This is a genomic window from Sphingomonas paucimobilis NBRC 13935 (assembly GCF_000739895.2).
GTDB lineage: Bacteria > Pseudomonadota > Alphaproteobacteria > Sphingomonadales > Sphingomonadaceae > Sphingomonas > Sphingomonas paucimobilis.
Genome location: NZ_BBJS01000052.1, coordinates 1 through 47,463, shown reverse-complemented (window position 1 = coordinate 47,463; position 47,463 = coordinate 1). Strand labels below are relative to the sequence as shown.

At 66.0% G+C, this 47,463-nt stretch carries 45 protein-coding genes and 3 tRNA genes; 39 read left to right on the top strand and 9 right to left on the bottom strand.

Going from position 1 to position 47,463, the window contains the following annotated elements; all coding sequences use genetic code 11:
- The first annotated feature begins 116 nt into the window (after positions 1-116).
- Positions 117-1,049 (top strand): glycosyltransferase family 2 protein, encoded by a 933-nt coding sequence (locus SP6_RS16555; protein ID WP_007405168.1) that lies wholly within the window; start codon positions 117-119, stop codon positions 1,047-1,049.
- Here SP6_RS16555 and SP6_RS16550 read toward each other — a convergent pair.
- Positions 1,044-2,438, bottom strand: a complete 1,395-nt coding sequence (locus tag SP6_RS16550; protein WP_037568618.1) for a hypothetical protein — start codon at positions 2,436-2,438, stop codon at positions 1,044-1,046. The genes SP6_RS16555 and SP6_RS16550 overlap by 6 nt on opposite strands.
- Positions 2,439-2,609: 171 nt before the next feature.
- Here SP6_RS16550 and clpP point away from each other — a divergent pair, with 171 nt between their 5' ends.
- From clpP to SP6_RS16525, 5 genes are all read left to right on the top strand, one after another.
- Positions 2,610-3,299, top strand: a complete 690-nt coding sequence (gene clpP, locus SP6_RS16545; protein ID WP_007405074.1) for an ATP-dependent Clp endopeptidase proteolytic subunit ClpP — start codon at positions 2,610-2,612, stop codon at positions 3,297-3,299.
- A 112-nt stretch (positions 3,300-3,411) separates the two neighbouring features.
- Complete coding sequence (gene clpX / locus SP6_RS16540; protein ID WP_037568616.1) at positions 3,412-4,683, top strand: ATP-dependent Clp protease ATP-binding subunit ClpX; 1,272 nt, start codon at positions 3,412-3,414, stop codon at positions 4,681-4,683.
- Between the two features lie 75 nt (positions 4,684-4,758).
- Positions 4,759-5,349, top strand: a complete 591-nt coding sequence (locus SP6_RS16535) for a GNAT family N-acetyltransferase (RefSeq protein ID WP_007405125.1) — start codon at positions 4,759-4,761, stop codon at positions 5,347-5,349.
- 70 nt (positions 5,350-5,419) lie between these two features.
- Entirely contained in the window at positions 5,420-6,118 is a 699-nt protein-coding gene (locus SP6_RS16530; RefSeq protein WP_037568612.1) for a dihydrofolate reductase family protein, read from the top strand.
- A 125-nt stretch (positions 6,119-6,243) separates the two neighbouring features.
- Positions 6,244-7,371, top strand: a complete 1,128-nt coding sequence (locus tag SP6_RS16525; protein WP_042469369.1) for a calcium:cation antiporter — start codon at positions 6,244-6,246, stop codon at positions 7,369-7,371.
- A 134-nt stretch (positions 7,372-7,505) separates the two neighbouring features.
- Here the strand turns inward: SP6_RS16525 and SP6_RS16520 are convergent, their stop codons facing one another.
- Positions 7,506-9,257: a M1 family metallopeptidase gene (locus tag SP6_RS16520; RefSeq protein ID WP_007405031.1), complete on the bottom strand. Its 1,752-nt coding sequence runs from the start codon at positions 9,255-9,257 to the stop codon at positions 7,506-7,508.
- A 132-nt stretch (positions 9,258-9,389) separates the two neighbouring features.
- Between SP6_RS16520 and lon the strand changes: the two genes are divergently transcribed.
- The 5 genes from lon to SP6_RS16495 all read left to right on the top strand — a co-directional run bounded on the left by lon (position 9,390) and on the right by SP6_RS16495 (position 17,682).
- On the top strand, positions 9,390-11,816 hold the full coding sequence (gene lon, locus SP6_RS16515; RefSeq protein ID WP_042469368.1) for an endopeptidase La: 2,427 nt from the start codon (positions 9,390-9,392) through the stop codon (positions 11,814-11,816).
- Between the two features lie 181 nt (positions 11,817-11,997).
- Positions 11,998-12,297 (top strand): HU family DNA-binding protein, encoded by a 300-nt coding sequence (locus tag SP6_RS16510; RefSeq protein ID WP_158005314.1) that lies wholly within the window; start codon positions 11,998-12,000, stop codon positions 12,295-12,297.
- Between the two features lie 61 nt (positions 12,298-12,358).
- Positions 12,359-12,433, top strand: a tRNA-Val gene (locus SP6_RS16505).
- A gap of 657 nt (positions 12,434-13,090) precedes the next feature.
- Positions 13,091-14,728 (top strand): beta-helix domain-containing protein, encoded by a 1,638-nt coding sequence (locus SP6_RS16500; RefSeq protein WP_007405114.1) that lies wholly within the window; start codon positions 13,091-13,093, stop codon positions 14,726-14,728.
- A 113-nt stretch (positions 14,729-14,841) separates the two neighbouring features.
- The gene (locus tag SP6_RS16495; protein WP_007405145.1) at positions 14,842-17,682 is read left to right on the top strand and encodes a TonB-dependent receptor domain-containing protein; all 2,841 of its coding nucleotides are present in this window, start codon (positions 14,842-14,844) and stop codon (positions 17,680-17,682) included.
- A gap of 235 nt (positions 17,683-17,917) precedes the next feature.
- Here the strand turns inward: SP6_RS16495 and SP6_RS16490 are convergent, their stop codons facing one another.
- Positions 17,918-18,589 carry a prolyl hydroxylase family protein gene (locus SP6_RS16490; protein WP_007405131.1) on the bottom strand — a complete coding sequence of 224 codons (672 nt, stop codon included), beginning with the start codon at positions 18,587-18,589 and terminating at the stop codon, positions 17,918-17,920.
- Positions 18,590-18,693: 104 nt separating this feature from the next.
- On the opposite strand from SP6_RS16490, the gene SP6_RS16485 reads away from it, so the two are divergent.
- The 22 genes from SP6_RS16485 to SP6_RS16380 all read left to right on the top strand — a co-directional run bounded on the left by SP6_RS16485 (position 18,694) and on the right by SP6_RS16380 (position 38,114).
- On the top strand, positions 18,694-19,533 hold the full coding sequence (locus SP6_RS16485; RefSeq protein ID WP_007405050.1) for a type II secretion system protein N: 840 nt from the start codon (positions 18,694-18,696) through the stop codon (positions 19,531-19,533).
- Positions 19,530-21,749, top strand: coding sequence for a type II secretion system secretin GspD (gene gspD, locus SP6_RS16480; RefSeq protein WP_007405116.1), 2,220 nt, complete (start codon positions 19,530-19,532; stop codon positions 21,747-21,749). Before SP6_RS16485 ends, gspD begins: the two co-directional genes overlap by 4 nt.
- Before the next feature lie 85 nt (positions 21,750-21,834).
- Positions 21,835-23,340 carry a type II secretion system ATPase GspE gene (gene gspE, locus SP6_RS16475; protein ID WP_082052542.1) on the top strand — a complete coding sequence of 502 codons (1,506 nt, stop codon included), beginning with the start codon at positions 21,835-21,837 and terminating at the stop codon, positions 23,338-23,340.
- 408 nt (positions 23,341-23,748) lie between these two features.
- Entirely contained in the window at positions 23,749-24,972 is a 1,224-nt protein-coding gene (gene gspF / locus SP6_RS16470; protein ID WP_007405097.1) for a type II secretion system inner membrane protein GspF, read from the top strand.
- 17 nt (positions 24,973-24,989) lie between these two features.
- A complete protein-coding gene (gspG, locus tag SP6_RS16465; protein WP_007405160.1) occupies positions 24,990-25,445 on the top strand; it encodes a type II secretion system major pseudopilin GspG in 456 nt (151 codons plus the stop codon).
- 134 nt (positions 25,446-25,579) lie between these two features.
- Positions 25,580-26,047: a GspH/FimT family pseudopilin gene (locus SP6_RS16460; RefSeq protein WP_227876588.1), complete on the top strand. Its 468-nt coding sequence runs from the start codon at positions 25,580-25,582 to the stop codon at positions 26,045-26,047.
- Positions 26,048-26,207: 160 nt separating this feature from the next.
- Positions 26,208-26,561, top strand: coding sequence for a type II secretion system minor pseudopilin GspI (gene gspI / locus SP6_RS16455; protein ID WP_007404570.1), 354 nt, complete (start codon positions 26,208-26,210; stop codon positions 26,559-26,561).
- A gap of 98 nt (positions 26,562-26,659) precedes the next feature.
- Entirely contained in the window at positions 26,660-27,331 is a 672-nt protein-coding gene (gene gspJ / locus SP6_RS16450; protein WP_267884196.1) for a type II secretion system minor pseudopilin GspJ, read from the top strand.
- A gap of 4 nt (positions 27,332-27,335) precedes the next feature.
- The gene (gene gspK, locus SP6_RS16445) at positions 27,336-28,313 is read left to right on the top strand and encodes a type II secretion system minor pseudopilin GspK (RefSeq protein ID WP_007404676.1); all 978 of its coding nucleotides are present in this window, start codon (positions 27,336-27,338) and stop codon (positions 28,311-28,313) included.
- The gene (gspL, locus tag SP6_RS16440) at positions 28,313-29,395 is read left to right on the top strand and encodes a type II secretion system protein GspL (RefSeq protein ID WP_007404617.1); all 1,083 of its coding nucleotides are present in this window, start codon (positions 28,313-28,315) and stop codon (positions 29,393-29,395) included. Before gspK ends, gspL begins: the two co-directional genes overlap by 1 nt.
- Positions 29,392-29,865 carry a type II secretion system protein GspM gene (gene gspM, locus SP6_RS16435; protein WP_007404596.1) on the top strand — a complete coding sequence of 158 codons (474 nt, stop codon included), beginning with the start codon at positions 29,392-29,394 and terminating at the stop codon, positions 29,863-29,865. The genes gspL and gspM overlap by 4 nt, the downstream gene beginning before the upstream one ends.
- On the top strand, positions 29,865-30,587 hold the full coding sequence (locus SP6_RS16430; RefSeq protein WP_007404498.1) for a type II secretion system protein N: 723 nt from the start codon (positions 29,865-29,867) through the stop codon (positions 30,585-30,587). Before gspM ends, SP6_RS16430 begins: the two co-directional genes overlap by 1 nt.
- A gap of 63 nt (positions 30,588-30,650) precedes the next feature.
- Positions 30,651-30,727, top strand: a tRNA-His gene (locus tag SP6_RS16425).
- Between the two features lie 133 nt (positions 30,728-30,860).
- Complete coding sequence (locus tag SP6_RS16420) at positions 30,861-31,907, top strand: Glu/Leu/Phe/Val dehydrogenase family protein (protein ID WP_007404685.1); 1,047 nt, start codon at positions 30,861-30,863, stop codon at positions 31,905-31,907.
- Positions 31,908-32,111: 204 nt separating this feature from the next.
- The gene (locus SP6_RS16415) at positions 32,112-32,567 is read left to right on the top strand and encodes an SUF system Fe-S cluster assembly regulator (RefSeq protein WP_007404670.1); all 456 of its coding nucleotides are present in this window, start codon (positions 32,112-32,114) and stop codon (positions 32,565-32,567) included.
- The gene (sufB, locus tag SP6_RS16410) at positions 32,567-34,030 is read left to right on the top strand and encodes a Fe-S cluster assembly protein SufB (RefSeq protein ID WP_007404490.1); all 1,464 of its coding nucleotides are present in this window, start codon (positions 32,567-32,569) and stop codon (positions 34,028-34,030) included. The genes SP6_RS16415 and sufB overlap by 1 nt, the downstream gene beginning before the upstream one ends.
- Positions 34,030-34,257 carry a hypothetical protein gene (locus SP6_RS21060; protein ID WP_126053329.1) on the top strand — a complete coding sequence of 76 codons (228 nt, stop codon included), beginning with the start codon at positions 34,030-34,032 and terminating at the stop codon, positions 34,255-34,257. Before sufB ends, SP6_RS21060 begins: the two co-directional genes overlap by 1 nt.
- Positions 34,258-35,010, top strand: a complete 753-nt coding sequence (gene sufC, locus SP6_RS16400; protein WP_007404520.1) for a Fe-S cluster assembly ATPase SufC — start codon at positions 34,258-34,260, stop codon at positions 35,008-35,010. It abuts the gene before it with no gap.
- Entirely contained in the window at positions 35,007-36,086 is a 1,080-nt protein-coding gene (locus tag SP6_RS16395; protein ID WP_007404618.1) for a SufB/SufD family protein, read from the top strand. The genes sufC and SP6_RS16395 overlap by 4 nt, the downstream gene beginning before the upstream one ends.
- Positions 36,083-37,288 carry an aminotransferase class V-fold PLP-dependent enzyme gene (locus SP6_RS16390; protein WP_007404610.1) on the top strand — a complete coding sequence of 402 codons (1,206 nt, stop codon included), beginning with the start codon at positions 36,083-36,085 and terminating at the stop codon, positions 37,286-37,288. Before SP6_RS16395 ends, SP6_RS16390 begins: the two co-directional genes overlap by 4 nt.
- Positions 37,285-37,758 (top strand): SUF system Fe-S cluster assembly protein, encoded by a 474-nt coding sequence (locus SP6_RS16385; protein ID WP_007404555.1) that lies wholly within the window; start codon positions 37,285-37,287, stop codon positions 37,756-37,758. The genes SP6_RS16390 and SP6_RS16385 overlap by 4 nt, the downstream gene beginning before the upstream one ends.
- A gap of 2 nt (positions 37,759-37,760) precedes the next feature.
- Positions 37,761-38,114, top strand: coding sequence for a HesB/IscA family protein (locus SP6_RS16380; RefSeq protein WP_007404566.1), 354 nt, complete (start codon positions 37,761-37,763; stop codon positions 38,112-38,114).
- Positions 38,115-38,238: 124 nt separating this feature from the next.
- Here SP6_RS16380 and SP6_RS16375 read toward each other — a convergent pair whose 3' ends face one another.
- The 3 genes from SP6_RS16375 to thpR form a co-directional block, all read right to left on the bottom strand.
- Complete coding sequence (locus SP6_RS16375) at positions 38,239-38,901, bottom strand: HAD-IA family hydrolase (protein ID WP_007404559.1); 663 nt, start codon at positions 38,899-38,901, stop codon at positions 38,239-38,241.
- A 79-nt stretch (positions 38,902-38,980) separates the two neighbouring features.
- Positions 38,981-39,517, bottom strand: a complete 537-nt coding sequence (locus SP6_RS16370) for a superoxide dismutase family protein (RefSeq protein ID WP_037568279.1) — start codon at positions 39,515-39,517, stop codon at positions 38,981-38,983.
- A gap of 31 nt (positions 39,518-39,548) precedes the next feature.
- Positions 39,549-40,127, bottom strand: a complete 579-nt coding sequence (gene thpR / locus SP6_RS16365) for an RNA 2',3'-cyclic phosphodiesterase (RefSeq protein WP_007404651.1) — start codon at positions 40,125-40,127, stop codon at positions 39,549-39,551.
- Positions 40,128-40,249: 122 nt separating this feature from the next.
- On the opposite strand from thpR, the gene SP6_RS16360 reads away from it, so the two are divergent.
- The 4 genes from SP6_RS16360 (at position 40,250) to SP6_RS16345 (ending at position 42,941) form a co-directional block, all read left to right on the top strand.
- Positions 40,250-40,996 (top strand): Bax inhibitor-1/YccA family protein, encoded by a 747-nt coding sequence (locus SP6_RS16360; RefSeq protein ID WP_037568278.1) that lies wholly within the window; start codon positions 40,250-40,252, stop codon positions 40,994-40,996.
- A gap of 76 nt (positions 40,997-41,072) precedes the next feature.
- The gene (locus SP6_RS16355; RefSeq protein ID WP_007404504.1) at positions 41,073-41,852 is read left to right on the top strand and encodes a transglutaminase-like domain-containing protein; all 780 of its coding nucleotides are present in this window, start codon (positions 41,073-41,075) and stop codon (positions 41,850-41,852) included.
- Between the two features lie 61 nt (positions 41,853-41,913).
- On the top strand, positions 41,914-42,201 hold the full coding sequence (locus SP6_RS16350) for a hypothetical protein (RefSeq protein WP_007404700.1): 288 nt from the start codon (positions 41,914-41,916) through the stop codon (positions 42,199-42,201).
- Between the two features lie 215 nt (positions 42,202-42,416).
- Entirely contained in the window at positions 42,417-42,941 is a 525-nt protein-coding gene (locus tag SP6_RS16345) for a hypothetical protein (RefSeq protein ID WP_007404577.1), read from the top strand.
- A gap of 43 nt (positions 42,942-42,984) precedes the next feature.
- Here the strand turns inward: SP6_RS16345 and SP6_RS16340 are convergent, their stop codons facing one another.
- The 3 genes from SP6_RS16340 to SP6_RS16330 form a co-directional block, all read right to left on the bottom strand.
- Complete coding sequence (locus SP6_RS16340; protein ID WP_007404614.1) at positions 42,985-43,716, bottom strand: extensin-like domain-containing protein; 732 nt, start codon at positions 43,714-43,716, stop codon at positions 42,985-42,987.
- Positions 43,716-44,489, bottom strand: coding sequence for an NUDIX hydrolase (locus SP6_RS16335; RefSeq protein ID WP_007404668.1), 774 nt, complete (start codon positions 44,487-44,489; stop codon positions 43,716-43,718). Before SP6_RS16335 ends, SP6_RS16340 begins: the two co-directional genes overlap by 1 nt.
- Before the next feature lie 231 nt (positions 44,490-44,720).
- A tRNA-Ala gene (locus tag SP6_RS16330) sits at positions 44,721-44,796 on the bottom strand.
- A 245-nt stretch (positions 44,797-45,041) separates the two neighbouring features.
- Between SP6_RS16330 and SP6_RS16325 the strand changes: the two genes are divergently transcribed.
- The gene (locus SP6_RS16325) at positions 45,042-46,298 is read left to right on the top strand and encodes a DUF2171 domain-containing protein (protein WP_007404606.1); all 1,257 of its coding nucleotides are present in this window, start codon (positions 45,042-45,044) and stop codon (positions 46,296-46,298) included.
- Between the two features lie 102 nt (positions 46,299-46,400).
- Positions 46,401-47,384 (top strand): NADP-dependent oxidoreductase, encoded by a 984-nt coding sequence (locus tag SP6_RS16320; RefSeq protein ID WP_007404609.1) that lies wholly within the window; start codon positions 46,401-46,403, stop codon positions 47,382-47,384.
- Positions 47,385-47,463: the final 79 nt, after the last annotated feature.

Here is a 47,463-nt window from a genome sequence, read left to right as displayed (position 1 = left end):
CCACCTCCCCTTGCAGGGGAGGAATAGTGTACGGACTACCCCGGCCGGCCATGTTGGCGCATGGGGGCATGGTTGTGACGGGGGGCAGATCGCCCGCCTTTTGACGAGGACAGGTTGTGAACGAACCCCGGATCGCGGTGCTGTTGCCCTGCTATAACGAGGAAGCGGCCATCGCACAGACGATCGCGGGGTTCCGCGATGCGCTCCCGTCAGCCACCATCTATGTTTATGACAATAACAGCCGCGACCGCACGGTGGAGGTCGCGCGGGCGGCCGGTGCGGTCGTTCGGTCAGAGCGTATCCAGGGCAAAGGCGCGGTTGTCCGCCGCATGTTCGCCGATATCGATGCCGACATTTATGTCATGGCCGATGGCGACGCGACTTATGACGCCGCGTCCGCGCCCGAACTTGTACGGCGCATGGTCGAGGAGCAGCTCGACATGGTCGTCGGCCAGCGGGTGAGCGAAGCCGAACTCGCCTATCGTCGCGGGCATCGTTTCGGCAATGCGATGCTGACCGGCATGCTTGCCAAGCTGTTCGGGCGCAGCTTCACCGACATCCTGTCCGGCTACCGGGTGTTTTCGCGGCGTTTCGTCAAGAGCTTCCCCGTCCTGTCGGTGGGATTCGAGATCGAGACCGAGATCAGCGTTCATGCACTGGAGCTGAAAATGCCCTGCGCGGAGATCGCCACGCCCTATTATGCGCGGCCCGAGGGGTCGGCCTCGAAGCTCAGCACCTATTCGGACGGCTGGCGTATCCTGCGCACCATCCTCAAGCTCTATCGGATCGAGCGGCCGATGTGGTTCTTCGGGGCGATTGCGGGACTGTTCGCAGGCCTCGCCCTGCTGCTCGCCGCGCCGTTGATCTTCACCTATCTGGAAACGCATCAGGTGCCGCGCTTCCCGACCGCGATCCTGTCGACGGGGCTGATGCTGCTCGCCGCGCTCAACCTGTTCACGGGACTGATCCTCGACACGGTGGTACGTGGGCGGCAGGAGGTGCGGCGGCTCGCCTATCTGTCGCACCCCGCACCCGGCGGCGCGCTATAGGCGCTGGGCCCCGTCGCGCTCGCGGCAGGCCAGCGCGAACAGCGCAAAGCCGGTGGCGATCGTCCAGACGAGCGTCCGCTCCATGAACCAGGCGTGGATCATGGTGTGCTGCCAGAAACCGACCAGCATCAGCAGGATCGCGGCGTTGGAGGCGAGGAGGGCGATGGTGCGCTCGCGCATGACGGGCGCGGCCGAACGCAGCATGTGGCGGGCGCCCCATAGACCGGCGAGGAGGGCAATCACGACGATCGCCCCCGCCATCACATGCATGCCCGGCGCCAGGCCGTTGATCCCCTTGGCCAGTTTCTTGGCCATCAGTGCGAGGCCTAGATCGTGCGTCTCGCCCCGTGTCGCGTCGAGCCCCATCCGCATGCGCAACTGAAGCGCATCCTCGCGCATCGAGTCCCAGCCGAAGACGCGCAGCACCAGCGCGATCTTTAGGAGCATGACCGTCGCGATCGATGCGCAAAAGCCGATCAGCGACTCGAAGGGGACGATCGGCCCGCTCTTCTCGGCCCGTGCGTTCCAGGCGAAGGGGAGGCCGCCGATCACCGCCGCCAGCCCCAACGGGATACCGCCGGTGAGAAACTCGAAGGTGATGGTCAGCGCCCCGAACAGCGCGGCGGAGATCAGCGCCGTCCGCCGTCCTATCCCTCCGATCGTGCCCGCGATCGCGAGAAACAGCAGATAGCCGATGAGCACGATATCCGCCGGCCCATGGCCCAGCGACTGGCCATAGGTCTCCAGCCCGAACCAGCGCGAAAAGGCCAGGAAGACGATCAGCCAGAACAGCCCCTGCACCGGCCGCCGCCCCCGACCGAGCGCCACCAGCCCAGTGACGATCCCCGCCACAACCAGCAGCGTCAGGGTCGTGTGATAGAGGTTCCGAATCGCCGCGACCGACAGGATGGGCAGCAGATAGCGGGCCAGCATCGCATGGCCGTGGATATAGCGGTGGTAGAACACGGTACCGACCGGCGGCTCCCCAGTGATGAAGCCATGCACCGTCTGGCACTCGCCACGCGGCGGCACGGGCACTTGCACCAGCGGACTGACGGTCAACTGATCGCGGCTCGCCCGCTGATCCAACGCCAGGCGCAGGATCAGGCAGTCGTTATATTGGTGTCGGCCGATATCCGTATTGCCATCCAGATAATCCTGGTCCTGCAGCACGCCGCTGGCAAAGGCCTGTGCCACATGCGCACGGGCGGTGGGCAAGTCGCGGCCCAGGCTCGCGTGATTGGCGAGGCAGAAGAGCGCGAAGAACGGGGCGCCAATCGCCACGCCCATCAGCACGGCGCGGATCGCCCGAGGTAGAAGCGAACGCCAAAATGCCAAGGTCGTCAGACGTTTGGGGCCGGCTCCGGCGTGCGTTTCGGATGCCGTCATGACTGCTCTTCCACCGCCCCCTGTGATGTCTGGCTGATCCTGACCCTAGAACCGGTCCTATGGAAAGAGGGTAAACACGGCCGCTCATGGGTCATGGGACATCCGGCGGGGCTTGAACTTGGCCTCAGCCCACGCGACATAGGGGCTCTTCTGGGCATAAGAGAGAATTCCATGCACAATCCGTTCGAGACCGGCGATTTCGCGAGCCCGCTGGCGCAGGCTGGCGTCGGGCTTCGGCAGACGCAGGCCGGTCTGGTTCCGATCGTCATCGAGCAGTCGAACCGCGGCGAACGGTCGTTCGATATCTTCAGCCGCCTGCTTCGCGAGCGCATCATCTTCGTCACCGGCGGTGTCGAGGACGGCATGGCCTCGCTGATCTGCGCGCAGCTGCTGTTCCTTGAGTCGGAGAATCCGAAGAAGGACATCTACATGTACATCAACTCGCCGGGCGGTGTCGTCACGGCGGGCATGGCGATTCATGACACGATGCAGTATATCCGTCCGCGCGTCGGCACACTGTGCATCGGCCAGGCCGCCTCGATGGGCAGCTTCCTGCTTGCCGCGGGTGAGCCGGGGATGCGCGTGGCGACGACGAACAGCCGCATCATGATCCACCAGCCCTCGGGCGGGGCACAGGGCATGGCGGCCGATATCGAGATCCAGGCGCGCGAGATCCTGCGCATGCGGCATTTCCTTAACTCGCTCTATGCGAAGTATACGGGTAAGCCGCTCGAGGAGATCGAGCGCGCGATGGACCGCGATAAGTTCATGAGCTCCGAGGAAGCCAAGGAGTTCGGCCTGATCGACCAGGTGTTCGACAAGCGTCCGGTCCCGGCCGACGACGCATCGGCCGCTGCATAAGACGGGTCGTTCAGCGTGAACGCTTTATTTCGATTGTGACTTTACAGGGGTGCGGTACGATGCGCACCCCGGCAACGGTAGCGCACCGCTTCACAGGTGCGAGAGGTGATTGATGGACAAGGTGAGCGGTGGCAACTCGAAAAGCACCCTCTATTGCTCGTTCTGCGGCAAGTCGCAGCACGAGGTGCGCAAGCTGATCGCGGGGCCGACCGTCTTCATTTGCGACGAGTGCGTGGAGCTGTGCAACGACATCATCCGTGAGGAGACCAAGTCCGCGCTTGTCTCCAAGAAGGATGGTGGCGTGCCGACGCCGCAGGAAATCTGCAACGTGCTCGACGATTATGTCATCGGGCAGAAGCAGGCCAAGCGTGTCCTGTCGGTCGCGGTGCATAACCACTATAAGCGTCTGAACCACGGCGCGAAGGGTGCCGATGTCGAACTCGCCAAGTCGAACATCCTGCTCGTCGGCCCGACCGGCTGCGGCAAGACGCTGCTGGCGCAGACGCTGGCGCGTATCCTCGACGTGCCGTTCACCATGGCGGACGCGACGACGCTGACCGAAGCCGGTTATGTCGGCGAGGATGTCGAGAACATCATCCTGAAGCTGCTCCAGGCGTCGGATTACAATGTCGAGCGGGCGCAGCGTGGCATCGTCTATATCGACGAGATCGATAAGATCAGCCGTAAGGCCGAGAATCCCTCGATCACCCGCGACGTGTCGGGCGAGGGCGTTCAGCAGGCACTGCTCAAGCTGATGGAAGGCACGACCGCCAGCGTTCCGCCCCAGGGTGGCCGCAAGCATCCGCAGCAGGAATTCCTGCAGGTCGACACGACGAACATCCTGTTCATCTGCGGCGGCGCGTTCGCGGGTCTGGAAAAGATCATCGGCGACCGTCTGCAGGGCAAGTCGATCGGCTTCGGCGCCTATGTCGCGGCGCCCGAGGAGAAGCGGACCGGCGAATATCTGCGCCAGACCGAACCCGAGGATCTGCTGAAGTTCGGCCTGATCCCCGAATTCGTCGGCCGTCTGCCGGTCATCGCGACGCTCGAGGACCTCGACATCGCGGCTTTGGTCAAGATCCTTTCCGAGCCGAAGAACGCTTTGGTGAAGCAGTATCAGAAGCTGTTCGAGATGGAGAATGTCGAACTCGACTTCACCGACGATGCGCTGACCACGGTTGCCAAGAAGGCGATTGAGCGTAAGACCGGCGCACGCGGGCTTCGCTCGATCCTGGAGGGCATCCTGCTCGACACGATGTTCGACCTGCCCGGCATGGACGGTGTCGACGAGGTGATGGTCGACAAGGATGTGGTCGAGGGTCGCAAGGAACCGATCCGCGTCTATGCCGAAAAGGCGAAGAAGAAGGACGGCGCGGCGGCCTGAGGCTTACCGCGAAGACCATGAATGGATGACGGGCGCTTCCGAAAGGGGGCGCCCGTTTTTCGTGGAAGGATGAGCATGGTGACGATCCGCGATGCGGGGTCAGGCGACCGGGCGGCGGTGGCGGCTATGCTGGGCCGCGCCTTCGCCGACGATCCGGCCATGTCCTATATCTTCCCCGATGCCGAGGAGCGGGCGAAGCGCCTGCCGCGCCTGTTTGCGTTGTTGTTCGACAGCGATGCGGTGGGCATGCGGCTCGTCAGCGAGGGGGCGGAGGTCGGGACCTTCTGGCGCCCGCCGGGACAGGCGCCTGTGTCGATCACGGCCTATGTCCGGCGGCTGATCCCGGTACTGCACGCGCTGGGGGCTTCGCTACCGCGCGCGATGCGGCTGGGCGATGCGATCGAGGCGCATTTTCCATCCCACCCCTTCTGGTATCTGCACATCGCCGGCGTCGATCCGGCGCGACAGGGGCGGGGACTGGGTGGTGCATCGATCCGAGCTGGGCTGGCGCGGTGCGATGCGGACGGCGTGCCCGCCTATTTGGAAACGGCGACCGAGAGCAATGTCGGGCTTTATGCCCGGCTCGGGTTCGAGCTGACAGGCGAATGGTCAGTGCCCAAAGGCGGCCCGCGCTTCTGGTCGATGATCCGGCCGGTAGGCGGCTGATCCTCCCCGTGCCGGGGAGGATATTGGTTCGGCATCACGCGTTGGCCCGTCTCGAACAGGAGACGCGCCGATGAAGCCCCATATGATCTGCCACATGATTTGCAGCCTGGACGGGCGCATCCTGCAAAGCCGCTGGCGGCCCGAAAGCTACAAGCCCGGTGATCTGTTCGAGGATTTGCACGACCGGATCGGCGGCGATGCCTGGATCGTCGGGCGCGTGACGGGGCAGGAATTCGCCAAGGGCGATCGCTATCCCGATACCGACGAGACCTTTCCCCGCGAACACTGGTTCGCCACGCGTGACGCCGATGCCTTTGGCGTGGTGCTGGACGAACAGGCCAAGATCGTCTGGGCGCGGGGCGATATCGGCGATGATCCCATTGTCGTGGTCCTGACCAAGGACGTGGCGGACTCGCATCTGGCGGGGCTGCGCGCCGATGGTGTGTCCTATATCTTCGCCGGGGCAGAAACCATCGATCTGCGTGCGGTGCCCGAGATTCTCAACCGCGAACTGGGGGTGAAGACCTTGCTGGTCGAGGGCGGCGGCACGGCCAATGGCGAGTTCCTGCGTGCCGGCCTGATCGACGAGATCAGCATGGCGCTCTGCCCGGCGGTCGATGGCGGGGCGGGGGCACCTAGCCTGTTTCATTCGGGCGACGCTGAGGCCAACACGCCCGCCCCGGTCACCAGCCTGACCCTGACGCATCATGAGGTGCTGGAGGATGGTGTGATCTGGCTGCGTTACCGCGTCGAGAACGCCATAACCTGAAGCGTTGCAGCACCCTGATTGCGCTATCGCAACGAATCTCTTGTCTGCGCGGGAGCCAATGCGGCCGGTGGTGCATTGGCATGATGATGGGCCGTGCATAGGCCATGAGGGAGGCCAGACGAGGAATGAGTGAGACCGACGCCATCGTGACCGCCGGACAGAAGCGGGCGCTGCTCCAGCGTTTGCTGATGCCATGGTGGACCCTGGTGTTTCCGCTGCTGGGGCTGCTCGCCATTGCCATTTCGCTCTACAAGATGGGCGCGGCGGGAACGATCGCGGCGGCATTCATCCTGATCGGTTGCGTGCTGGCGGCGGTGCATCAGGCGGAGGTCGTCGCCCACCGCGTCGGGGAGCCGTTCGGCACGCTCGTTCTGGCGGTCGCGGTGACGGTGATCGAGGTCTCGCTGATCGTCAGCCTGATGTTGTCCGACGCCGGCGATGCCTCCAGCCTGGCCCGGGACACGGTGTTCGCGGCGATCATGATCATCCTTAACGGCATTGTCGGCGTCTGCCTGCTGGCCGGAGGCGCGCGGCACGGCGAACAGCGCTTCTCGCTCCGCGGGGCGAGTTCGTCGCTCAACGTGCTGACGGCGATGGTCGTTTTGTCGCTGGTGCTGCCCAACTATGTCTCGTCGGCGCCGGGGCCGACCTATGCGCCGTCGCAACTGATCTTCGTCGCGATCGTCAGCGTCATTCTCTACGGCACCTTCGTGATGGTCCAGACGGTGCGCCACCGTGACTATTTCCTGCCCGCCGACGAGGACATGCCGGGCGACGCCCATGCCGAGCCGCCGACCAATGCGGCGGCACTGGCCGCGTTGGGAATGTTGCTGGTCGCGCTGATCGGGGTGGTGCTGCTCGCCAAGGGGCTGTCGGGGATCGTCGAGGCGGCGATCCTGGGGGCGGGGCTGCCGCTCGCCATCGTCGGTGTGGTGATCGCCGCGCTGGTGCTGGCGCCGGAGAGTCTGGCGGCCTATCGCGCGGCGCGGCGGAACCGGTTGCAGACCAGCCTCAATCTGGCGCTGGGGTCGGCGCTCGCGACGATCGGGCTGACCATTCCGGCGGTGGCGATCGTGTCGCTGGCGCTGGGCCTCCCGCTGGCGCTGGGAATCGGTGCCAAGCAGATGATCCTGCTGGTGCTGTCCTTGTTCACGATCACGCTGACGCTGGGCAATGGGCGGACGACCGTACTCGGCGGCGCGGTGCATCTGGTGATCTTCGCGGCCTATCTGTTCGTGACGGTGGTGCCGTAATTCCCCCGTTCCAGCCTGGGCGAAGTCGAAGGCCAAGCCAATCCGGTCGAACCGGGTAGGCTTGGAACTTCGTTCAGCCCGTAGCCTTCGACTACGCTCAGGCTGAACGGAGGGCGAGCTGAACGGAGGGGGGCTTACTTCTTCGCCTTCGCCGCCTGCTCCGCCTTCCACGCCTGGAACTGCTCGAACGCGATCGAGCGCTTGAGGATTTTCGACCAGGGATCGACCACCACATGCGCATCGGCAGGCACGCTCAGCGTAGTCGTGCCGTTCGTCATCGGCAGTGTTTCGACCTTGTCACCTACCTGCACTTCGACAGGCAACGGGAAGGGCCCGCCGCCCGGCACCTTCCAGGTCAGCGTCAGCTGGTTCCCGACCCGCGTCTCCATAATCTCGGGCAGCGCCGCCTGGCGGAGATAGACGTTGAAGAACCAGCCATAGTCCTTGCCCGTCACCTGTTTGACGAAACCTTCATATTCCTTGGTCGAACCATAGCGGGGCGAGAAATTGCCGGGCTTGGGATCGGTGCGGCCATAGACGGCCAGGCGCGTCACGTCCCAGAAGGCCTTGTCCCCGATCAGATTGCGCAGGGTGTGGAGCATCCACGACCCCTTCATATAGATGTCGAGGCCGGGGCCGCCCTTGGCCTCCTCATAGACATCCTGTTCGGTCATGCTGCGGTCGTGGACGATGGGCGACTTGTTGGCGATCTGCCCCCGCTGCGCGTCCATCATCACCGCATAGCGCGCCTCGCCTTCGCGCCAGCGGCCATAGCTGGGCTGCATATAGCTGCCATACCCCTCGTGCAGCCAGAAATCGTCCCAGTCGACATTGGTCAGCTGGTTGCCGAACCATTCATGGCTGAACTCATGTTGGAACAGCCAGTCGAACCCTTCCGGCGCCTTGGCATATTCATTGCCGTACGCGTTGATTGTCTGGTGCTCCATGCCCTTGTGCGGCGTCTCGACCACGCCCAGCTTCTCGTCGCCGAAGGGGAAGGGGCCGACCGTCGATTCGAAGAAATCCAGCGTCGGCGCAAATTCGGCAAACAAGCCTTCCGCCTTCGCCTTCTCGCCGGGCAGATACCAGTAGAACATCGGAATCGTGTTCCCGAAGCGGCTTTTATACTGGCCCTCGACCACCTCATAGGGGCCTACGTTCAGCGCAATCGCATAGGTGTTGGGGTGCTTGGTCCGCCAGTTCCACCGGGTGCGCCCGTCCGGCAGCGTATCGACGCCCAGCAGCACGCCGTTGGACGGCGCCTTCAGCCCCTTGGGCACGGTGATGTGCAGTGTCACGACGCCCGGCTCGCCCATCGGATAGTCGAGGCAGGGCCAGAACAGGTCGCAGCCATAGCCCTGCGACGTGGTTGCGAACCAGGGGCGGCCGTCCGGCGTCTTGGCCCAGACCACGCCCGTGTCCCAGGGGGCGCGGACGGCGACATGCGGCGTGCCGCCATAGGTGATCTTCGCACGCACCTTCTGTCCAGCGCGAAGCGGGCGGGGCAGGGTGACGACCAGCTGCCCTTCCGGGTTCGACCACCCGCCGGGCTTGAGTGGTTTGCCGTCGATCGTGATCGCCTTGACCGGCAAATTCCTGTCGAGATCGATCACCAGCCGGGCGAGCGGCGCCTTGGCGGTAAAGTCCAGCACCGCAATGCCGTTCAACTCTTCGGTATCGGGCAGGATCTCGAACGACAGGTCGGCGCTGTCGAAGCGCATGGCCAGTTGCTCGGGGGGGCGGACCCCGCCCGACACCATGGTCTGCGCGGTCAACGGCGGCTCGCCCTTGGCGGGAAGCGGCTTGGCTGTCTGGGCCGCGAGGGGCGCGGCACAGAGAAGCGAGGAGGTGAACAGCGCGGCGACGACAATTCGTATACGATCCATGGTGCATGGTGTTGCGCAAGCGGGCCTGCTTGGCAAGCGGTCCGCCGATCGTCGCACCGGGAATTGATGGATCGGCAACCCTCCCCATATATACTGACGAAGAGGCCCCGGTCGGGGCCGACCGGAGTTTGCATGAACCAGTCCTATCCCGTCCTCCCGCTGCGTGACATCGTCGTCTTCCCGCACATGATCGTGCCCCTGTTCGTCGGCCGCGACAAATCGGTCGCGGCGCTGGAAGCGGCGATGGCGGCGGACAAGGAGATTTTCCTGGTCGCCCAGCTCGATCCCGCCGAGGACGACCCCACGCGTGAGGATCTGTACGAGATCGGCGTTACCGCCACCGTGCTGCAATTGCTGAAGCTTCCCGATGGCACGGTCCGCGTGCTGGTCGAGGGCAAGACGCGTGGCCGCCTGTCCGAGCTCGACGAATCGGGCGCCTATCTGACCGCCACGATCGACGTGACGCCCGCCGAGTCGGACAAGGCCGTGCTCGAGGAACAGGATCACGACCTGAAGGCGCAGATCGCCGCGCTGATGCGCTCGGTCGTCGACCAGTTCGAGAATTACGCCAAGCTCAACCGCAAGCTGCCCGCCGAAACCGCGGTCCAGCTGGCGGAGATCGAGGACGCCGCGCAGCTGGCCGATGCGGTCGCCGCCAATATCTCGGTCAAGGTCGCCGACAAGCAGGCGCTGCTGGTGGAAACCGATCCGGCCAAGCGGCTGGAGATGGCCTATGCCCTGATGGAGGGCGAACTCGGCGTCCTGCAGGTCGAGAAGAAGATCAAGAGCCGCGTCAAGCGCCAGATGGAGAAGACGCAGCGCGAATATTATCTCAACGAACAGCTCAAGGCGATCCAACGCGAGCTGGGCAATGAGGGCGAGGACGGCGACGGCGACGAGATCGCCGAGCTGACCCAGAAGATCGCGACGCTCAAGCTGTCGAAGGAAGCGCGGACCAAGGCGACCGCCGAGCTGAAGAAGCTGAAGACCATGGCGCCGATGAGCGCCGAGGCGACCGTCGTGCGCAATTACCTCGACGTGCTGCTGGGCCTGCCCTGGGGCAAGAAGTCCAAGGTCAAGAAGGACATTGCTGCTGCGCAGGCGATCCTCGACCAGGATCATTATGCGCTGGAGAAGGTGAAGGACCGGATCGTCGAATATCTCGGCGTCCAGGCACGCACCAACAAGCTGAAGGGGCCGATCCTGTGCCTCGTCGGCCCGCCCGGCGTCGGCAAGACCTCACTGGGCCAGTCGATCGCCAAGGCGTGCGGGCGCGAGTTCATCCGCCAGAGCTTGGGCGGCGTGCGTGACGAGGCCGAGATTCGCGGCCACCGCCGCACCTATATCGGCTCGCTGCCGGGCAAGATCGTGACCAACCTGAAAAAGGCCGGCACGTCGAACCCGCTGTTCCTGCTCGACGAGATCGACAAGCTGGGTCAGGATTTCCGCGGTGACCCCGCCTCGGCGCTGTTGGAAGTGCTCGACCCGGAACAGAACGCCAAGTTCAACGATCACTATCTGGAGATCGACATCGATCTGTCGGACGTGATGTTCGTTTGCACCGCGAACACGCTGAACCTGCCGCAGCCTTTGCTCGACCGCATGGAGATCATTCGTCTCGAGGGCTATACCGAGGACGAGAAGGTCGAGATCGCCGAGCGCCATTTGGTCGCCAAGCAGGTCGAGACCCACGACCTGAAGGACGGTGAGTTCACGCTGACCCAGGAGGGTCTCCGCGCGCTGATCCAGCGTTATACCCGCGAGGCGGGCGTGCGTACGCTGGAGCGTGAGATCGCGCGTCTGGCGCGCAAGGCGCTGCGCCAGATTCTGGAGGGCAAGGCGACGTCGGTGACGATCACGCCGGAGAACCTGCATGAGTTTGCGGGCGTGCAGAAGTTCCGCCATGGCCTGTCCGAGCAGGAGGATCAGATCGGTGCGGTCACGGGTCTGGCCTGGACCGAGGTGGGCGGCGAGTTGCTGACCATCGAATCGGTGACGGTGCCGGGCAAGGGCCAGGTGAAGACCACTGGCAAGCTGGGCGATGTGATGAAGGAATCGGTGCAGGCCGCCTTCAGCTTCGTCCAAGCGCGCAGCCCCAGCTTCGGGATCAAGCCGTCGCTGTTCCACCGCAAGGACATCCATATCCACCTGCCCGAGGGCGCGGTGCCCAAGGATGGTCCGTCGGCGGGTATCGGTCTGGTCACCTCGATCGTCTCGACGCTGACCGGCATCGCGGTGCGCAAGGATGTGGCGATGACCGGTGAGGTCACGTTGCGTGGCCGGGTGCTGCCGATCGGTGGCCTCAAGGAGAAGCTGCTGGCCGCCCTTCGTGGTGGCATCACCACGGTCCTCATCCCGCAGGAGAATGAGAAGGATCTGGCGGATATCCCCGCCAACATCCTGAACGGGCTGAAGATCGTGCCGGTCGCGCATGTCGACGAGGTGCTGCGTCTGGCGCTCGCCGGGCCGCTGGAGGCGATCGACTGGACCGATGCTGACGAGCTGGCGGCCCTGCCGCCTGCGCCGATCCCGGCGGTCGGGGGTGAGCGTCACCACTGATCGTCGTATTTCGGGTGCCGTCGATCACGAATCGGCGGCCCCGTCCTGCAATGTCATGCGAATGACTTGCGCTTCTGTTTACGGAATCGTTCGCTTTGCATAACGACGGGGTTTGACAGCACGCGCTGCCGCGTCATTATCGGTCCTTTAATGTTTGAGCGGCACCGAGTCCGTTCATTTTATGGTCGAGATCATAGGGGGTTATGGAATGAACAAGCAGGAGCTGATCGCCACCGTTGCCGACTCCTCGGGCCTCGTGCGCGGTGATGCGGTCAAGGCGGTCGACGCGGTTTTTGAAGCGATCACCGCCGCGCTGAAGAAGGGTGATGAAGTCCGTCTGGTCGGGTTCGGCACCTTCTCGGTGTCCAAGCGCAAGGCATCGACCGGCCGCAACCCTCGGACCGGCGAACCGATGACCATCAAGGCGTCTTCGCAGCCCAAGTTCAAGCCGGGCAAGCTCCTGAAGGACTCGGTCAACTAATTCCGTTTTTGGGGCTGGACAGGCGGTGGATCGCCGCCTAAAGGCCCGTCTCCCGGTTACCGGGCGCGTAGCTCAGCGGTAGAGCACACCCTTCACACGGGTGGGGTCACAGGTTCAATCCCTGTCGCGCCCACCATGCAAATGGCAATGGCCGCCCGGTCGCTTTCCAATGGGAGTGGATCGGGCGGCCATTTTGCGTTTTGGTCGGGGGCGCTGCGATGACGGCGGCTGGAGGCGGGCAGGCCAAGCCGCAAGGGCGGGGCGTGCACTTCGACTTCGCTCAGTGTGAACGGGTGGTGGGGCGCTTTGGCGGGCGGACGAAGGTTATGTCTTGAACCGCTCTCCAATGTGTTCTGACCTCCGTTAGGCGTTCCCCCCCCCCCAAGCTGTCTGTCCGCGCGCATCCGCCCGCGGCTCCGCGCTTCCCCCCTCCGTTCAGCCTGAGCGAAGTCGAAGGCCAAGGGCCAAAGCCGCGCCAAACTGCCCCGACACGGTCCTCCACTCCACGTTCGACGGAAGGCGTCGGAAACAAGTCCCTGACCGAAAACCCCAATTCTCCGCCTCGTTCAGCCTGAGCCAAACCAACCGCCACGCCCCGCGCGCCACTCCACCAATCCCGCACTGTCACGAAATCGACTCGCAACCGTCATAAAAGTTTCTTCAAAGATGCATCTTGGCGTCATCTGCGACGCCTAACGCCCGACCCGGGATCGGCCAGGGGGAACAGGCTCGAGTCGATCACCGGGCGGTCCTTCGCCCGCACAGCAACGATAATATCGGGAGTTTTTCGGCGATGGCGAGCATCAAGCGCTTCGGCCTCATTCTCATGACCAGCTCGGCCTGCGCGGCACTCGCCGCTTGCGGCGGGGCGGACAGCGTGGCCTCGCCCGGTGCGGGCAATGTGGTGATCGTGCAGCCGGCCCCGACGCCGACCCCGTCGCCCACGCCGGCCCCGACGGCCAACATCACCGCCGCGCAGTTCGCCGCCGCGACCACCGTCAACGGCGTGACGATCACCGTCGATGAGCAGCTCGCGATCGTCAACGCCGGCAGCAACAACAATGTCAACGGCACCGGCGGCACGCTGAACGGCATCTATCCGACCAGCAGCACCTCGCTGACCACCGCGTCCGATCCGTCGACGCTGAACAGCTTCTTCACCTCGACCAACTATGTCGGCGCGCTGAATGGTCCGTCGGACACCGCGTTCCAAGGTTGGACCTGCAACTCGACCTCGGCCGAATTCGGTGGCTCGGGTGCGCGCTGCACCGCGGTGCCCTCGATCGGTACCTATTCGGCTTCGACGTCGGTCTGCCCGACCGGCACGATCGATGACGGCACCAACAGCTCGTCCTCGCCCAGCTTCCGCTTCTGCCGCATCGACAACACCATCACGACCACTCAGAATGTGACGCTGCCCAAGATCGCCGGCGTCGTCTATCGCCTGCGTGGCCAGACCGAAGTCGGTACCGATCTGGGTTCGACCGGTGGCACCGGTGTCACCCTGACCATCGCGCCGGGCGTGGTGATCGCGGCGGACTCGTCGGAAGCGACCAACGACCTGCTGCTCGTCAATCGCGGCTCGAAGATCTCGGCTGTGGGCACTCGCGACGCGCCGATCGTCTTCACCTCGCAGCAGAATCTGGTCAGCAACGGCGTGTCCGACGCGACCCAGGGTCAGTGGGGCGGCATCATCCTGCTCGGCCGTGCGCCGACCGCCGTCTGCGCCACCGGCACCGGCCCGAACAACGCCGCCGGCACCTCGACCACCTGCCAGCTGGCGATCGAGGGCGTGACCGGCCGCTTCTATGGCGGCGCGAACCAGGCCGACTCGTCGGGCCAGATGTCCTATGTCCAGATCCGCTATTCGGGCATCGCCATCTCGGACGGTAACGAGCTGCAGGGCCTGACGCTGGGCGGCACCGGGTCGGGCACCGTTCTGGATCATATCCAGAGCCACAACTCGGCCGATGACGGCATCGAGATCTTCGGCGGCACGTCGAACCTGAAGTACATCGCGATCACCGGCGCGGACGATGACGGCTTCGACATCGACAATGGCTATCGCGGTTTCATGCAGTTCCTGATCGCGGCGCAGCGTACGCTGGGCGCGACGGCGGACAGCTTCTCGACCGAGATCGACTCGAACAATGCCGAGGACCTGCTGCCGCGCACCTTCGGCCGCTATGCCAACTTCACCTTCGTCCAGACCGCGAACGCACCGGCTGCCATCCGCCTGCGTGGTGGTGCGGACATGACGTTTATCAACGGTATCGTGAAGTCGACCCAGTCGGGCGTCGCTTGCGTAAACCTGATCGCGGGTGCCGGCTCGGGCGCCGATCGTACCACGATCCGCGCCGCCAATGCCGACCTGCAGGACCAGGGCCCGCCGGTCTTCACCTCGGTCTATTTCAGCTGCAACGGCCGCTAAGGCCCGGCTGAACCATGCGCTTGGGTCTTCTCCGGGCGCTCTCGGCAAGCCGGGGTGGCGGATCATCGCCGCCCCGGCTTTCCCCCATGAAAATCTGATTGGATGACCCGGCCATGCAGCGACGCCTCGCTTATGCCTCCCTCCTGCTCCTGACCTCGCAACTCGTCGCGCCGGCGCTGCTTGCGCAGACGGCGGGTGGCGCCACCCCTGCGCCCGCGCAGACCAGCACCACCGCCACCAGCCCCGACGGGCCGGCGACCCCGCAGAGCCAGACCCCGACCGGCCAGGATGGCCAAGCGGCGGAAGAGCCGGTCGAAATCTCGGCCCCCGGCGTCGACAGCGCGGCCAGCGGCGAGATCGTCGTGGTCGGCCGCAACATCCCCAACACGATCCGCGCCACACCGCAGATCGTCTCGGTTCTGTCGGCCGCCGATATCGCGCGCACGGGCGAGGGCGATATCGCCGGCGCGCTGACCCGCGTCACTGGCCTGTCGGTCGTCGGCGGCGGCTTCGTCTATGTCCGCGGTCTGGGCGACCGCTATTCGTCGTCGCTGCTCAACGGCTCGCCGCTGCCCAGCCCCGAGCCGCTGCGCCGTTCGGTGCCGCTCGACATCTTCCCGACCACCATCGTCGGCTCGGCGCTGGTCCAGAAGACCTATTCGGTCAATTATCCGGGCGAGTTCGGCGGCGGCGTCATCAACCTGACGACCAAGGCGATCCCGGCCAAGAACTTCATCTCGGGCGGCGTCACGCTGGCGGCCGACGATGCGACGACCAGCGAACTGGGCTATACCTATGCCGGCGGCGATGCCGACTGGCTGGGCTATGACGACGGGACGCGTGGCGTGCCGCAGTTCGTGCGCGATATCCAGGCCGGCCGTGGCTCGGGCCTGATCCCCGCGGCGCAGGTGGCGCAACTCTCCAACGCTTCGACCACGCTGCTCCAGCGCAACAACCAGCTTCCCGCCAACTGGTCGGGCGAGCTGTCGGGCGGATCGGTGTTCGACATCGGTAGTGACCGTCTGGGCGTGATCTCGTCGCTCAGCCTGTCCAACACCTTCCGCACCCGCTCGGCGATCCAGCAGGACTCGGTGTCGCCCGATGGTACGCTGCGCAACGATTTCCGCACGCTGCTGACCGACAACCGCATCGTCGCCAACGCGCTGGTCGGCTTGGGCTATGAGTTCGGCAAAAACACGATCCGCTGGACCAACGTCTATATCCACGACACGCTGAAGCAGGGTCGTGGCTCGGCGGCCGAACTCTACAACAATCCCAGCGGCCTGCGCTTCCAGCAGAACACCAACTGGTTCGAGCGCCAACTGATCGAAAGCCAGCTGGTCGGCGAGTTCCGCCTTACCGACGCGCTGAAGTTCGATGCGCGCGGCGCCTTCGCCAATTCCAAGCGCAACGCGCCCTATGAGCGGCAGTTCGACTATCTCTGCTCGAACCGCACGACCACGGGCCTGCCGGTCAGCTATGATGGCGCCAACGGCGCGGGCGGCTTCCAGTGCAACGGCGCCTATCAGGTGACGCAGCGCTTCACGCCCTTCGCTTCGATCATCTTCTCGGAGCTGAACGAGAATCTGTGGACCGGTCAGGCCGACCTTTCCTACAAGCTCGACAGCGATCGTCCGATCACGCTGAGCACCGGCTATTTCTATCAGGGCACGGACCGCTATTCGAGCCGTATCCAGCTCAACTACCAGACCAGCGACGGTGCGGGCACGGCGCCGGGCTTCCCGTACAACCTCTATCGCCCCGATTATCTGCTGAGCCCGGGCGTCATCAACAATGCCTGTCCGCAGCGCGGGCAGGGGGCGTGCACGCTCCAACTGCAATTCTCGACCCAGGCCGGCGCCTATGCCTATGACGCCAAGCTCGACGTCCATGCCGGCTATGCCCAGGCCGAGGCGGAGGTCACCGATGGCCTGCGTGCGGTGGCGGGCGTCCGCTATGAAAACGCGATCGAGACGGTCACGCCGGTGCTCGGCAGCACGACCCGCCTGAAGAACGCCTATTTCCTGCCGGCGGGCACGCTGACTTGGAACTTTGCGGCCGACATGCAACTGCGCGCGAGCGGCGCCAAGACGATCTCGCGGCCGCAGTTCCGCGAACTCGCGCCACAGCAGTTCCGCGATCCCGATTCGGACCGCCTGTTCTTCGGTAATCCGAACCTGCGCGACAGCGAGCTGTGGAACCTGGAGGCGCGCTACGAATGGTTCTATGCGCGCGATCAGCGCTTCACGCTGGCCGGCTTCTACAAGCGCATCAAGAACCCGATCGAGCAGGTCGGCTTCTACACCGGCGCGGACGACCGGTTGCAGACGGGCTTCACCTATCTGCCCTCGGCGATCCTCTATGGTGCGGAGGTCGAGTTGCAGAAGTACGTGCCGCTGTCGGGCCTGGGCGGCGACTTCTTCGCGACGCGTCGCCTGGTCGCGATCGCCAACTACACCTACACCAAGTCGAAGATTAACGCCGACTCGACCTGCGTGCCCAACCCGGCGGTCGCGGCTGGGTCGCCCGGCCTCAACGGCTGCGCCTCGGGCTTTGGTCAGGCGCGGCTGCTGTTCCGCGACGGCGCGCCGTTGACCGGCCAGTCGGACCATCTGGTCAACCTGCAACTGGGCGTCGAGGACACCGCCGCACTGTCGCAGGTGACGCTGCTGTTCAACTATGCCAGCAACCGCGTGACCAATCGCGGTCCGTCCTATCTGTCGGGTGACGGCTTCCAGCCGGACATCATCGAGGTGCCGGGCATCCGCCTCGACCTCGTCGCGCGTCAGGGCTTCGAGCTGGCCGGCGGCAAGTTCGAACTGAAGGCCGAAGCGCGCAACCTGACACGGACGCGCTACAACGAGCGGCAGGACTTCGGAAATGGCCGGTTCGTCTATCTGAACCGGTATAATCTGGGCCGCATCTTCTCGCTGGGGATCAGCACGACCTTCTGATCCCGGAGGGTTTGTGGACAAGGGGCCGTCGTCCGGAGCGATCCGGGCGGCGGCCTTTTGCTTTTCGGGCCGCTGGCGAAGCGTGGACTTCGACTCGGCCTCCGTTCAGCCTGAGCGAAGTCGAAGGCCATGGGACTTCCTTCGCCAAGCCGCCCGTGCCGGGGCGTGCACTTCGACTTCGCCCGGTGCAAACGGAGGTGGGGAGTGGATGCGGGCGTATCGGGAAGGCGCGTTTTCACCCCCGCCAAGGCAGTTCACGATACCATTTCGTGATCACATATTTCACGCCCGCCCGCACCTTCATCGCCTGGTGCAGCGTCGCCGGATTGAGCGACCCGTCGGCACGCCGATTGCTCCAGGCGACAAGCTTGCCGGGCTCGGGCTGAATCATCTTGTCCGCCGCCTTGAACCGGGTGGCGCCACCCGCCTCGGGCGTGTTGAGGTAGAGCATCACGGTCCAGGTGCGGTTGCCCGACAGCCCGCAATAACGGTGATAGTCCGCGCCGTTCAGGTCGAAATAGTCGGTATGCGGTTTGAACTCCTGACCCACCGCATAGCGCTGCCCCTGGATTGGCTCGCCATAAACCGCCGACAGGCCGGTCAGCATCGCAATGCGGCGTTCGGTTTCGATCACCGCCGGATCGTCGGGGGGCAGATCGCCGGTCTCGCTGGTGCGAAAGGCGCTGTCGCCATTGGGGTCGGCGATGGTCGAGGGGCGGCGCACCGCATCGATTCGCGTCATCAGTTCGGCACATAATTCGGGCGGCAGGACGTCGCGCTTCACGAACAAAGTCAATTTGGGGCTGGGCAAACGCTGGACGCCCGCAGTTCCAGCCAGCCGGGCGACAATCGGTTTGGAATCAAGGCCGTTACCCAGTTCGGGCCATTGGTCGGACATGACGTTCATCCTGTTGTGCATGTGAAACCAATATGACGAACATGTTTCGGGGCTTTGACGCAGACATGTAACATGCCATGCCTAGGGCGAAAAAAGCGGATGGGGTCTGGTTCATGCGGTTGAGGCTCGACGCGCGCGGGCGCCGATGGTTGCGGCGCCTGCCGGTCGTGAATGTCTATTCGGTAGCCGAGCTGGCGCTGATGGCGTTGCTCGCGGTCCAGGGCGCGCGCCTGCTATGGGTGCTGGCGACGCCCGTGTCGCCGCTGGGCGAGTGGCGCCCGGCGACGCCTGCCATTGCCGGCTCGGCCGCCGCGATCCTCGAAGGTTTCGATCCCTTTTTCCGCCTGCAGGGACAGCAGGCCGCACCGGCCGCCGTCACCAATTTGCAGCTCACCCTGTTCGGCACGCGCATCGATGAGGCGATGGGGCGCGGTTCGGCCATTCTGGCGGGGCCGGACGGGGTGCAGCGCTCGGTCTCTGTCGGAGAGGAAATCCAGCCGGGCGTCACGCTGAAGGCCGTTGCCTTCGACCATATCACCATCGATCGCGGCGGCGCGACCGAGGACCTGTATCTCGACCAGTCCGATGCGCCCCCCGCAGCCGACGGCACGGTGCCGGGCACGACCGCCGCGCCAACCGCCGCCCCGCCCGCCTCGGGGCAGGGCGTCGCGATTTCCCAGTTGCGCCAGGATATCGGCTTCATCCCGCGCCTGGAAGGCGGGCGGCTCTCCGGCCTGGTCGTCCGGCCGATCGGTTCGGGCGCGGCATTCCGCGCGGCCGGCCTGCGCGAGGGGGACATCATCACCGCGCTCGGCGGGCGTCCGGTGACGGGCCCCGGCGACATCGACCGTCTGGCGACCGACTTCGCACAGGGCGGTTCCCTTTCCATCACGGTCGAGCGGGGCGATCAGACGCTGCCGCTGTCCCTTCAGATTGCAGCATCCAAGCCATGAAAAAGCTCGTTCTCGGTTCGGTTCTGGCCTTGGCACTCGCGGCGGGCGTGCATGCGCAGACGACGCTCAACGTCCGTGACGCCGATATCCGCGCCTTCATCGCCGATGCGGCCAAGGTGACGGGGCGGACCTTCATCATCGACAGCCGGGTCAATGGCAAGGTGACGGTGGTGACCGACCGGCCGCTGTCGCGGTCCGAATATTTCGAGATTTTCCTGTCGACCCTGCGCTCCAACGGCCTGGTTGCGGTGCCGACTTCGGGCGGGGCGTTCCGGGTGCAGCCGATTGACAATGCGGCGTCGCAGCCGAGCCGGATCGGGGCGTCAGGCGCGAACCGCAACGCGTTCGTGACCGAGATCATCCGCCTGCGCGCGATCGACGCGACGAGCGCGCTGGAGACGGTGCGGCCGCTGGTCAGCGCGCAAGGATCGGTGACCGCCAACCGGGCGGGCAACAGCCTGGTCGTGGTCGATTTCGCCGACAATATCCGCCGCATCCGCGAGGTGGTCCGCCGCATCGACGCCGACAATGCCTCGACCCGCGTCATCGCATTGCGCAATGCGGGCGCGCGCGAGATCGCGACCGCACTCCAGACGCTGGCCGGTGGTGGTGGTGGCCAGGGCGGCGGCGGACCACAGGGCTCGACCGGCGTGTCGGTGGTCGCGATCGACAGCTCCAACTCCATCGCGCTGCGCGGTGATCCGTCGAGCGTCGCGCGCTTCGCCCAGATCGCACTCGATCTGGACAACAAGGCCAAGAGCGGCACCGAAATTCGCGTCGTCTTCCTGCAAAATGCCGATGCCGAGCAGCTTCTGCCCGTGCTTCAGCAACTGGTCGGCCAGACGCCCGATCCGGTCCAGGAAACGACGCTGTCGCGCGGCAGCTTCACCCAGACCAACAATCAGGCGGGCTCGGCCGCGGGCACTTCCATCGCCCAGCGCGTCCAGCCGGTCGCACAGCCCCAGGCGCAGAACGCCCCCGGTGCCGGCGGGCAGAATGGCCAGCAGCCCGCGATCAGCACGCAAGGGGGGCGGACGGCGGCGGTCGTCACCCGCTTCGTCGGCGCGAACGCCATCGTGATCGCCGGCCCTGCCGACATCCAGCGCCAGATCGGCGAGGTGATCCGCCAGCTCGACGTGCGCCGCGAACAGGTGCTGATCGAGGCGATCGTCGCCGAAGTGTCCGACCAGACCGCGCGGCGGCTGGGAGCGCAGTTCCTGCTGGGCAGCCTGTCGGGCGGGGCGTTCGCCGCCTCGACCTATGGCAACACCGCGCCCAACATCCTCCAGATCGCCGGGGCGGTGGGTGCGCAGACGCTGGGCGGCACCCGCACCATCGTTACTGCGCCTGACGGCACCCGCACCGAAACCAACGTGCCCAATCCCGCCTTCAGCCAGCTGACCCAATCGGCGGTGCAGTCGATCCTGGGCACCACCGGTGGTTTTGCCGGCTGGGGCGGGCAGGTCGGCGACACGGTATTTGGCGCGATCATCAACGCGGTAAAGAGCGACACCACGTCCAACCTGCTCCAGGTCCCGCACATCATCACGCTGGACAACCAGCAGGCGCACAGCTTGGTCGGCCAGGAAATCCCGGTGACGACGGGGCAGGCGCTGTCGAACAATTTCGACAATGCCTTCCGCACCGTGCAGCGCCAGAATGTCGGCATTCAGCTCGACGTGAAGCCACAGGTCAATGCGGGCGGGTCGCTCAAACTCTATGTCCGCCTCGAAGTCAGCTCGATCGCCGGTCCGGTGTCGAGCAACAATAGCGAGCTGATCCTCAACAAGCGCGCGTTCGAGAATGTCTTCACCCCCGATGACGGCCAGATTACGGTCATCGGCGGTCTGCTCGACGACAATGAGCGGCGGACGATCGAGAAGATCCCGCTGCTCGGCGATATCCCGGGGCTCGGCGCGCTGTTCCGGTCGAAGGCGCGCAGCCGGTCGAAGACGAATCTGATGGTCTTCATCCGCCCGACGATCCTGCGCACGCCAGAGGACAGCCGCCGGGTAACCGAGCAGCGTTACGGCTATCTGCGCCAGCTTCAGGGCTATGCGCAGCCGGGCGTCGAACCCTCGATCGACGAACTGGTCCGCGATTACATGAACGCTGCGCCGCCGATCCCGCATGCGCCGATGCCCGGCAATATCGAGGACCCGCGCATCGCCGTCCCCGTCGCCAAGCCGGTCCAACCGATCAAGCGCCGTGACTGACGAGCCGCAGCCCATCTCCACCGGGGACATGGTCCCCCTGCCGCTGGGCGCCGCCGAGCCGGTCGGCGGCGGCGATGGCCTGCCCATGTCCGCCGTGGAGGAGACGGTCGAGACGCTGGAACTGGTCGCGCCGCTGACTATCCCTTACGCCTTCGCGCGCAAGTTCGGCACGGTGGTCCACACCGCCGACCCGTTGACCATCGCTTTGCGTGAGGGGGCCGATCCGCGCGCGCTGATCGAGCTGCGCCGCCATATCGGCCGCCCCTTCGCCATCGCCCGCGTCGAGGGGCCGGCCTTCGATCGGCTGCTGTCCGACGCTTATGCGATGGACGGGCAGGCGACGGCGATCGCGGCGGTGGGCATGGGTGATGAGCTCGACATGCTGGCGGACGGCATTCCAACCGCCGAGGATCTGCTCGACACCGCCGACGACGCGCCCGCCATCCGTCTGATCAACGGCATCATCGCCGACGCCGCGCGCAACGGCGTGTCGGACATCCATATCGAGCCCTATGAGACCGGCCTGGTCGTGCGGATGCGGATCGACGGCGTGCTGCGTGAGACGCTGCGCATGCCGCCGCATGTCGCACCCGTGGTGGTCAGCCGTATCAAGGTCATGGCCCGGCTCGACATCGCCGAGCGGCGGGTGCCGCAGGACGGGCGCATGGCGCTGACGCTAGGCGGCAAGCTGCTCGACGTGCGCGTCTCGACCCTGCCCAGCCGCGCCGGCGAACGCGTGGTGCTGCGCATTCTTGATAAGGAGAATGCCGGGATCGACCTCGACGCGCTGGGGATGAACCCGGCCATGTATGCGCTGCTGCGCGAGGCGTTGAGCGAGCCCAACGGCATCATCCTCGTCACCGGGCCGACCGGCTCGGGCAAGACGACCAGCCTCTATGCGGCGCTGCGCCTGCTCAACGACGGCAGCCGCAATATCCTGACCGTCGAGGACCCGGTCGAATATGCGGTCGAGGGGGTAGGGCAGACCCAGGTCAATGCGAAGGTCGGCCTGACCTTCGCGGCGGGGTTGCGCGCGATCCTGCGGCAGGACCCGGACGTGGTGATGGTCGGCGAAATCCGCGACCGCGAGACCGCAGAGATCGCGGTGCAGGCGTCGCTGACCGGTCACTTGGTGCTGTCGACCGTCCACACCAACGACGCGGTTGGCGCGATCACCCGGATGCGCGACATGAAGGTGGAGCCGTTCCTGCTCGCCTCGACGCTGCGCGCCGTCATCGCGCAGCGACTGGTGCGACGGCTGTGTTCCGCGTGTAAGCGGCCGGTCAAGGCCAAGCAGACCGTCGCGCCGCTGCTCGGGATCGAGAACAAGGCGATCGTCTATGAGGCGGTCGGCTGTCCCCAGTGCAACGGCACCGGCTATAAGGGGCGGACGGGCGTCTATGAGGCGGTTCGGGTCGATGACACGATCCGGCGGCTGATCAACGAAGGTGGCGACGAACAGGCGATCGCAGCGCATGCCTTTGTCAAGCAGCCGACGCTGGCGACGGCGGCGCGCGGGCTGGTCCTGGACGGCGTGACGACGGCGGAGGAAGCCATCCGCGTGTCCCGCCGCGATTCCGACGCAGGGTGAGGGAGGTGTGCGCTCTCCAAATGTCCCGTTCCCCCGCGAATGCGGGGGCCCAGTGCTCTTGCCGTATCGGGTCGGGCGCTGCCGAAAGGCATGGAGCCATGCGTTCACGCGGAGACGCGGAGACGCGGGGAAAGAATGCGTTCGCGCAGAGGCGTAGAGGACGCGGAGGCGTCTTGCCCGTGGCAGCGAAGAGCATTTTCAACCGGTTGAAATTAAAGGGCCGCTGGCGCGGTAAGGGCGCCCTCTCTGCGCCCTCCGCGCCTCCGCGCGAACATCCCTTTCTTCTTCGCGGCTTCGCGGCTTCGCGTGAGATAAAGCTTCGATCCGAGACCTCGCTTCTGTGCGGTCGCCGCGACTGGACCCCGGCCTTCGCCGGGGTGATGCACCGGAATGAGGCGAAAGGCTGACATGGCCGGGTTCGACTATGTCGCCATCGATACGAAGGGTGCGGAGAAGCGGGGTTTCATCCCGGCCGAAACCAGCGACGCCGCGCGCGCCGCGCTGGAGAAGCAGCGGCTCTACGTCGTCTCGGTCAAGCCGGGCAGCGGTGACACCGCCGAGCGGCGTCCGCTTTTCGGCCTCAAGCTTGGCCGTGCGCGCATGTCGGTCAAGCAATTGACGCTATTCACCCGCCAGCTTGCCACGCTCAATCGCGTCTCGCCGCTGGAGGAATCGCTCCGCACCATCACCCGCCAGACCGAACAGGAGCGGGTCCGCGCCATCGTCGCGACCGTGCATCAGGGCGTTACCGAAGGCCGACGCCTCGCCGACGCGATGGCACGCGAGCCCAAGAGCTTCCCGCCGCTCTACCGCGCGATGGTCGCGGCCGGCGAGAGTTCGGGGACGCTGCCGACGATCCTCGAACGGCTCGCCGCATTGCTGGAGCGGCAGGCGGAAATCCGTGGCAAGCTGATCACCGCGCTTGCCTATCCCACGATCCTGGCGGTCGTGGCGCTCGGCGTCGTCACCGCGCTGATGATGTTCGTCGTGCCGCAGGTCGTCGAGCAATTCGATACGGTGGGGCAGGAATTGCCCTTCCTGACCCGGATGGTTATCGGCGTGTCGGACCTGCTGGTCGGCTGGTGGTGGTTGATGGTGGGGTTCGCGGTCGTGGTCGGCATCGGCTTCTGGCGCGCGCTGAAGGTGCCGGCGATCCGACTGTCCTTCGACACCTGGCTGCTCAAACTGCCGCTGCTCGGCCGGTTGCTGCGTGACCTGCACGCCGCGCGGATGGCACGCACGCTGGGTACGATGGTGGCCAGTCGCCTGCCGCTGCTCGAGGGGCTGACCCTGACGGCGGGGACCATCCACAACCGCCGCCTGCGCGTTGCCTCCGACGCGATCGTCGATGCGATCCGGGGCGGCGGCAGCCTGTCGGCGGCGATGCGGCGTGCAGGCGTGTTTCCGCCGCTGCTCACCTATCTGGCGGCCAGCGGCGAGGCGGCGGGGCGGCTGGACGAGATGCTGGAACGCGCCGCCGATTATCTGGAGCGTGAGTTCGACCGCTTCACCGCCACCGCGCTCTCGCTGCTCGAACCGGCGATCATCGTCGTGATGGGCGGCGTCGTGGCGACGATCGTGCTATCCATCCTGCTGCCCATCCTCCAGCTCAACACGCTGGCGGGACAATAGCCCAAGAGGACAAGTTGATGCGTATCCAAGACCGTAAGACCATCCGCCGGAAACGCCGCGAGGACGGCTTCACGCTCGTGGAATTGATGGTCGTGATCGTCATCATCGGCCTGCTGGCGACGATCGTCGCGTTGAACGTCCTCCCCTCGGGTGACACCGCGCGCGTGCAGAAGGCGAAGGCCGACATCGCGCAGATCGAGGGCGGGCTGGAACTCTACAAGCTGCAGAACCTGACCTTCCCCACGACGTCGCAGGGGTTGCAGGCGCTGGTGACGATGCCCGCCGGGCTTGCCGATCCGTCGCGTTATCAGAAGGGCGGATATCTCAAGAAGCTGCCCGACGACCCCTGGGGCCGTCCGTACCTCTATGCCTCGCCCGGCCAGCATGGCGAGGCGGATGTCTGGACTTACGGCGCCGACGGCAAGGAAGGCGGCGAGGGGATCAACGCGGATATCGGCAACTGGGATAAGTGAGCAAGGCCGCCCGCCTGGATGCCGGGAATGGCGGCGGGCAGGGCCTGCGTGGGGTGAGGCGAGTGACCTCATCCCAATCCTCCGTTCCGCCCGAGCGAAGTCGAAGGCCAAGCCGAGCCCTCACCCCACGCACTTTGACTTCGCTCATTGCGAACGGAGCGAGTGAGCGGGGCTTCACTCTGGTCGAACTGATGATCGTCATCACCGTCATCGGCCTGGCCTCCGCCATCGCGGTCTGGTCGCTGCCCGATCGGCGAGGTCGGGTGGGGGACGAGGCGCTGCGCTTCGCCGCACGCGTCCGCGCCGCGCATGACGTGGCGGTGGTCGAGGCGTCGCCGGTCAGCATCTGGGTCACGCGTGGTGGCTATGGTTTCGACCAGCGAACGGACGGCGCGTGGAGCCCGATGACCGCCAAGCCCCTGCGCGTCGCCCAATGGGAGGACGGCACCCAGGCGCAGGTCCCGGACGCCAGCGGGCGGGTGCGCATCACCTTCGACGTAACGGGGCTGGCGGATCGTCCGGTCGAACTCCGCCTGGTCCGCGAGCGCGCGAGCAGCATCGTGCGGATCGGCGCCGATGGTACGGTGCGGGTTGATGGGTGAGGGGCGTTTCAATCCTTCCCGGCACGGGGAGGTGGCAGGCCAAAGGCCTGACGGAGGGGGGCTTCCACAAAGGGCACGCTATGCGGCCCGCCCCCTCCACCATCCTGCGGATGGTCCCCCTCCCCGTGCCGGGGAGGATGGCTTTACCCTGATCGAGATCATGGTTGCGCTCGCGGTGTTCAGCCTGGCGGCGATGGCGCTCGTCCGGTTGGAGAGCGCGACGATCCGGGGTGCCTCGATCCTCGACGAGACGCTGGTCGCGCAAATGGTGGCGCGCAATGTCGCCATCTCGGCCGTCACCGATCCCCAGGCGCCGGCGCTAGGGCGGACGACGGGGACGGAGGTGAATGGCGGGCGGAGTTGGAAATGGACCCGGATCGTCAGCGGGACGGGCGATGCGCGCGTGGTGCGGATCGATGTCGCGGTGGCCAATGCCGGGGGGAGCATCGTCGGGCGACTGACGATGGTGCGTCCGCCTATGACTGCGCCAGCAGTCGGGGTGGCGGCATCGTGATGTTCACCTTCCACCACCCCGGCGAAGGCCGGGGTCCAGCTTTGGCGGACCTTGAAAGGGCGGGCAAATGTGGCTGCGCGCCTCATTCCGCACGGCGACTGGGCCCCGGCCTTCGCCGGGGCGGCGCTTATCCCAACGGCTTCACACTGGTCGAAGTCATGGTGGCGCTGCTCATCTTCTCGATGCTGGCCGCCGCCGCCGTGGCGATCCTGTCGCTCAGCGTCCGCGCTCAGGGCGTGACGGGGCAGCGACTCGACGCAATGGCGGCGGTCAGCCGAACGACCGCGATCCTCTCCGCCGATCTGGCGCAGGCGGTCGATCGGCCGACGCGCGATGAGGGCGGAGTGCAGACCCCCGCCATGGTCGCCGGGCCCGATGCGATGCGGCTGGTGCGCGGCGGCTGGAGCAATCTCGACAATGCGCAGCGCCCTTCGCTGCAGAAGGTCGCCTATCGCCTGAACGGCGATGTGCTGGAGCGGGTGGCCTGGCCGCTGCTGGACGGCACCGCGCCGATGGAGCCGGCGGCGCTGATGGATCATGTCCGCGAACTGCATCTGCGCTACCGCTTCAACGGCGCATGGCTGGATCAGTGGCAGGGCGAGCCCGGCGTCGCCCTGCCGCAGGCCGCCGAGGTGACGATCGTGCGCGATGATGGCCAGATTTTCCGCCAACTTTTTCTGGTCGGGACTGGCTATATCGCCTCGCCAGGGCAGGCCGGTGGTCCCGGCGATACGCCCACACCGCCCCCGACGCCGACCCCCAATGGCTAGGCGCGTGCCCCCCTCCGGCCAGCGCGGCGCGGCGCTGTTGACCGTGCTGATCCTGGTTGCGGTCATCGCAGTGCTGGCTGCGACCGCGCTGGAAAAGCTGCGGCTGGCCACTCGGCTCGGCGGCAATGCGGTGGCGATCGAGCAGGCGCGCGGTTTCGCCTACGCCGCCGAGGCGCTGGCGATGATCCGCATCGGCGGTCTCCTCCAGCAGGCGCAGGGGCGCGTGTCGCTGCTCGGCGGGTGGAGCGACCGGCCCTTTGCTCTACCGCTCGGCGGAATGGCGGGCGGCGGCAGCGCCGTCGCGCGGGTGACCGATGGCGGCAACTGCTTCAACCTGAATGGCTTGGCCCAGAACTTGACCGGCCAGCCCGGCGTCCTGATCGGCAATGCGGTGGAGGTCGCGCATTTCGCCAAGCTGATGCGGCTGCTCGGCATCCCCGGCCAGGTCGCCGAGCAGGTCGCGACCGCCACCTCCGACTGGATCGACAGCGACGAAAATCCGCAAGGCAGCGGTGCCGAGGATGCGCTCTATCTCGCCCGCGATCCGCCCTATCGGACCGGCGGCGCCATGATGGCGGATGTCAGCGAGTTTCGAATGGTGAATGGCGTCACGCCGGAGATCTACGCGCAGATGCGTCCATGGATCTGCACCCTGCCCGAGACGAAGCCGACCATGGTCAACATCAACACGCTGGCCCCGGAACAGGCGCCGCTGGTCGCGATGGCGCAGGTTGATACGATTTCACCCGGCGCCATCGCACAGGCCCTTTTGCGCCGTCCGCCGCAAGGCTATGCGGATGCGGGCGCGTTCTGGGCGCAGATACCGGGGGCGGCCGGCGCAGGCGGGGTTGCGACGACGAGCCACTGGTTCAATCTGCGCATCACCGTGACGCTGGGCAGCGTCCGGGTCGATGAGCGTGCGCTGGTCGATGCGCGACAGGGGATGCCGCAGCTAGTGGCGCGGATATGGGGGGAAGAGTGATGAGTGCGACCAACCTCCTGTTCCTGCCGCCCGGCGAGGGCGGCGACTATCGCTGGATGCGGATCGAGGACGAGCGCGTCGCGGCGGCCGGCGAGGGCCTGCCGCAGGGCGATGGCGAGGTGATCGCGGTCGCGCCGGCGGATGCGGTGTCGCTCCACTGGGCCGAGATCCCGGCGCGTTCGACGGCGCAGGCTGCCGCCGCCGCGCGCCTGATGGCGAGCGAGGTCAGCGCCGCGCCGATGGACGAACTGCACGTCGCGGTCGGCGAGGAAGACGCCGGGAGCCGCCCGATCGGTATCGTCAATCGCGGTGCGATGGCGGGCTGGCTCGCGCGTCTAGGCGCAGCGGGGGTGGACCCGGTCGCGGTCGTTCCTGCGCCGCTGCTGCTGCCGCGCCCGGACGAGGGCTATGTGCGCGGCGATCTGGCCGGGCAGGGCGTGGTGCGTGGGCGCTCGTCGGGCTTTGCCGATGAGCCGGGCTTTACCGAGATCGTCACGGGCGAGGAGCCGCTCGCCGATCTTGACGCCGATGGGATCGAGGCGGCGCTGGGCGCGGTCGCCGCCGCCCCTGCGCTCGACCTGCGGCAGGGGCCGTTCGCGCGGCGGCGGGGTTTTTCGATCGACTGGCGGCTGGTCCGGCGGCTGGGCTGGCTGGGCCTCGCGATCATAGTCGTGACTCTGGCGATCGATCTGGTGAAATGGACCAAATACAGCTTTGCGGCGGATGCGACCGAGGCGAAGATCGAACAGGTCGCGCGCACCGCTTTGCCGCGCGGCGAGACCTTGGTCGATGCCGACCGGCAATTGACCGAGCGGCTGTCGGCGGTGCGCGGGCCGGGCCAGGGGTTCAGCCGGACGGCGGCGGCGGTCTTCGCGGCGGTGCGCAGCGTCCCTGGCACCGAACTGACCGCGCTCGATTTCCAGCCCAATGGCGATGTCCGGCTGGGTGTGGCGGTCGACCGCGAGGCACTGGCCACCGATCTGAAGCGTGCGATCGAGGCGCAGGGCTTCACCGTCCAACCCAGTACCTTCGTCGCGGCCAATGGTCGGATCACGGGAGAATTTACGGTGCGCGGGCGATGAAGGCGCTGAAACTCTGGTTCGACGGGCGCTCCTTGCGCGAGAAGCGTCTGCTGCTGGTCATGGGCGCGCTGCTGGTCGTCACGATCATCTGGGGCGGCATCTTGCGCCCGATGAGCGATGGCCTGTCGAGCGCGCGCGAGCGGCATGCCGATGCGGTGATCCGGCTGGGCGAGGCGCAAGCGATCGCCGCTGAACTGGCCCAGCGCCGCCGCCGTCCACCCGCTTTATCGGGGACGCTGGCCGATACGGTGCGGGTGTCCGCCGAGCAGGCGGGCTTCACCCTGTCCGGCTTGACCGAGGATGGACCCGGCCGGGTGCGCGCGCAGATCGGCTCTGCGCGGCCCGCTGCGTTGACGCCGTGGCTGGCACGGTTGGAGCGGGGCGGGGTGCTGGTCGAGCAGGCGACCCTGACCGACAATGGCGACCGGACGGTCGGTGTGGCGCTCCTCCTGCGCACGCGGGTGTCGTGATGCGGTTGCGGCTGGCCACGCGTCCGTCGGTGCTGTTCGCCGCCATGCTGGTCGTGGCGCTGATCGTCTTCCTGCCGATGCGCCTGGCGCTGGGCGCGACCGGGCTGGCCGATCAGGGGCTGAGCGCGCGGCGGGTCGGCGGCACCATCTGGGGCGGTAGCCTGTTGGAGGCGCGGTTCGGCGATGTGGCGCTCGGCGATCTGCGGGTATCGCTGTCGCCCCTCGCGCTGCTCGTCGGCCGGGCGCGGCTGGCATTCGAGGGCGCGGGCGCCGATGGTCGCCCGATCGCGGGCGCGGCGACGATCAGCCGCCACGCGATGGGCATTGACGGCGTCACCGCCAGCCTGCCCGCCGCCGCGCTGTTCGCGCCCTTGCCCGTCACCACGCTGGCGCTGGAGGATGTGACCGTCCGCTTTCGTGACGGGGTGTGCGAGGAAGCCGGCGGGCGCGTCCGCGCGACCGTGACCGGCGAGGCCGGTGGCCTGCCGCTGCCCCCCACCATGATGGGCAATGCCCGGTGCGAGGCGGGCGCGCTGCTGCTGCCGATGACGGGGCAGGGCGGCACCGAGGCCGTCAACCTGCGCATCCGCCCCGATGGCCGTTATACCGCCGACCTGGTCCTGAGCCCGAGCGATCCGGCGGCCGCCGCGAAGCTGGAGCAGCTCGGCTTCGTCGCCGGGTCGGGTGGTGGATACCGACTTTCGGCGCAGGGAAGATTCTAAAGCGCGCGCTTTTGACCGCTTGACGAAAGGCCGTCATCCCGTTTAGGGGCGCAGTCCTTCGCGGCGACCGTAGTTCAATTGGTTAGAGCGCCGGCTTGTGATGCCGGAAGTTGCGGGTTCAAGTCCCGTCGGTCGCCCCATTCTTTCCGGCCATTTCGCTGGCCACGGCACCGGCCCCCTTCCAAGCCCGTGTCCCCCCTAAATCCTCACCGATTGGGTGGCCGGGTCGGAAGACTCGGTCCGGTTCCGCATTTGTCGGACCGAAGGACGAGCATGACGAACTGGGGTTTTCCCGATTTCGACGCGCATGAGGGCGTGCATCTGTTCACCGATCCCGCCTCGGGGCTGCAGGCGGTCATTGCCGTGCACTCGACGCATCTCGGCCCGGCGGCGGGGGGCGCGCGCTTCTGGCATTATGCCACCCCGGCGCTCGCCATCACCGACGCGCTGCGCCTGTCGCGCGGCATGAGCTACAAGAACGCGATGGCGGGTCTGGCGCTGGGCGGCGGCAAGGGCGTGGTGCTGGCGGCCAAACAGGGTGACGTCATCACCACCGCGCAGTTGGAAGCGTTCGGCCGGGCGGTCGAATCTCTGGCCGGTCGCTATGTCACCGCCGAGGACGTCGGCATGTCCGAGGAGCGGATGAAGATCATCGCGACCCAGACCCGCTATGTCTCCGGCCTGCCGGTGGCGAGCGGCGCGGCGGGCGGCGATCCCGGCCCCTACACCGCGCACGGCGTCTATCTGGGCGTCAAGGCGGCGGCCAAGCGCGGGCTGGGCGTGACCGACATGAAGGGCGTGCGCGTCGCGATCCAGGGCGTCGGCTCGGTCGGCGGCGGTCTCGCCAAGCTGCTGGCGAAGGACGGCGCGATCCTGACCATCGCCGACGTCAACCAGGCGCGGGCCGAGCAGATGGCGGCGGAACTGGGGGCCAGCGTCGCCTCGGCCGACGAGATCCTGTTCGCCGATGTCGATCTGGTCAGCCCCAATGCGCTGGGCGCGGTGCTGAACGCCGATTCGATCCAGCGGCTGAAGGCCAAGGTCGTCGCAGGCGGCGCCAACAACCAGCTGGCGACCCGCGAAGACGGCGCGCGCGTGGCGGAGACGGGCATCCTCTATGCCCCCGATTACGTCATCAACGCAGGCGGCATCATCAATGTCGGCCTGGAATATCTGGGTCAGGGCGACGAGGCCGAGGTCATGGCGCGCATCGCCAAGATCCCCGAGCGGCTGGAGCAGGTGTGGCAGCGCTCGGCCGAAACCGGCCATCCGGCGTCGGACGTAGCGGACGAGATCGCACAAGGCCTGATCGGGCGCTAAGCGTCATTGCGAGCGAAGCGAAGCAATCCAGGGTCCCACGCCCGGGCGCCCTGGATTGCTTCGCTTCGCTCCGCTCCTCGCAATGACGATTGGGGAATTGTCCCCTCACTCACACCCATCGAAATTCCCGTGCGCATTCGCGGTTGACGAACCGGCCCCTCACGCCCATTTGCCAATCGGACCAAATCCATCCGATTGGAGATCATGCGCCTTTCCAGCCTAGCCGATTATGCGGTCGTGATGATGACCGCCGCCGCGCGTGAAGGCGTGGGCGGGCGGAGCAATGCGACCCTGCTGGCGGGGCAGACGGGCGTGCCGCTGCCCACCGCGCAGAAGCTGGTCAGCCGGTTGGCGGGTGCTGGGCTGATCGAGAGCACGCGTGGCACCGGCGGCGGCATTCGCCTCGCCCGAGACGCCGATGCGATCAGCCTGGCTGATATCGTCGAGGCGGTGGACGGCCCGATCGCGTTGACCGCCTGCGTCGAGGGCGCCGCGCATGACTGCGGCCTGGAAATGCAATGTCGCGTCCGGCCGCATTGGCATGTCGTCAATCAGGCGGTACGCGCCGCCTTTTCCGGGGTGACGCTCGCGACGCTCGCCGCCGATCCTGTTGAATCGCAAGTGATGGACGCTTCTCCGCGTCCGGGGGTATTCGCCTGATGGCCACGAAAAATGCAGAGGCGCTTGCCGCCGCCAACAAGAAGTATGAGTGGGGCTTCGCCACCGAGATCGAGCAGGACTTCGCGCCCAAGGGGCTGAGCGAGGATACGGTCCGCTATATCTCTGCCAAGAAGGGCGAGCCGGAATGGATGCTCGACTGGCGGCTGAAGGCGTTCCGCCTGTGGCAGACGCTGGAGACGCCCGACTGGGCCAAGCTCAACATCCCGCCGATCGACTATCAGGACGCGTATTATTACGCGGAGCCCAAGCAGAAGAAGACGATCGCGTCACTGGACGAGCTCGATCCCGAAATCCGGCGGACCTATGAGAAGCTGGGCATTCCGATCGCCGAGCAGGAAGTGCTGGCGGGCGTCGAGGGCGCGCGCAAGGTCGCGGTCGACGCCGTGTTCGACAGCGTCTCGGTCGCGACCACCTTCCGCAAGGAGCTGGAAGCGGCGGGCGTGATCTTCCGTTCGATCTCCGAGGCGATCAAGGAATATCCCGATCTGGTCCGCAAGTGGCTGGGCAAGGTCGTGCCGCAGCGCGATAACTATTTCGCGACGCTCAACTCGGCGGTCTTTTCGGACGGCACCTTCGTCTACATTCCCGAGGGCGTCCGCTGCCCGATGGAATTGTCGACCTATTTCCGCATCAACGCGGAGAATACCGGCCAGTTCGAACGCACGCTGATCGTCGCGGACAAGGGGGCCTATGTCTCCTATCTCGAGGGCTGCACCGCGCCGATGCGCGACGAGAACCAGCTGCACGCGGCGGTGGTCGAACTGGTCGCGCTGGACGATGCCGAGATCAAATATTCGACCGTCCAGAACTGGTATCCGGGCGACGAGAATGGCGTCGGCGGCATCTATAATTTCGTCACTAAGCGCGCGCTGTGCCAGGGTAAAAACAGCAAGGTGTCGTGGACGCAGGTCGAAACCGGCTCGGCGGTGACATGGAAATACCCGTCCTGCGTGCTGGCGGGCGACGGTTCGGTCGGCGAGTTCTACTCGGTCGCGGTCACCAACAATCGCCAGCAGGCCGATACCGGCACCAAGATGATCCATCTGGGCAAGAACACCCGCTCGACCATCGTGTCGAAGGGGATTTCGGCCGGGCGGTCGGACAACACCTATCGCGGGCTCGTCCGCGTCGCGGCGACCGCCGAGAATGTCCGCAACTTCACCCAGTGCGACAGCCTGCTGCTGGGCGACCAGTGCGGCGCGCATACCGTGCCGTACATCGAGGTGAAGAACCCCAGCGCGCAGATCGAGCATGAGGCGACGACCAGCAAGATCAGCGAGGACCAGCTCTTCTACGCGATGAGCCGCGGGCTGGATCAGGAAGCGGCGGTCGCACTGATCGTCAACGGCTTCGCGCGTGAGGTGCTGCAGCAACTCCCGATGGAGTTCGCGGTCGAGGCGCAGAAGCTGCTAGGGATTTCGCTGGAGGGGAGCGTCGGTTAATGTCGCGTGTTTTCGTGCACACTGACGAAAAAGATGGGCCTCCGCTCGTAGCTGACATGTATAACTTTCAGTTCCTGCCGAGGGTTGGCGAAACCTTGGTGGTGAATGAAGGCGCTGATGAAATGCGACTTGAAGTGCTTTCGGTACAGCATTTTGCCGATCCTGAAAAAGGTGTCGGTGAGGCTGCTCATCTGACTTGCAAGTTTTTAGAACGGTGGAATAAGTAAGTGCTCAAGATCGAAAACCTCCACGCCGAGATTGACGGCAAGCCGATCCTCAAGGGCCTGACGCTCGAGGTGAATGCGGGCGAAGTCCATGCGATCATGGGGCCCAACGGTGCAGGCAAGTCGACGCTGGGCTATGTGCTGGGCGGGCGTCCGGGTTACGAAGTGACCGAGGGTTCGGTGACGTTCGACGGCGTCGACCTGCTCGAGCTGGAGCCGAACGAGCGTGCTGCGGCAGGCCTGTTCCTGGGCTTCCAATATCCGGTCGAGATTCCCGGCGTGTCCAACGTCCAGTTCCTGCGCGAGAGCCTGAACGCGCAACGCGGCCAGCGTGACGAAAAGCCGCTGTCGGGCGGTGAGTTCCTGAAGCTCGCCCGCGCGCAGGCCGATGGGCTGGGGCTGAACCAGGACATGCTCAAGCGTCCGGTCAATGTCGGCTTTTCGGGCGGCGAGAAGAAGCGCAACGAGATGGTTCAGATGGGCATCCTGAACCCCAAGTTCGCGATCCTCGACGAGACGGACTCCGGCCTCGACATCGACGCGCTGCGCATCGTCGGCGACGGCATCAACCGGATCATGCGCGCGCCCGACAAGGCGGTGCTGCTGATCACCCATTATCAGCGGCTGCTCGACTATGTGCAGCCCGACCGGGTGCATGTGCTGGCCGATGGCCGCATCGTACGCTCGGGCGGCCCCGAACTCGCGCTCGAACTGGAGCGTGAGGGCTATGCGGGCGTCGAGGGAGCGGCGGCGTGACGATCACGCTGGAACTCCCCTCCACGCGCGAAGAGGCGTGGCGCTGGGCCGATATCGACGCGCTGCGCCGGGCGGCGGAGAGCGAGCGGGCGGTGCCCGTCACGGGGGCGGATCGTTTCCTCGATCTGCCGGGCGCGCGGTTGCTGTTCGTCGACGGCGTGCTGGATGAGAATGCCAGCAATCTTGGCCTGGTCCAGCTGACCCAGATCGACGCGAGCGACCACCCGCTGGGTCGCCAGGCACTGGGGCGTGGCTGGTCGCTGCGGCTGGAGCGCGATGCGGTCGCCGATCCGGTGCAGATCGTCCATGTCGCCAGCGGCGCGGCCAATCATCTGCCCGCCGAGATCGTGCTGGCCGAGGATGCGGCGGCGCAGGTCTATGAGACCTATGTCGGACGCGGCTGGACCAACCGGCTGACGCGGGTGAAGCTGGCGGCGTCGGCGCGGCTGATGCGTGGCGTCCGGTTGTTGCAGGATGACGGCTTCGTCTCGCTGCGCGAGGAAGCCGAACTGGGCGAGGGCGCGAGCCTGACGGCGACCTTCCTGGCGGCGGGCAATATGGGCGCACGGATCGACGGCGGCATCACCCAGACCGGCGACGGCGCCTATGCCGAGTTCGGCGGTGCGCTGCTGACCAAGGGCGAGTTGAAGCAGGAGTGCGCCGTCAGTCTGCGTCACGCCGCGCTGAACGGCCAGAGCCATCAGCTGTGGCGCGCGGTCGCTGCCGATCGCAGCCAGGCGAGCCTTGCCGCCCGTGTCGAGGTGGCGCGTCATGCGCAGAAGACCGATGGCGAACAGTCGCTTCGCGGCCTGCTGCTCCAGCGGACGGCGACGGTGAATTTGAAGCCCGAGCTGGAGATCTTCGCCGACGATGTGAAGTGCGCACACGGTGCGACCGTGGGCGAACTGGATGCGCGCGCACTGTTCTACATGCAGAGCCGGGGCATCCCGAAGCCCCGCGCGCAGGCGCTGCTGACCCGCGCCTTCGTGGCGGATGCGATCGATCGGATCGGCAACGACGCGGTGCGCGAGGCCTTTGCGGCGGACGCCGATGCGTGGCTGGAGGCGGCGCTTTGACGACCGCCGCGCCTCTCGACCGGGTGGCGGATTTTCCGGCGATCCCGCAAGGGTGGGCCTATCTCGACACCGCCGCGACCGCGCAGAAGCCGCAAACCGTGATCGAGGCGATCACCCGTGCCTATGACACCAGCTATGCCACCGTGCATCGCGGCGTCTATCAACGCTCGGCCGACATGACGCTGGCCTATGAGGCGGCGCGCGAAGCCACCGCGCGGTTCATCGGGGCGGGATCGGCGAGCGAGATCGTCTTCACGCGCGGTGCAACCGAGGGGATCAACCTCGTCGCGCAATGCTGGGCCGCGACGCAGCTGAAGGCGGGCGACCGCATCCTGCTGTCGATGCTGGAGCATCACTCCAACATCGTGCCGTGGCAGATGGTCGCCGAGCGGTTAGGCGTCGCGATCGACGTGTTGCCGCTGACGCACGATCACCGCATCGACTTGGACGCGATGGAGCGGATGCTGACCCCGGCGCATAAGCTGGTGTCGCTGGGCCATGTGTCGAACGTGCTGGGCTCGGTGCTGGACGGGCGGCGTGCCGCCGATCTGGCGCATGGTGTCGGCGCCAAGATCCTGCTCGACGGGTGCCAGGCGGTGCCGCGCATCGCGGTCGATGTGAAGGCGCTCGACTGCGATTTCTACGTCTTTTCGGGCCACAAGCTCTACGGTCCGACCGGGATCGGCGTGCTGTGGGCGCGGCCCGAACTGCTCGACGCCATGCCCCCCTATCAAGGTGGCGGGTCGATGATCGACCGGGTCAGCTTCGAGAAGACCACCTATGCCCCGCCGCCGGGCCGGTTCGAGGCGGGAACGCCGCATATCGTCGGCGCGCTAGGGCTTCATGCCGCGATCGACTATGTTTCGGCCATCGGCCTGGATGCGATCCACGCGCACGAAACGGCGCTGGTCGCGCAGGCGCGAGAGGGGCTGTCGACGATCAACTCGGTGCGGCTGCTGGGGCCGGAAGACTCCGCCGGAATCGTCAGTTTCGCGGTCGAGGGGGTTCATCCCCATGATATCGGCACCATATTGGACGAGAGTCGGGTGGCGATCCGCGCGGGCCATCACTGCGCCCAGCCTTTGATGGAGGCGCTCGGTCTGCCCGCCACCGCGCGGGCGAGTTTCGGCGTGTATAACGGACCCGATGACGTCGTGGCGCTGGTGGATGGCGTCCGGCGGGTCACGAGGATTTTCGGATGAGCGATTACAAGATCGAGGAAGTGGACAGCGTCGCGCAGCCGCCCAAGGCGCGCGTGCAGGACGTTGTCGAATCGCCGGCCCAAGACGCTCCGGCCGAGCGGCAGCGCGACTATCTGTCGGGCTTCCTTTCGCAAAAGCCGACCGCGGACGATCCGACCCAGCCGGGCGGCGCGCTCTATGACGGGATCATCGACGCGCTGAAGGACATTTACGACCCCGAAATCCCGGTCAACATCTATGACTTGGGGCTGATCTACGGCGTCGAAGTGACCGAGGGCAGCCATGCCGTCGTGACGATGACGCTGACCACCCCGCATTGCCCGGTCGCCGAGTCGATGCCGGGCGAGGTTGAACTGCGCGTCTCGGCCGTGCCGGGGATCGCGACCGCTGACGTCAACCTGATTTGGGACCCGCCCTGGGATCCGCAGAAGATGTCGGACGATGCCAAGCTCGAACTGGGAATGCTCTGATCATGGCAACCACCCTGCGCCCACGTCCCGCCGCGCTGAACCTGACGCCTTCGGCGGAAGCGCGGATCGCCGATCTGATGGCCCGTGCGCCGGAAGGGGCGATCGGGGTCAAGCTGTCGACGCCGCGTCGGGGCTGTTCGGGGCTGGCCTATTCGGTCGATTATGTCACCGAGGCCAAGGCGTTCGACGAGAAGATCGACACGCCCGGCGGCACGCTGTTCGTCGATGGCGGGTCGATCCTGTATCTGATCGGCTCGACTATGGATTGGGTCGAGGACGACTTCACCGCCGGGTTCGTGTTTCAGAACCCCAACGCCAAGGGTGCGTGCGGCTGTGGGGAGAGCTTTACGGTTTGAGGTGAAGGTTTCCCTTGGCCTTCGACGGCGCTCAGGCTGAATGGAGCTTGGGATAGGCGACTCGGACACGCTCACTGTTCCGGTGCGCCCGCGTTAATGTGTGGGAAGGGGGAGCGTCGCGGCCCTAAACGCGATGCTCCAGCCGCAAGCTCGCCCCATCCCATTCCACCGCCAGATCGCGATAATCCTTCACTATCGGATGATGGGTATCCATCAACTCACGGTGGGTCTGCGCGATCACCACCACGGTCATGCCCGCTGCCTCGGCCGCTGCGATGCCGGCAGGAGCGTCCTCGAATGCCAGGCAGTCCTGCGGCGCCACACCCAGCCGTTCCGCACCTAAAAGGAAGCCATCCGGCGCGGGCTTGCTCCGCTCGGCATCCTCGGCCGTCACGAACACACCGGGCAGCGGCAGGCCGGCCGCCTTTAGCCGCACTTCCGCCAGCCGTTTCGGCGCGGAGGTGACGATCGCCCAGCGATCCGCCGGCAGCGCATTCAGGAATGCCGCCGCGCCGCCGATCGGATCGATATCGTCCAAGTCCAGCATCTCCGCCTCGGTCAGGGCATGGGCTTCCGCCACCGGATCGACGCCGGGCAGGTTCAGCCGCCGGATCGTCTCGACCGACTGAACGCCGTGGATCGTCGGCAGGAACGTCGCCACGTCCAGCCCCTGGCGCTCCGCCCAGGCGGTCCAGGCCCGTTCGGCCGAAGCGATCGAACTCAGGATGGTCCCGTCCATATCGAACAGAAAAGCGCTGAACGAGCGGGTGGGCAGGGGCGTGTGCATGGCGTGATCCTGGCGGGCAAGAAAGCCCCGCCGCGCCGGGAAGAGCGCGACGGGGTGGGGGTGTGGTGTGGGAGAGGGATCAGTTCGCTTGGAACACGCCGCAGGCGATCCGCCCACCGCTATTGCCGCTGGGATCGGTCTTCAGATCGTCGGCGGCCGCATGGATGATGATCGCCGCGCCATCGGCGTCGAGGAGCCCCGCAATGGTCGCCCCCGGCAGCACGACGCCCAGCGTACCGCGTCCGTCATTGCCGACGGTCATGTTGGGCATGTCGCCCTCGTGCGGCCCTTGCGGATTGAGGCTGCCATGCTGGCGCTGCGCGGGGTTCCAGTGACCGCCGGCGGTGGTGAAGTCGGGCGCGTCGCAGCGGCCGACGGTATGGACATGAACGCCGTGCATGCCCGCGGGCACGTTCATCGCGTCGAGCGTGACGCGAAGGCCGCCCGCCACCTCGGTCGCGGTGGCACGGCCGGCATCGGCGCCCGTGCCGGTGCGCAGCGTCGCGGTCGCGCTCGGCGCGCCGGGCAGGGGAGCGCCGGTTTCCATCTTGGTCTGGTCGCAGGCGGAAAGGCCCAATGCGACGGTGCCGAGGGTCAGCAGCGTGGCGTATTTCATATCGGAAGCTCCCTGTTGGTCATATTTTCTGTCATGCGGCATGGCCGGCTTGTCCATCAGCCGCACCGGTTCCTAGCGGCCAACGCATCACGGGTTCATAGGATGCGCCCCCCTGCCCCAAATGGCTTTGGTAAAGGGTGAGATGGGTCATGACGAAAGGATCGCTGGACAGCCCGGCATGACGGGCCTGCCACGCATCGATCTCCGGTCCCGTGCCCGCCGAACGCGCGATGCGGGCCAGGGTGATATGCGGTCGGTAGGCACGGCGCTCGGGCGGCAGGCCGGCGCGGACACAGGCCTGATCCACCTTGCGGTGAAGGTGTGACAGCGCGTCCTGCGGCTGGACATCAGCCCAAAGCGCATCGGCGCGGCCGCGATGCGCGAAGATGCCGACCCCGGCGATTCGGATGGTCGGCGCCGGCGCATGGATCTGGGCAAGCATGGCCGCGATGTCCTCGCCCTGGGGCCGGTCCACCTCGCCGATGAAGCGCAGCGTCAGGTGCAACTGCTCGTCATCCTGCCACCGGGCATAGGGAACACCGTCCATGGCGTCCGCGAGCAGATCGCGAATGGCGGGCGGCGGGCGGAGTGCTACGAAGAGGCGGAGCATGACAAATTGTTTCTACCGCAATGACACTGTGATCGGGAACCGCTTTGGCTTGAAAAGCGTCCCCGGGAGAGCGATATTTCCACTAACCGGCACATGGCCGGGCAAAGGAGCAATAGTTCACCATGGCAAACTGGTCTGATCCACGGCCGAGCGCCGCGCCGTTCGGAACCACCGCCAACACGGGCTCTACCGCGTTCGACGCTGGTCTGCGTTCGTACATGTTGTCCGTCTACAACTACATGGCGTCGGGCGTGCTGCTGACGGGTATCGTCGCGCTGCTGTTCGCCTGGGGCGGGGCGTCGAGCCCGGCCGCACAGGTCTTCATGAGCGGCGGTCCGCTGAAATATGTCATTATGTTCGCGCCGCTGGGCTTCGTGTTCGCGCTGAGCATGGGCCAGTCGCGGATGAAAACCTCGACGATGCAGATGCTCTTCTGGGCATTCGCGGTTGTCATGGGTCTGTCGCTGTCGACCATCTTCCTGGTCTATAGCGGTGCGTCGATCGCGGGTGCGTTCTTCGCCACGGCGGCGGGCTTCGCGGCGCTGAGCCTCTATGGATACACCACGAAGCGTGACCTGTCGGCGTTCGGTACCTTCCTGATCATCGGTCTGGTCGGTCTGATCGTCGCCAGCCTGATCAACCTGTTCCTGCAGTCGGGCACGATGGCGCTGGTCATCAGCTTTGTCGGCGTGCTGCTGTTCGCCGGCCTGACCGCCTATGATACGCAGCGCACCAAGTCGCTCTATTATGAGGTGCGTGGCACGTCGATGCAGGACCGTGTGGTCATCATGTCGGCGCTGAGCCTGTATCTCGACTTCATCAACATGTTCTTGTTCATCCTGCGTCTGACCGGCTCGAGCCGCGACTGACACGACGGAACAAGATACTTTGTCTGGGGCCCGGCGGATCGTCCGCCGGGCCCTTTTGCTATGATGGGATGGGCTGATGCGGCTGTCGATCGAAGTATCGCTGGATTACACGCTGGCCGAGCCGGCCGACATATTGCTGCAGATCGAGGCGGCGGCGATGGCCGACCAATGGCTGGAGCAGCAGTCGCTGACCATCTGGTCCGATCATGGCGTGACGGCGGTGCCGGGCGAGGAGGGGATCGGGCAGCGATGCTGGGTCCGTGCCGATCACGCCTTGTCCGCGCGGTACCAGGCGATCGTGGCGATCGACCGGCCGGTCCATGGCTTGCATGACCTGCCCGCGACACCGGCCCGCACGCTGCCGGGCCAGTTGATCCCCTATCTGCTTCCCAGCCGCTATTGCGAGTCGGACAAGCTGGAGGGCTTTGTCCGCGCGCGCTTTGCGGGGCTGGCGGGGGGGGCGATGGCGGCGGCGCTGGTCGATTGGATCGGCACCCGGCTGACCTATCGTGCGGGGAGTTCGCAAGGGGTGACGACCGCGCTCGATACCTTTGCCTCGCGCACCGGGGTCTGCCGGGATTATGCCCATTTGCTGGTGGCGCTGGCGCGCGCAGCCGAAATCCCGGCCCGCTGCGTCTCGGCCTATGCGCCGGGCGTCGATCCGCCCGATTTCCATGCGGTGGCCGAACTCTGGCTGGATGGCGCTTGGCATCTGGTCGATGCGACCGGCATGGCGCGGCCCGAGGAGATTGCGCGGGTCGGGGTAGGGCGGGACGCGACTGACATCGCCTTCATGACCATCTTCGGCGAGGCGCAGTTGTGCGATCAGCAGGTGCGTGTCGAGCGGCTGGACTAAGCGATAGGAACGGTTGCGTGTCGTGGCTCGTTGACCCTGTCCACTGAGATGGGGAAGTGCCATGAACGACAGCATCGACGACCGCGCGCTGGACAGCGTTTCGGTGGCGCCCGGTGGCGCCAAGGCAGAGGAGGGCAATCGGCCCGACCAGCCCAGCCGTCAGCCTGAACAGGATGCCGGCCAGGACGACAAGATCGCCGGCGAGCTTCAGTCCAACCCCGATGATATCGAGGCGCAACTGGACGAGAGCCTGGACGAGACGATGGACGCCAGCGATCCGCCCTCGATCACCCAGCCTGGGCGTGACGGCCCGGCGCCGTCCTCAGGCTATCGCGAGGACGATCGCTGAGCGCAGGAAAGTTGCCAGAATGCGCCAATGATACGGCAATTGGTTGCGATGACAGCAGTTCGTCGCAACCAATGTTGCGGCGCGGCGGATTTCGTGATCGTCTGTCCTCCGACCTGTTCAGCCTTGCGTTAACCAATCTGGCGTAAGCTTGGCGGGTTCAAACCGATGGGTGGGGTGACGATATGGGATCGAAGAATAGGCCAGCCGAAGGGGCGATGACCCTGGCCGAAATGAAGGAATTTGCGAGCTTCTCCGCGTCGACGCAGCGCTATATCCGTCGCTCCCTCGACATCGGGCTTGATCGCGAAGATGCGATGGCCCGTTGGTCGCGCGATGTGGTCGAAGCCGCGAGCATTCGCGCCCAGGCACGGCTCTATCGGAACCTTCCCGAGGTGCGGCATCATATCCCGGTCGATAGTGGCCTCGAATCGCTGGAGCCGTTCATGGCCCCGGCCGTGATGATCGCAGCGTTCGACCTGGGGCAGGGGCGGTTGACGAGCTTTTCGGCTTTTCGCTTCCTCTATGAGCGGCTGATCGGTGCCGAGGTGCGGCCATGGCTGCCGTCGCTGTTCTGCTCGGCGGCGGCGCTGCCGCATCTTCATCCCGAACTGCGGCGCCAGTTGCTCCAGTCGATCAGCGAAGCCGCGGCCACCGCCGCCGGCTGGTCGAGCCGTCAGCCCGCCTTCTTCCCGCATTGGGTGGAGAAGGTCGACACCAACGGGACGTCGCTGGCCAATTGACGGTGCGGCGCGTGTGGGAGCGGTGACGGGGCGGGGGGCTCCGTCACCGACAGGCGCGCCAGCCCATCGGCCCGCGATAGGCCTGGTCGAGGTGGAGATGGTCGGCATGGGCGGCGTTGTAATCGGCGGATAGGGTCGTCGCGAACAGGTCGCAGGCCGAATCGCGGACGCGGCGCAGGAACTGGCCCTTGGTGCCTGTGTCGGACCAGTCGCGAAGCACGCTGATCCGGCGCCCATTACTCAGGCGGAATCCGGCAATGTCGACGGCATTGGCGCGCGCATGTTCGCTCCAGTCGCCGCTGCTCCGCCCGCTGATCCGGCGGCAATTATAGCTGCCTAGATGATCGATCTGCACGACCTCCGCACCCAGCAGGTCGCGCGCGGCAGCTTGTACCCCATTCCATTCCCATAGAGCGAGCGAGGCCGCGACCGGGCAGGATATCCCCAGCGAGGCAGGGCGATAGTCGATCACCCGCGCGCCGCCGCTTGTGAACCGCACCGCGTCGTCATAGCCGCATTGTTCGCCATCGCGGCGGGCCGGCAGGCGGTTGTAACGAATGCCCGCGCGATCGAGCAGCGCCATGCACTGGTCGGGCTTCTGGGTGAGCGCGGTCAGCTTGCGCCCGGTGGACATGCCGACCGGCTGCCCCAGATCGAGCGGTGCCCAAGGCACGTCCTGCGGCCTTTGCCGCGTCAGCCCCCAGAGCAGCAGCGCCAGAGTGATGGCAATGCCGATTCCGACCAGGATGCCGACCCCATGGCGGATCGCACGCATCAGCCGCGCTCGGCCCGCGTGACGGGCTCCGAGATGACCGGAAAGCCCAGATCGTCGGGCATGCAGATCGACGGCACGCCATCGCGCTCCGCCAGGAACGGGATGATCCGCCGTACTGGCCATGCACGGGCATCGGCGGCGGCGGTAGCGAAGTCGGGATAGAGCGCCAGCCGTTCGAGCATGCGGCGGGTGGGAAAGATGATCCGTATCTCGCCGCGATCCGCCTGCGACAGTGCCGACACGGCGGGAAGCCAGACCGCATCGACCGTCTCGCCGCCATCGATCATGGGTGCGGAAGCGTCGCGGTCGATCCGCGCGAGATAGAAGCGTGCGTCGAACCGGCGAACGGGAACATGCTCCGGACACCAGCGTGCGAAGGGAATGAGGGCGTCGCTTTCGATCGTCAGGCCATGCTCCTTCAATAGCGATGCCAAGGCCTGTCCCTGTCGCACGCCGTCACGCAGTGCGCTCAGCGCCGACGGATCTGGCGAGGGCGAGAGGCCAAGTGCCAGACCCACTTCCTCGATCGTCTCGCGGATCGCGGCAACCCGCGCGGCGGCTTCGTCCGGATCGGGATCGTCCTTGGCGACCATTGCATGATCGGCGGGGTCGACCCTGCCGCCGGGAAAGACCATCGCGCCCCCCAGAAAGGCCAGCGTCGCGGCCCGTCGAACCATCAGGATCTCGGGCGGGCCATCACCCTCCGCACCGTCGCGCATTAGGATCAGGCTGGCGGCGGGGATGGCATCGGGGATGGGTGTGTCGGCAGGCATCGTCCGCTTAACGCGCAAAGTTGCGGATCGGGCAAGCGGGAGGGGGCGGCGATCAAAAGCGACGCAAAGCGGATTGGCGTGAACCGCACGGATGGCCAAGCCCAATATCTGTTTGAGCTTATGGCAAGGCGGTCAATGGTCGCTGCTGTACCGGCGCGATACCGGACGTGCTTTATAGGCAGCTATCGGAGATCAGCTTCAGCGGAAAGTCTGGCTTGTCCGGATCTGGGGTGGTGGAGCTGAGGGGAATCGAACCCCTGACCTCTGCAGTGCGATTGCAGCGCTCTCCCATCTGAGCTACAGCCCCGCCCCGTGCCCGATCGTGATCGGGAGCGACGCCATTAGCCGGTGATCCGGAGCGACGCAACACCGGTTCGACGCGATCCACCAAAATTTTTTCCGACTCATTCGGCCTGTCGGTCGGCGCATTCCGTCGCGCGTGCAACATCGCCACGGAACAATGTCTTGACGTGCCTCATTGAAACGGTCGGACGGTACAGGCGCCGGTGAGCGACCCTGGCCCCCGCAGGACCGGAATTCAGGAGAGTATGGATGGCTTACGATCGCTATTCCCGCGGCGCCAATCGGGGCGAACGCGACTTCGACTATGGCCGCGATTTTGGGTCCGGCCGCGATTATACTTACTCCAGCGCACGCGACTATGAAGCGGCGGGCGCCTTTGACGACGATCGCGACAGCGACCGTTACGGCAGCCGCAACGAAGACCGCCGCGGCTATGGTGCGCGCGACTATGGCTATCAGGGCTATGGCAACCGCGACACCTTCAACCGCGGTCGCCAGGATTTTGGCAGCCGCCAGAATGAAGGCCGTTACGCCGAGGGCCGCTCGGGCGGTTATGCCGGCTATCGTGGTGAGCGCGACTATGGTCGCGACCGCGATTACGGGCGTGACCGCAACTATGACCGTGATGAGTATCGCCCGTCGAGCTACGGCAATTCGTCGCGCGGCTATGGTTATACCGGCGACCGCTATGGCCGTGACGACCGCCAGGACCGTGATTATGGCCGTCAGGGCCAGGGCCGCGGTGACTATGGCCGTCAGCCGCAGGGTTATGATTACGAGGATCGGGGTTTCTTCGCGCGCGCCGGGGACGAGGTCCGTTCGTGGTTCGGTGACGAGGAGGCGGAACGCCGCCGCGAGGCCGATGCGCGCTATGACGAGCGCTATTATGCCGAACAGGATAACCATTATAACGACTGGCGCTCGGGCCAGATCGCCGCGTTCGACCGCGATTATGACGAATATCGCAGCGAGAACCGCACCAAGTTCCACAATGAATTCAATAGCTGGCGTACCGAGCGCCAGGGCCAGCGCGATCTGCTGTCCAAGGTGAAGGAGCATCAGGAAGTCGTGGGTTCGGACGGCAGCCATGTCGGCACCGTCGACAAGCTGCGCGGCGACCGCATCCTGCTGACCAAGAACGACCGCGACGCCGGTGGTCAGCACCACTCGATCCCGTCGCGCTGGCTGAAGTCGGTCGAGGACAAGGTCACGCTGACCAAGACCGCCGATGAAGCCAAGGCGCAGTGGCGCGAGGAGGAAAACGCCCGCGCCATGTTCGGTGATCGCACCAATGACGATCGCGGCAATCGCTCGGGCCAGACCAGTGCCTATGGCCAGTCGGGCAATTATGGCCAGACCGGCTCGGCCAGCGGCACCGGCTCTATGAGCAGCGCGGGCAGCTCGACCACGGGCAGCACCTCTGGCACGTCGACCACCACGGGTACGGCCGGTACCAGCGGTACGACGACCACCGGCAGCACGTCGGACACCAATCGCGGTTATTGATCGCACGGTTCGTCGTCATAGGTGACGACATGGCAGGGCTCGGGTGGACAACACCCGGGCCCTTTCCCATTTGGAGAATATTGCAACGAAGAGGACAATTATATGAAGGCCTGGACCCTGGCCGCGCGCCCCAAGGGGCTGCCCACGTCAGACGACTTCGCTCTGGTCGAACAGAGCCTACCCGATCTGGCCGAAGGGCAGGTGCGGGTCGTCAATCGCTGGCTGTCGGTCGATCCCTATATGCGCGGCCGGATGAATGACACCAAAAGCTATGTCCCGCCCTTCCAGCTCGGCGAGCCGATGCAGGGTGGCGCGATCGGCGAGGTGGTCGAAAGCCGGGCGGACGGCATCCCGGTCGGCACCCTAGTCAGCCACATGGCTGGCTGGCGCGACGAGGCGGTGCTGCCTGCGCAGCATGTCCAGCCGCTTCCCGATATCAAGGCCGATCCGCAGGCCTTTCTGGGCCAGCTCGGCATGCCGGGCATGACGGCCTATTACGGCCTGCTCCATGTCGCCGAGGCCAAGCCGGGCGACACCGTCTTCGTCTCGGCGGCGGCGGGCGCGGTGGGATCGACTGTGGTGCAGATCGCCAAGGCGAAGGGCATGACGGTGATCGGATCGGCCGGCGGCGCGGACAAGACCGAGTGGGTCCGCCAACTCGGCGCGGACGCGGTGATCGATTACAAGGGCGATACGCCGGTGGTCGAGGCGCTGGGGCAGGCGGCACCGGATGTCATCGACGTCTATTTCGACAATGTCGGTGGCGATCATCTGGATGCGGCGCTCGCCCATGCCAAGCCGGGGGCGCGTTTCGCCATTTGCGGAATGATCGACGTCTATAACGACGCCAAGCCGACCAGCCTGAAATATCTTTTCCGCCTGATCGGCAACCGCATCCGGATGCAGGGGTTCATCGTCTCCGACTTCAAGGATCAGGCCGGCTTCTACCGTGACATGGCCGCGATGCTGGCGGACGGCAAGTTGCAACGCGAAGAGACGGTGTTCGAGGGGCTGGAGAAGACCCCCGAGGCGTTCCTGGCGCTGTTCTCCGGCGGCAACAAGGGCAAGATGCTGGTCAAGCTGTAAGATATTCTTCCTCCGCAAGGGGAGGGGGACCATGTGCAGCATGGTGGAGGGGTATCTCGCTATCAAGAGCGGGACCCCC

What these genes read in the sequence shown, in the direction of transcription:
- gspE (WP_082052542.1), top strand. Translation starts at nt 21,835, where the DNA reads ATGTCCGCCGTGGAGGAGACGGTCGAGACGCTGGAACTGGTCGCGCCG.
- thpR (WP_007404651.1), bottom strand. Translation starts at nt 40,127, where the DNA reads ATGCTCCGCCTCTTCGTAGCACTCCGCCCGCCGCCCGCCATTCGCGAT.
- SP6_RS16370 (WP_037568279.1), bottom strand. Translation starts at nt 39,517, where the DNA reads ATGAAATACGCCACGCTGCTGACCCTCGGCACCGTCGCATTGGGCCTT.
- gspF (WP_007405097.1), top strand. Translation starts at nt 23,749, where the DNA reads ATGGCCGGGTTCGACTATGTCGCCATCGATACGAAGGGTGCGGAGAAG.
- sufB (WP_007404490.1), top strand. Translation starts at nt 32,567, where the DNA reads ATGGCCACGAAAAATGCAGAGGCGCTTGCCGCCGCCAACAAGAAGTAT.
- SP6_RS16355 (WP_007404504.1), top strand. Translation starts at nt 41,073, where the DNA reads ATGCGGCTGTCGATCGAAGTATCGCTGGATTACACGCTGGCCGAGCCG.
- SP6_RS16430 (WP_007404498.1), top strand. Translation starts at nt 29,865, where the DNA reads ATGCGGTTGCGGCTGGCCACGCGTCCGTCGGTGCTGTTCGCCGCCATG.
- SP6_RS16415 (WP_007404670.1), top strand. Translation starts at nt 32,112, where the DNA reads ATGCGCCTTTCCAGCCTAGCCGATTATGCGGTCGTGATGATGACCGCC.
- SP6_RS16495 (WP_007405145.1), top strand. Translation starts at nt 14,842, where the DNA reads ATGCAGCGACGCCTCGCTTATGCCTCCCTCCTGCTCCTGACCTCGCAA.
- SP6_RS16385 (WP_007404555.1), top strand. Translation starts at nt 37,285, where the DNA reads ATGAGCGATTACAAGATCGAGGAAGTGGACAGCGTCGCGCAGCCGCCC.
- SP6_RS21060 (WP_126053329.1), top strand. Translation starts at nt 34,030, where the DNA reads ATGTCGCGTGTTTTCGTGCACACTGACGAAAAAGATGGGCCTCCGCTC.
- SP6_RS16490 (WP_007405131.1), bottom strand. Translation starts at nt 18,589, where the DNA reads ATGAACGTCATGTCCGACCAATGGCCCGAACTGGGTAACGGCCTTGAT.
- clpX (WP_037568616.1), top strand. Translation starts at nt 3,412, where the DNA reads ATGGACAAGGTGAGCGGTGGCAACTCGAAAAGCACCCTCTATTGCTCG.
- SP6_RS16380 (WP_007404566.1), top strand. Translation starts at nt 37,761, where the DNA reads ATGGCAACCACCCTGCGCCCACGTCCCGCCGCGCTGAACCTGACGCCT.
- SP6_RS16375 (WP_007404559.1), bottom strand. Translation starts at nt 38,901, where the DNA reads ATGCACACGCCCCTGCCCACCCGCTCGTTCAGCGCTTTTCTGTTCGAT.
- SP6_RS16535 (WP_007405125.1), top strand. Translation starts at nt 4,759, where the DNA reads ATGGTGACGATCCGCGATGCGGGGTCAGGCGACCGGGCGGCGGTGGCG.
- SP6_RS16485 (WP_007405050.1), top strand. Translation starts at nt 18,694, where the DNA reads ATGCGGTTGAGGCTCGACGCGCGCGGGCGCCGATGGTTGCGGCGCCTG.
- SP6_RS16510 (WP_158005314.1), top strand. Translation starts at nt 11,998, where the DNA reads ATGGTCGAGATCATAGGGGGTTATGGAATGAACAAGCAGGAGCTGATC.
- SP6_RS16350 (WP_007404700.1), top strand. Translation starts at nt 41,914, where the DNA reads ATGAACGACAGCATCGACGACCGCGCGCTGGACAGCGTTTCGGTGGCG.
- lon (WP_042469368.1), top strand. Translation starts at nt 9,390, where the DNA reads ATGAACCAGTCCTATCCCGTCCTCCCGCTGCGTGACATCGTCGTCTTC.
- SP6_RS16420 (WP_007404685.1), top strand. Translation starts at nt 30,861, where the DNA reads ATGACGAACTGGGGTTTTCCCGATTTCGACGCGCATGAGGGCGTGCAT.
- SP6_RS16550 (WP_037568618.1), bottom strand. Translation starts at nt 2,438, where the DNA reads ATGACGGCATCCGAAACGCACGCCGGAGCCGGCCCCAAACGTCTGACG.
- gspL (WP_007404617.1), top strand. Translation starts at nt 28,313, where the DNA reads ATGAGTGCGACCAACCTCCTGTTCCTGCCGCCCGGCGAGGGCGGCGAC.
- SP6_RS16500 (WP_007405114.1), top strand. Translation starts at nt 13,091, where the DNA reads ATGGCGAGCATCAAGCGCTTCGGCCTCATTCTCATGACCAGCTCGGCC.
- gspM (WP_007404596.1), top strand. Translation starts at nt 29,392, where the DNA reads ATGAAGGCGCTGAAACTCTGGTTCGACGGGCGCTCCTTGCGCGAGAAG.
- gspD (WP_007405116.1), top strand. Translation starts at nt 19,530, where the DNA reads ATGAAAAAGCTCGTTCTCGGTTCGGTTCTGGCCTTGGCACTCGCGGCG.
- SP6_RS16340 (WP_007404614.1), bottom strand. Translation starts at nt 43,716, where the DNA reads ATGCGTGCGATCCGCCATGGGGTCGGCATCCTGGTCGGAATCGGCATT.
- SP6_RS16335 (WP_007404668.1), bottom strand. Translation starts at nt 44,489, where the DNA reads ATGCCTGCCGACACACCCATCCCCGATGCCATCCCCGCCGCCAGCCTG.
- SP6_RS16345 (WP_007404577.1), top strand. Translation starts at nt 42,417, where the DNA reads ATGACCCTGGCCGAAATGAAGGAATTTGCGAGCTTCTCCGCGTCGACG.
- SP6_RS16360 (WP_037568278.1), top strand. Translation starts at nt 40,250, where the DNA reads ATGGCAAACTGGTCTGATCCACGGCCGAGCGCCGCGCCGTTCGGAACC.
- SP6_RS16320 (WP_007404609.1), top strand. Translation starts at nt 46,401, where the DNA reads ATGAAGGCCTGGACCCTGGCCGCGCGCCCCAAGGGGCTGCCCACGTCA.
- gspG (WP_007405160.1), top strand. Translation starts at nt 24,990, where the DNA reads ATGCGTATCCAAGACCGTAAGACCATCCGCCGGAAACGCCGCGAGGAC.
- clpP (WP_007405074.1), top strand. Translation starts at nt 2,610, where the DNA reads ATGCACAATCCGTTCGAGACCGGCGATTTCGCGAGCCCGCTGGCGCAG.
- SP6_RS16520 (WP_007405031.1), bottom strand. Translation starts at nt 9,257, where the DNA reads ATGGATCGTATACGAATTGTCGTCGCCGCGCTGTTCACCTCCTCGCTT.
- SP6_RS16530 (WP_037568612.1), top strand. Translation starts at nt 5,420, where the DNA reads ATGAAGCCCCATATGATCTGCCACATGATTTGCAGCCTGGACGGGCGC.
- SP6_RS16325 (WP_007404606.1), top strand. Translation starts at nt 45,042, where the DNA reads ATGGCTTACGATCGCTATTCCCGCGGCGCCAATCGGGGCGAACGCGAC.
- SP6_RS16525 (WP_042469369.1), top strand. Translation starts at nt 6,244, where the DNA reads ATGAGTGAGACCGACGCCATCGTGACCGCCGGACAGAAGCGGGCGCTG.
- gspI (WP_007404570.1), top strand. Translation starts at nt 26,208, where the DNA reads ATGGTTGCGCTCGCGGTGTTCAGCCTGGCGGCGATGGCGCTCGTCCGG.